Origin of the sequence: Bradyrhizobium sp. Mp19 (assembly GCF_029952935.1) — a bacterium.
Classification (GTDB): Bacteria; Pseudomonadota; Alphaproteobacteria; order Rhizobiales; family Xanthobacteraceae; genus Bradyrhizobium; species Bradyrhizobium elkanii.
Map to the genome: position 1 here is coordinate 1 of NZ_JASAUT010000047.1, position 56,841 is coordinate 56,841.

Below are 56,841 nucleotides of genomic sequence, written 5' to 3' on the forward strand. Positions count from 1 at the left end.
CCTACCCCACTCACCGCAGTGCCAAGTCCGCGGCTACACTATGGGTAGCAAGTGCCAGGGCGACCCGAGTGGAGGGGTTTCTCCCGCCCAAAGAGGGCCGCTTCGCGAGAAGCGGGTCTGCACAAGCGCGTCCAGCGTTGTCCAACGTCGGCAAATGAGCAAAGCGCGGAAGACCGGGGAGACCGCTCGGGTCGGCATCGGCGCTAGCCGGCGCTTTACCCTGGCGCGCGCGAGGGACGGCGTCCCTTAGCTCTCGACAATGAGAATGCTGAGCAACCTGGAAGAAATGAAATCAAGCCAGGAGTGACAAGATCAAGAAGGCAGCCGCCGACAGGGCAGTGATAGCGACGCGGGCATGCAATGACCGCGGGCACCGAGGCGACTGCAGTCGAAAGACCGGTTAACTAGGCACCCGAACGCGGGACAGTGATAACGACGCCGGCATGCAATGACGGCGGGGCCCGCGGGCGAGTGCCTCCGGCGAGCGACTCATTATATCTATCTCTGCTTGCGCGAGGGATCGCGGCCGAACGGCCGAGATGCCATGCGGCTCGGTTGACCAGAGCCCGGTGCGGCGATAGCCGCGCGCGCACCCAAATTGGAGTCAGTTGGACAGCGGCGGTGAGAGTGCGATGATCCGAGATCACCATCGCCGGCCTTCGAAAGATTTCGCCGCATCTCAAGACAATGTGAGCCGTCTGATTGCGCTTGATTGCATTTGCGCAATCGCATTCCCACAAGGCGGCAGCTTGACCTCAATGCCGCTGCTTGCAGTTGCGCCAACTGATGAAACTGCGAAGGTCGTTCTCTCCTTGGTATCAGTCGCACCCTTGGATCTGTTCGATGGAGTCCGATAGGAAGAATATTGGCCAGCGTCTTGTGGCACGCGAACAGGCTGCATCCTATTGCAGCTTATCCGTCAGTGCTTTTTCCAGGTGGGTGAAGATCGGGATACTGCCCCCTGCTCTTTCCGGCACATCGCGGTGGGACTTGAAAGCAATCGACCACGCGCTAGACTCTCTGAGCAGGCTACCCGCATCCGAAACTTTCGACGTTGCGAGTTCTGCCCTGGACGAGTGGAGAGCGAAGCGTGCGCGTCAATCTGAAAGGCATACATAGAGTCACGCGACGGCTCGCGAATGGCGATGTACGCGTCCACTACTACGCGTGGCGCGGTGGCCCGGCGATCGAGGCCGAGCCAAACACGCCCGAGTTCTTGCTCGCATATAATGAGGCGCACGCAAGTCTGCGGCAGCCTCGTGCCGGCACATTCATGACGATCATCGCCCAATATAAGGCTGCGCCGGAATTCACCGGCCTCGCCGCATCTAGCCGCCGCTCGTATCTGGCCTATCTCAAGCTCATCGAGAATGAATTCGGTGACCTGCCCTTGGCAGCGCTCACTGATCGTCGGGTCCGCGGCGATTTCAAGAGCTGGCGGGATTCATTCGCCGAGACGCCTCGCAAGGCCGACTACGCCTGGACGACGCTGGCGCGGATCATGTCGTTCGCAAAGGACCGCGGCATCATCGCAACCAACCCATGCGAGCGCGGTGGCCGCCTCTATGCGGCCGATCGAAGGGACAATATATGGGGCGAGCAACAGATTGCAGCCATCCTCGAGACCGCCAGCGCTGAGATCAAATTTGCCGTCATGTTGGCTCTCTGGACCGGTCAGCGGCAAGGCGATCTCCTGCGGCTGCCGTGGTCAGCGTATGACGGTTCCCATATCAGGCTGCGCCAATCGAAGACTGGCCGCCGGATCGCGATGCCTGCGGGGGCTCCGCTCAAAGCCGTCCTGGACAAGGCCGAGCGGCGAAGCCCCCTCATTCTGACCAACTCGTATAGCCGCCCCTGGACGTCCGACGGCTTTCGGACGTCGTGGTCGAAGGCCTGCGACCGGGCAGGGATCGAAGACCTTACCTTCCACGACCTCAGGGGAACCGCCGTGGTCAGGCTGGCCGTCGCCGGCGCGACCGTGCCGCAGATCGCGACCTTTACCGGCCACAGCCTGAAGGATGTGGAGGCTATTCTCGACGCGCATTACCTCGGCCGCGATATTCAGCTGGCTGAGGCAGCCGTGCTGAAGCTCGAAGCGAGAACAAAACTGTAAACGGGGGTGTAAACGGCGAGAGATCGCAAACTGATCAAGACATCTAAGTCATTGAAAAGCTTGGTGGGCGCACCAGGGCTCGAACCTGGGACCCGCTGATTAAGAGTCAGCTGCTCTACCAACTGAGCTATGCGCCCGGAACTTGTCCGGAAATGACCCTCGCAAGAGAGCGGTCGTTTAGCAAAGCGATTCCCCGATGTCCAGCAAGCTCGAGCAAGTTTTCCCGACTTTCTGACAACCGAAAGGCCGCCGGAATCCGGCGGTCTTTCATAGGCTTGGCGAGGGCGGCGGCGGACGGCGCTCAGAGGCGGCCGGAGCGCTCCTGATCGGGGCCATCGTCGCGGTCGCAACGGTCGTGATCGAAGCCGCGGCCGCCGCGCTCCCAGCGGTCCATGCCGCGCTCGAGGCGGTGGCGGCGCCAGCCCTCGGCACCGAATCCGCGCCCTTCCATATGGGTCAGCAAGCTCAGCCGCCGCTTCTGGTTGTCGTCGAGCGTCTTGTAGAGCGGGTCGGCGGCGTCGGCGATCTTCTTCAGCGACGTCGCGGTCGCCGCCATGTTGTCCGCGCGCTCGCGCAGGCGGGCGACCGGATCGTCCGGCTTCTGCGCGTTGTCCGAATCGGTCTTCTCGGCGGCCATCCGCGCATTGGCGCGATCGAGCCGCAGCTTGGCGAAGTCGCGCACCGCGGCCTCGACCGGCGGCCACAGCTTCTCCTGATCGGCGTTGAGCTTCAGCCCGGCGTGGACGGCGGCGATCCGCGCGTCGAGGAAGGCGGCCCGATCCTCGGGGCTCATCCGCATATGGCTGTGGAACCAGGGACGATGCTGGGCATAGACCGCGGTCGAACCGGCAATCGTGAGCGCCGCGATACCGGCGAGCAGAGCTTTCTTCATAAGAACCTCCTTTGAAGGTTGCTCGAAGATGATGCCGCCCGCCCGCGCCTTCAACTTACGGATTGGACAGAGAGAGCTCTGTTACCAAGATGTAATCCGCTTTCATTGCATTGCAGAAACATCCAAAGCGCGAGGTCGCGCCCTGGATTTCTGTTGTTTGCGCTAGATCATTCCGAGCAGACGCGGCAGCCACAGCGATATCTCCGGCACGTAGGTGATCAGGCCGAGGAACACCAGCATCGCGCACAGCCACGGCAGGACCGAGATGGTGATCTCGCTGATGCCCATTTTGGCGATACTGCTCGCAATGTAGAGGTTGAGCCCGACCGGCGGATGGCACAGTCCGACCTCGGTGTTGACGATCATCAGGATGCCGAGATGCACCGGGTGCACGCCGAGCTTGGTCGCCAGCGGAAACAGGATCGGCGCCATGATCAAGAGGATCGACGACGGGTCCATCACGTTGCCGGCGAGCAGCAGGATGACGTTGACGACGAGCAGGAACATCCAGACCGAGAAGTTCTTGTCGATGATCCAGGCCGCCATCTCCTGCGGGATCTGCTCGTGCGTCATCAGGAACGAGAACAGCACCGCGTTGGTGATGATGTAGAGCAGCATCGAGCTCATGCTCGCCGCCTGCAGCAGCACCTTCGGCACCTCGGAGAGCTTCAGCTCCTTGTAGACGAATACGGTGATGAAGAAGGCGTAGGTCGCGGCGACCGCGGCCGCTTCGGTCGGCGTGAAGATGCCGCCATAGATGCCGCCGAGCACGATCGCGATCAGCAGCAGGCCCCAGATGCTTTCGCGGAACGCCGTGAACTGCTGGCCGATGGTCGCGCGCGGCATCTTCGGATAACCGTTGCGCCGCGCGACGAAGAAGGTCACCGCAGCCAGCATCAGCGCGAGCACGACGCCCGGCACGATGCCGGCCATGAACAGCGCGCCGATCGAGGTGTTGGTGGAAACGCCGTACAGCACCAGGATGATCGAGGGCGGCACCAGGATGCCGAGCGCACCCGAGGTCGAGATCACGCCGACGCCGAAACGCTTCGGATAGCCGTGATCGACCATCGCCGGCATCATGATCGAGCCGATCGCGACCACGGTGGCGACGCTCGAGCCCGAGATCGCCGCAAACATCGCGCAGGCCGCGACGCCGGCGAGGCCAAGGCCGCCGGGCAGATGCCCGACCAGTGAGGTCGTGAACGCGATCATGCGCCGCGCGACGCCGCCGCGGGTCAGGAAGGTGCCGGCCAGGATGAAGAACGGGATCGCCATGATGCCGAAATTGTCGAGGCCCGAAAATAGCTTCAGGCCGACGCTCTCGATCGGCACCTCGGTCATGGTGAACAGGAAGGTGAGCACGGTCAGGCCGAGCGAGATCGAGATCGGCATGCCCGTCAGCATCAGGGCAAACAGCAGTCCGAAAATAAGTGCGGCGCTCATCACGCTTCTCCAAGCGCGGCGGGCGCGGTCTTGCTGGTCTCGACGCCATCGACATGGGAGGCGTCATGGTGCGGCAGGGCGTCGGTCCACCAGTAGTTCCAGCACACCTGCAGGAAGCGGAAGCACATCAGGTAGGAGCCGAGCGGGATGCAGGCGTAGACGATCCAGCTCGGGATCTCGAGATCCGGCGAGACCTGGTCGGTATGCATCAATTCGAACACGAATTTGGCGCCCATGGTGCCGACGATCCCGGTGAACAGCGCGCCGCCGAGCAGGCCGAAGATGATGGTGCGCTTGCGCCAGAAATCGTTGAGGCGGTTGATCAGGACGTCGACGCCGACATGGACGCCGGCGCGCACGCCATAAGCGGCGCCGAACTTCGCCATCCAGATGAACATGTAGATGCAGAGTTCCTGCGACCAGGCGAGATTGATGCCGAACAGGTACGGATAGAGCACGGGAACGTCGACCAGAAAACGGTGCACGACCGTGACGAAGGTCAGCAGCGTCGCGGCCCCCATCAGGCTCGCGATGATGATTTCCTCGAGCCGGTCCAGAATTTTAAGCAGCATTGATCTCCCCTGTCATGGCCTGATGCGGCAACCGGCCACGGCACCCAAGCCGCGACCTCGCGCGGCCGCGGCGTTCACTATGTTTGCGGTTCAAGTCCCGCGTGACTGTTGCTATCGATCGGAGCTGCCTCCGATCCACCTCGCCCCGCGTGCGGGGAGAGGTCGAAATTCAAGCGCAGCTTGAATTTCGGGTGAGGGGGAGCTTCCGCGAGCGCATCTGGAGCCGCGTTCGCGGAGAAGGCCCCTCACCCCAACCTTCTCCCCGCAAGAACGGGGAGAGGGAGCTCTTCTGGCATCGCCTCAGCGGCGTAGCATCGCGCCTCAGTTCATCGGGCTGCGGCCGGTTTCCTTGAGGAATTCGTCGATCAGCGGCTGGCCGACGCGCGAGGCGACGTCCTTATAGACCGGCATCATTGCCTTGCGCATCGCCTCGTCCTGCTCCGGCGTCAACGCGACGATCTCGGTCTTGCCGGCCTTCTTGATCTCGGCGAGCGCGTCGTCGTTCTCCTTGGCCGACTGGCTGTTGCCGAACTCGGTGGCTTCCTTCATCGCCTTGGAGAGCTGCTCGCGGATATCGGCCGGCAGGCCGTCCCAGAACTTCTTGTTCACGACCACGACGTAGCCGATGTAGCCGTGATTGGTGACGGTGGCGTACTTCTGCACCTCATGCATTTTCTGGGTGTAGATGTTCGACCAGGTGTTCTCCTGGCCGTCGACCACGCCGGTCTGCAGCGCCTGGTAGACGTCAGAGAATGCCATCACCTGCGGGATCGCGCCGAGTGCGCGGAACTGGGCTTCCAGCACCTTCGACGACTGGATGCGGAACTTGAGCCCCTTGTAGTCGGCGGGCGCGACCAGCTTCTTGTTCGCGCTCATCTGCTTGAAGCCGTTGTCCCAGTAGGCGAGACCGGTCATGCCCTTGGAATCCAGCTTCTTGAGCAGCTGGGCGCCGAGCGGCCCGTCGGTGACCTTCCGCAGCGACTTCAGGTCGGGCAGGATGTAGGGCAGATCGAAGACTTCGAATTCCTTGATGCCGATCGGGCCGAACTTCGAGTTCGACGGCGCCAGCATCTGCACGGCGCCGAGCTGCAGCGCCTCGAGCTCTTCCTTGTCCTTGTAAAGCGTCGAGTTCGGGTAGACCTCGACCTTCACCTTGCCGCCGGTGTACTTCTCGGCGAGTTCCTTGAACTTGTCGGCCGCCTTGCCCTTCGGCGTATCCGACGCCACCACGTGGCTGAATTTGAGAACGATCGGCGACTGCGCCGCCGCAGGCCCGACAAAGGTCAAAGCCGCGATCGACGCCGCAGCCAATATGAGTTTACGCATGTTTCCTCCCGCGTAATTGCGGAGCGCGAATACCGGCCCCGAGACATCCGGTCGCACCATTACAGACAAGCAAAGACGATTGCCATTGCCCCTTTAGCAGGGGCCAATTGCACCATTGCTGCACTGCAAAATTCGATACGGCGGTATCCCCTTCGGCTCTTGCGACCGTTCAATGACACCGCCCGCACGCTGTGCCCGGCCACGGCAATGAGGTCAATGCGAGGTTTGGCAATGGCGGGTTCGCCGGGCGCGAATGCTGCGCGTTTCTTGCCGGCTGTCGTCCCTGCGAAAGCAGAGATGGGTCGAGATGCGGTGGACGCCGATTGCGCAACTGACGAGTGCGCATGAAGCGGACGGTGAAGTCGTGTGGTCCTGACGCCCTAGCGGCAGGTGTCCTCTCGCAAGGTGCGAAAGTGCTTTGCGAAGGCGGTGACAAGCAAGCCCAGTCTCGCCGGGGAGAGCACGTATAAGCCGAAACCCATCGCGCAGGGAAAGCCGGATTGCTCCGGTTACACCTGTGGTCCTACCCCCGAGCTTTCTACCCATTGCTCGGGGCCCATGGGTGCGATCGGCACCCGGCTTTCCCTGCGCCCTCTGCTTGAGGTGAGGGCGGAACAAGATGCAAAGCTCGGACGCCATGCGCCGCGAGAGTGCGGAAGCATGAGCCACACGTCGTCCAACACATTCAGTGTCGTCCTGGCGAAAGCCAGGACCCATTACCCCCAAATGAGATTTGTTGCGCGATGCTAGGGCCACGACCTCGTCCACAATCAAATGCGGTGGTTATGAGTCCTGGCTTTCGCCAGGACGACAACGAAGAGTCCCATCTGCAACATTTGCCGCGGCGTATGGACACGTTCGTGACGACCGCGAAGCGCCCCTCGATCGGGTGAGACGGGGCAAACCATACACTGAGTTCCACTTCGGATAAAGCGAAATATTTTTGCTGCGGGGGCTTGCGCCGTCGGGCGAATCAGTGGCAGCGGCCCTCCCCGCTCCGTTCGTCATTGCGGGCGACGCATCAGCATCCAATGTCGCCTCGCGGCGCGGACGGAATCCGGTCGATCAGACATCATTCCTTCCGCAGGATCTTATCCATGGCCTTTCCTCGTGCCAGCTCATCGATCAGTCTATCCAGGTAGCGAATTTCCCGCATGGTCGGCTCTTTGATTTCCTCCACCCTGACACCGCACACCACGCCCTTGATCGAGGCCCGAGAAGGATTCATTTCAGGCGCCTTTGCGAAGAACGTTTCGAAGTCGGTTTGTTTTTCCAACTGAGCTTCCAGCTCCTTCGGACCGTAGCCGGTCAACCAGGAGATCACCTGATCGACCTCCGCTTTGGTGCGTCCCTTCTTCTCCGCTTTCGCGACGTAGAGCGGGTAGACGCTTGCGAAGCTCGTTGTATAGATCCGATGCTTGGCCATGAATTGCTCCGAATGTTCGTATTCCGTGGTCTCGACGAGGAAATATTAGTCCTGGGTTGAACCGGCTTCGCCAATCCGAAGTGTCGCATGTGGCTGAGGGCATGGCGATGGCCTGTGCCTCCCGTTTCGTCCCCAGCGCTCGCCTGCGGCGGTGCGCATGCGTTGGCAGCAATCGCTCTACAGCGACGGCAACCGCTCTGGGGCAGCGCCACACCTGATCCGCTAGATCATCACCATGTCCAATCCACGGGCGGAAACAAGGCACCGCCCGCCGGGATCGAACACCAGGATCGAACGCAGGAGTTTGCAACGATGAACCAGATGATCCGCAATACTCAGGAGACAAGCATGAACCGCGACAATGTCTCGCACACCAGCCGACCGGGGCCTAGCGAACTGGTGCCGTCGCGCTACGCGCTGAAGATCGGCGAGATCGACGTGCTGGTGATCAGCGACGGGGTGCTGCCGCTGCCAACCAAGATGCTGGCGCACAATGCCGAGCCGGCCGTCCGCGCAGCCTGGCTGGACGACATGTTCCTGCCGCCGGACGCGTTCGACTGGGCGCTGAACGTGGTCGTGGTACGAAGCGGCGGGAAAACCATCCTCGTCGACGCCGGGCTGGGGTCGGACCCGGACCTGCACCTGCCGAAGGCCGGGCAGACGGTCAAGCGACTGGAGGCCGCCGGCATCGATCTCGGGTCCGTCACCGACGTGGTGCTAACCCACATGCACATGGACCATGTGGGCGGGCTGCTCGTCGAGGGCGTGAAGGAGCGGCTGCGTCCGGACCTGCGGATCCATGTGGCGGCTGCCGAAGTCAAGTTCTGGGAGGCGCCCGATTTCTCCCGCGTTTCGATGCCGCCGGGATTCCCGGACGCGCTTCGTGCGACCGCCAAGCGGTTCAGGAAAGAGTACCAGAGCCAGTTGCGGCTGTTCGACGAGGAGCACGAGGTGGCGCCCGGAGTGGTCGTCCGTCGCAGCGGTGGCCATACCCCCGGTCACAGCGTGGTTCGCCTGGCGTCCGGCGGCGACCGGCTGACATTCGCCGGTGACCTCGTGTTCGCGGTCGGCTTCGAGCACCCCGAATGGCACAACGGCTTCGAGCACGACCCCGAGGAGGCAGCCCGCGCCCGGATCAGTCTGCTGCGGGAGCTGGCGGCCAACCGCGAGCTGCTGGTGGCCACGCATATGCCGTTCCCGTCCGTTGGGCATGTCGCGGTCGAGGGTGACGCCTTCCGTTGGGTGCCGGTGTTCTGGGACTACTGAGACCCTGTCGAGTTAGAGCCGAACCGGGGCGCGTACTCATATCGATCATGGGTGCGCGCCCCGGCTTCCGCGCGGCCCTTCTGAGCAAAGGTCGGCTACGGGCCACAAGCGGTCATTCAAGCCGGTCGAGAGCGAATTAGCTTGCCTTGCTTTGAGTCCTTTTGCACTCTCAGGCAAGGAGGCCGATGCATGAAGATAATGACCGTCGCGTGCGCTCTCGGAGCGGCCCTCGTGCTGTGCAACCTCGGGACGTCTGGTGCTGAAGCCCGGGCGCGGAAGGCACAAGTCGTTCATGAACCAAGGAGGGTCATTATCCCGACGCCGGTGATAAGGCCAACTCCGTGGGATTATTATATTGTTCCACGATATCAATATCGCCCTGAAGACGACCGGGTCGATCCATACGCCCCGCCCCTGGTATCGTCGTGGCGCCTCTATGAGGCGTGGCGGTGGCCATACTGGTGGTGAACGGCGATCGCGCCAAACAGATCGTATTCCGAGTGGTGATTGTCCCCTGACGGACGGGGACTAGCTGTGAAGTTGCGCGTTGAGGCCGTCCCAATTTGGCGTACGTCTGGTTGCCTCGAGAGCGCCGCTCTGGGAATTCCGACGAAACAGCAGGCCCTTCTGGCCCGAGAGTTCCTTGGCTTTCAGCACTCGGCCATCTTCCAAAAGGATGCGCGCGCCTGCCGTGACATAACAGCCCGCTTCGACGATACAATCGTCACCCAATGAAATGCCGATACCGGCGTTGGCTCCGATCAGGCAGCGCTCGCCAACTGTAATCCTCTCTTTCCCTCCTCCGGACAGAGTGCCCATGATCGACGCTCCGCCACCAACGTCGCTGCCACTTCCGACAACCACACCGGCGCTGATCCGGCCTTCGACCATGCAGGGACCGAGCGTACCCGCGTTGAAATTGCAAAAGCCTTCATGCATGACGGTTGTGCCCGGAGCCAGGTAGGCCCCGAGCCTTACGCGATCCGCATCTGCAATTCTCACCTCCGCAGGCGTCACATAATCGGTCATGCGCGGAAACTTATCCACACCTGTCACCTCAAACGCGAGGCCACGCTTTCGTGCTTCCATTCGCGCGTCCGGTACACGAGAGCACTCACAGGGACCGAAGGTCGTCCAGGCAACGTTAGGTAAAAGACCGAAAACTCCCTCGAGGTTCAGGCAATTCGGCTGGACGAGCCGGTGGCTCAGCAGATGGAGTCGAAGATACGCGTCGTGCACGTCAGTCGGCGCAGATGCAAGGGAGCCGATTTCCGTACGGATCGGAACGATGTCGACATTGCGAATGTCGTCGTGTCGCGCATATCCGTCCGCCGACTCGCCCAACGATCTCCTGACCTCGTCGCTCGCCAGCCGCACCGTTGCCGCCTTGTCGGCCTCTACAACCAGGCGCAGCTGAAGAAACCAGGAATCCAGCACGCGACCGTCAGCGGCAATCGTCGCAAATCCCTCGCCTCTCGCGCCCCTCAGTTCCATCGCCATTCGAATGTCTCACACTACGATCCTGTACGTCATGCATACGCGAGTTTTCGTGGAAATGGCAACTTCCGGACCCTCAAACACGTCCGCTTTGGGGCAACGGGCGACATGGGTCCACGCCGCAGCGACGCCCGCTCTTATGTTCTGAGCGGATGCCGATCGACGGTGCTTGCGGTGCTGTGTCGGGCGAGCAAGTAGCCGGGTCGGCCGGCTCGCCCTCCACGCTTCGTCCCCGGACGGCTACTCCGCCGCGGTCCGGATATCGATCTTGTCGGCGCGGACCGCGCAGAACTTGAACTCCGGAATCTTGCCGAACGGATCGAGCGCCGGGTTGGTCAACAGGTTCGCCGCCGCCTCCGCGTAGCAGAACGGCATGAAGACCATGTTCTCGGGCACGTCGCGGTCGGCGCGCACCTTGACCTCGACCGCGCCGCGGCGCGTCTCGAGCCGGATGAAGTCGCCGGGCGCGAGTCCCTTCTTGCGCATGTCCTTCGGGGTCATGAACGCGACCGCTTCGGGCTCGATCTGGTCCAGCACCTGGGCACGGCGCGTCATCGAGCCGGTGTGCCAATGTTCGAGCACGCGGCCGGTCGACAGCACCATCGGGTACTCGTCGTCGGGCAACTCGTCCGGCGGGATCACCTTGGCCGGCACGATCTTGCCGCGGCCGCTCTCGGTCGGGAATCCAGTGGTGAAGATGATCTCGTTGCCCGGCTTGTCGGGATCGTCGACCGGATAGGTCACCGCGCCCTCGCGCACCAGGCGCTCCCAGGTGATGTTCTTCAGCGACGGCATCAGCTCGGCCATCTCGGTGAAGACCTCGCCCGGCCCCGCATAATTCCAGGGCAGTCCCATCCGCTTGCCGATCTCCTGGATGATCCAGAGATCCTGCCTTGCATCGCCCGGCGGCCTGATCACCTCGCGCGCCAGTTGCACACGGCGGTCGGTGTTGGTGAAGGAGCCGGACTTTTCGGCGAACGCCGAAGCCGGCAGGATGACGTCGGCGTGGAACGCGGTCTCGGTGACGAACAGATCCTGCACGACGAGATGATCGAGCTTGGCCAGCGCTTCGCGCGCGTGCTGCAGGTCCGGATCGGACATCGCCGGATTCTCGCCCTCGACATACATGCCGTGGATTTCGCCGGCGTGGATCGCATTCATGATCTCGACGACGGTCAGGCCGCGCACCGGATCGAGCTCCTGCCCCCACAGCTTCTCGAAAGCGCCGCGCATGTCGTCGCGGCCGACCGGCTGATAGTCCGGCAGGAACATCGGGATCAGGCCGGCGTCGGAGGCGCCCTGCACGTTGTTCTGCCCGCGCAGCGGATGCAGCCCGGTGCCGGGGCGGCCGACCTGGCCGGTGATCAGGGCCAGCGCGATCAGGCAGCGCGCATTGTCGGTGCCGTGAACATGCTGGCTGATGCCCATGCCCCAGAAGATGATCGACGATTTGGCGCGGGCATAGGCGCGCGCAACCTCGCGCAGCGTCTCCGCCGGAATGCCGCAGATCTGGGACATGCGCTCCGGCGTGAACTCCTGGATCTTCGCCTTCAGCTCGTCATAGCCCTCGGTATAGCCGGCGATGTACTGCTCGTCGGTCAGGCCTTCGGTGATGATCGTGTGGATCATCGCGTTCAGCATCGCGACGTCGCTGCCCGGTTTGAATTGCAGGTGTTCGGTGGCGTGGCGCGACAGCGTCTGCCGGCGCGGGTCCATCACATAGAGCTTGGCGCCGCGTTTGGCGGCGTTCTTGATGTAGGTGGCGGCGACCGGATGGTTCACGGTCGGATTGGCGCCGATCACCCAGATCACCTCGGCGTCGGCTGCGGCCGCGAACGGTGCCGACACCGCGCCGGAGCTCAATCCCTCGAACAGCGCCGCCACCGACGAGGCGTGGCACAGCCGCGTGCAGTGGTCGACATTGTTGGAGCCGAAGCCGGTGCGCACCAGCTTCTGGAACAGATAGGCTTCCTCGTTCGAGCCCTTGGCCGAGCCGAAGCCGGCCAGCGCCTTGGCGCCCTTCTCGTCGCGGATCTTGCGCAAGCCCGCCGCGGCGAGATCGAGCGCCTCTTCCCAGGATGCTTCGCGGAAATGGGTGTAGGGATTGGCCGGATCGACCTGGTCGTTGGCATCTTTCTTGACGCCGGGCAGCCGCACCAGCGGCTTGGTCAGGCGATTGGGGTGATGGATGTAGTCGAAGCCGAAGCGGCCCTTGACGCAGAGCCGGTTGTGATTGGCGGGACCATCGCGGCCTTCCGCGTAGATCACCTTCTCGTCCTTGACCTGGTAGGTGACCTGGCAGCCGACGCCGCAATACGGGCAGAGCGAATCCACCTTCTTGTCGGGATAGGTGACGCGGGTCTGCTTGTCGTCGAGCATGACCGCCGGCATCAGGGCGCCGGTCGGGCAGGCCTGCACGCACTCGCCGCAGGCGACGCAGGTCGATTCGCCCATCGGATCGTCGAAGTCGAACACGATCTTGGCGTCGTGGTTGCGGTAGGCCATGCCGATCACGTCGTTGACCTGCACCTCGCGGCACGCCCGCACGCAGAGACCGCACTGGATGCAGGCGTCGAGATTGACGCTCATCGCCGGATGGCTGGTGTCGGCGTGCCAGCGTTCAGTCGCGGGAAAGCGACTTTCGGTCACGCCGGTCTTCTCGGCCCAGTGCCAGAATTTCGAGTCCGGATCGTGCGAAGTCTCGCGCGCCGGCTGGTCCGCCACCAGCAGCTCCATCACCATCTTCTGCGCCGCGACGGCGCGCTGGCTGGCCGACTTCACCTTCATGCCGACCGTCGGCGTCCGCTTGCAGGACGCCGCCAGCACGCGCTCGCCTTCGATTTCGACCATGCAGGCGCGGCAGTTGCCGTCCGGCCGGTAGTCCGGCGCGGGCGAATAGCACAGATGCGGAATCTCGGTGCCCTGGCGCTTGGCGACCTGCCAGATCGTCTCGCCGGCCCGCGCCTCGACCTGCTCGCCGTCGAGCTCGAACTGAATCGTCAGGCCTGAGTTCTGATTGTTGCTCATTCAAATCCTCGTCGAAATTCGTCTGCTCGGCCTCGCCTACTCGGCGGCTTGCTGCGGACGAAAGCCGTCCGGAAAATATTTGATCACTGAGGTCAGCGGATTGGAGGCCGCCTGACCGAGGCCACAGATCGACGCATCGCGCATCGCCTGGCTCAATTGGTCGAGCAGTTCCTTGTTCCAGACCGGCTGCTGCATCAACAGCGCCGCCTTCTCGGTTCCGGCGCGGCACGGCGTGCACTGCCCGCAGCTCTCGTCCTCGAAGAATTTCATCAGGTTCAGCGCGGCATCCCTGACGTCATCGGCCTGCGAGAGCACGACCACGGCGGCGGAGCCGATGAAGCAGCCATATTTCTCCAGCGTGCCGAAATCGAGCGGGATGTCGTCCATCGACGCCGGCAGGATGCCGCCGGATGCGCCGCCCGGCAGATAGGCCTGCAAGGTATGGCCGTCGGCCATGCCGCCGCAGAACTCGTCGATCAACTCGCGCAGCGTGATGCCGGCGGGAGCGAGCTTGACGCCGGGATCCTTGACGCGTCCCGACACCGAGAAGCTGCGCAGGCCGTGGCGTTCGTTGCGGCCGTGGCTCTTCCACCAGTCGGCGCCGTTCTCGACGATGTCGCGCACCCACCACAACGTCTCGATGTTGTTGATCAGCGTCGGCAGGCCGAACAGCCCGACCTGGAACGGATATGGCGGCTTGTGCCGCGGCAGGCCGCGCTTGCCTTCAATCGATTCCAGCAGCGAGGATTCCTCGCCGCAGATATATGCGCCGGCGCCGCGCCGCAGATGCAGCGTCGGTCCACCCGGCGGAAGTTTTGCGATCTCGCGGGCGAGGATCTCGCGGCAGGCCGGGTACTCGTCGCGGATATAGATGTAGACTTCGGGCGCCTCGACCACGTGGGCGCCGATCAGCATGCCCTCGAGGAAGCGATGCGGATCGGTCTCGAGATAATAGCGGTCCTTGAACGTGCCGGGCTCGCCCTCGTCGCCGTTCACCGCCATCAATCGCGGACCGGGTTCGCCGAGCACCGCGCGCCACTTGCGGCCGGTCGGAAATCCGGCGCCGCCGAGGCCGCGCAGCGACGCATCGTCGAGCGCCTTCAGCAGGTCTTCGCGCGGCAGCTCGCCCGAGCGCAGGCGCGCCAGCAGCCGGTATCCGCCGCCCGCCACATAGGCGTCGTAGTCGACATATGGCGGAAGGTGCACATGGGTGTCGCCGTTCTTCGCCGCCGCCAGCACATTGGTGACGGTCGCATGATCGACGAAGTTGTGGCCGACCTCGGCAGCGGGCGCGGTGTCGCAGCGGCCGACGCACGGCGCCCGCACGACGCGGATGCCGGGGCCGGCGCGGTTCTGCAGATCCTTCAGCAGCTTCTCGCCGCCGAGCATCGCGCAGGTCAGCGAATCGCAGACGCGCACGGTGAGCGGCGCGATGTCAGGCTCGCCTTCCTTCACGATGTCGAAATGCGCGTAGAAGGTGGCGGTCTCGAACACTTCGGCGAACGACAGCTTCATCTCGTCGGCGAGCGCGGCAAGATGCGCCGCCGAGATCTGATGGTATTTGTCCTGGATCAGATGCAGATACTCGATCAGGAGGTCGCGCCGCCTCGGACGATCGGCGAGCAGCACCTCGATCTCATGGGCGGCCACAGGGTCGACCTGGCGTCCCTTGGGCGTGGCCTTCGCTCGCTTCCTGCCCTGTCCGGGATGCTCGAACGCACGAACCTTGTGAACGTCGTCTCTACTCATGAAGCCTCGCCTTGGGAACCACGCTTTGCGCGAATTGCACTGCTTCGACGAACTGTATTCTCTGGTATGCCAGAGGCAAGCAGTTTTAGAACGCCTCTAGCAGCGTCGGGTTGCCGCGTAGGCCGTTGTTAATGTTTGCCTATCGGGCGATCTGATTTTGCTATCGCGCGCTCGTCGCGCTGCGCGGTCTCGACCGCGTTTCAGCTCTCACAGCAGGTCGGCGTAGCCGAGAAAGCCGACGGCATCGCCAGGTTCAACCCGCACGACGGACTCGCCGAGTTCGACCAGTCCATCGGTCTCGATCAGCGACGACAGCAGGCCGGCTCCCTCGCGAGGAAACTTGTTCGCTTCCAGCGCACCGTCCGCCGCCCGTCGCAGCGAGACGCGGACATATTCGCGCCGCCCGCTCTTCTTCTTGTAGCTGAAGGCGGCCCGCACCGGCATCGGCAGCAAGGGGGACGGCACCGCGCCCGACAGCGCCAGCACGGTCGGCCGCACGACATGGACGAAGGTGACGAAGCTCGCCACCGGATTGCCGGGCAGGCCGATCAACGGGGTGCCGTCGATGATTCCCATCGCCACCGGGCGGCCGGGCTTGATCGCCATCCGCCACAGCACCAGCGAGCCCGCCTGTTCGATGCCGGCCCTGACGTGGTCCTCTTCGCCGGTCGAGACCCCGCCGGTGGTCAGGATCAGGTCGTAGCGCCGCGCGACCTGCTTGAGCGCAGCGGCGAGCTCGGCCCGCTCGTCGCGCAGGATGCCGAGATCGCCGACCTCGCAACCAAGCCGCCGCAACATCGCCATCAGCATGAAGCGGTTGGAATCGAACAGTTGCGCTTCGGTGCGCGCGCTGCCGGGCGCAGCCAGTTCGTCGCCGGTCGAGAACACCCCGACGCGAAGCCGCCGCACCACGTCGAGCGTGGTGAGCCCGAAGGCCGCGGCGACCGCGATATCCTGCGGGCGCAGGCGCCGTCCCGATGCCAGCGCGACGTGGCCGCGCGGAATGTCCTCGCCGGCCGGACGCACATTGGCGCCGATCTTCAGGCCGGACGGCAGGATCACGCTCCCGGAATCGTCGATCCGCACGTCTTCCTGCATGAACACGGTGTCGGTGCCATCGGGCATCGGCGCACCGGTGAAGATCCGCACCGCCTGGCCCGCCTGCGCCGGCTGCGCCGACGCCCCTGCCTGCACCCGCCCGGCAACGGGGAATGCGCGCTCGCCGCTCGCCGGCAGGTCCGCGCCGGATACCGCGTAGCCGTCGACGGCGGAATTCCTGAACGGCGGCAGCGCAAGCGGCGCGACAATATCGCCGGCCAGGATGCGTCCGTCCGCATCCACCAGGGCAACGGCTTCGGTCTCGCCGACGGGCTTGACCCGCGCGGCGATGATCGCGACGGCTTCGTCGACCGACATCATCGGTCCGCCGAACGCGAAGCAGTCGTCCGAAAGCTGCGCCATGATCTCCCTCAGTCCTCGGCCAATCGACAAGATTTGTTCGACCCGGATCGCGAACTGCGCATTATCCTTAAAGCCGGACCGATCGATGGCAGTTCCCGCGAGGCGGCGGAGAGTCGCCAGTCAGTCTCCGAACGTGCTTATATCCCTAGCTGCGTTGTCATGTGAACCCATTCGGACGTCCAGCAGTGACCGAGAAAACCACAGCTCCCATCATTGTTCCTGATCCGGACGATCCGCGCCTGACGGAGCGCGTGGTCGGCGTCGACCAGACCGGCGCACGGACCGAGATCAAGGTGCCGGTCGAGCGGCCGCTGACGCTGTACCTCAACGCGCAGGAGATCGTCACGATGATGACGATCAACGACTATCCCGAATACCTCGCGCTCGGCTACCTCTTGAACCAGAACATGCTCAAATACGACGACGTCGTCACCGAGGTCGAATATGACGACGATCTCGAGGTCGTCGTGGTGCGCACCGCGCACCACACCAATTTCGAGGCGAAGCTGAAGAAGCGCACGCAGACCTCGGGCTGCGCCCAGGGCACGGCGTTCGGCGACCTGCTCGAAGCCGTCGAGAAGGTCGCGCTGCCGAAGGCCGAACTGCGGACCTCCTGGCTCTACCGGATGACGCACACCATCAACACGATGCCGTCGCTTTATCTGGAAGCCGGCGCCATTCACGGCTGCGTGCTGTGCAAGGAGGCGACGCCGGTGTGCTACACCGAGGACGTCGGCCGGCACAACGCCGTCGACAAGATCGCGGGCTGGATCTATCGCCACAATGTCGATCCGGCCGACAAGATTCTCTACACCACCGGGCGGCTGACCTCTGAGATGGTGATCAAGACGGTGCGGATGGGGATTCCAATCCTGGTCTCGCGCTCCGGCTTCACCGCATGGGGTGTCGATCTGGCGCGGCAGGTCGGATTGACGCTGGTCGGTCGCGCCCGCGGCAAGCGCTTCATCGCGCTGTCGGGCCAGGAGCGGATCGTCTACGACCAGAATCTCGACTATGTCGAAGAGGAATCGATGCGTCACAAGCGCAAGGGCGAGACCGACAATGACTGATATTCCGGGGACTGCCGTCCCGGGCGTGCTGCTCGCCGGCGGCCTCGCGCGGCGGATGGGCGGCGGCGACAAGCCGATGCGCAAGATCGCGGGCCGCACCATTCTGCAACGGGTGATCGACCGTCTCGCCCCGCAATGCAGTGGGCTGATCATCAACGCCAATGGCGATCCCACGCGCTTCGCCGCGTTCGGCCTCCCGGTCGTCGCCGACGACGTTGCCGACTATCCCGGTCCCCTCGCCGGCATCCTGGCCGCGCTCGACTGGACCGCCGCCAACCGGCCGGATGCGCAATGGGTGCTCAGCGCCGCGGGCGACTGTCCGTTTCTGCCGCGCGATCTCGTCACGCGCCTGGAGCAGGCGCGCGTGGCCAAAAATGCCGAGCTCGCGGTCGCTTCATCCGGCGGGCAGACGCATCCCGTCATCGGCCTCTGGAGCGTCCGCCTGCGGAATGAATTGCGCCAAGCGCTGGTCGTCGAGGACGTACGCAAGATCGACCGCTGGACCGCGCGCTATCCGCTCGCGACGGTCGAGTGGCCGACCGAGCCGCTCGATCCGTTCTTCAATGCCAATACCGTTGAAGACATCGCGGAAGCCGACCGTCTCGCCGCGCTCGACGGCGGCTAGAGCATTTTCGGTTCTGATTGAATCAGAACCGAAGCTCTAGATTCTTGTTTTGACGCGTTTTCTTCACGCGAACCGGTGTCCACTTCGCCCGAAAACGCTCTAATGTCCGCCGCCCGGATCAGCTCGGCCACGGCGTGTTGCGGATCCGGGTGCAGGCATTCGGCCGGTGAAAGCCGGGATCGCGCTCCGCGACGAAGTCGAAATTGACGGTGCCGAACGTGGTCTGCGGCTTCTTCAGGGCCGAGCAGGTCTGAACCTCGATGAACTCGTTCTTGAAATCGCCGCGGGGAAACGCGGCAAGGACGCAGTCGCGCTGCTCGGCCGTATAGTCATCGTAACCGACGCCGACGGCATCGACCAATACGCCCGCATTGGTGAGCGCGATTTCCGGGCGCATGTATTGCGGAATGCCGGGCGTGGTGTGCAAGGCGATCGCTTCCCACACCAGGTCCGCCTTCGGCTCGGCGATGCCGTGGCTCCTGAGAAACTTGCGCGCCGCATCGGCGCCGTCGAGCTCAAACCGTTTGGTCTCGGTATGGAAGTGATCGACAAGGCCGAGATCATGAAACAGCGCAGCAACATAGAGCAGTTCAGGGTCGAACTTCAGATTTTGCCTGACGCCCTTGAGCGCGCCGAACACGAACACCCGGACCGAGTGATTGAACAACATTTCGGTTTCGTATTGCCGCACCAGCTCGGCGGCCTCCCGCGCGATCTTGCTGTCCGGGATTCGAATGCCGGAAATCGTGTCCGCCATCATCGCACTCCTGCCCTGTGTAGCCTGCCGGATGCATGCGCTGGACGGCCAACGGCGTCGCGATTCATGCGCGCCGGCACTCGCTGCAGTGAATCGTATCCACTACCTAACCCGCAAAGCGGCAACCGGAAGGCCCCCGCGCCATGAAGATTCTGCAGGGAGATCGTGAGGCTGGTGCAATACGGAAGGCGCGATCGAGCTCAGCCGATCGCGCCTGGCCTGATCCAGGCGAAGCCTGACCGGAAGCAGCCGGCACAGGCTCCGCCGGCTGCCGGCGATCAATGCCCCGCTGCGATCCGGGTCGGACCGCAGACGTCGTCCTGCGAGTCCTTGTCGTGGCCGCGGCCGTTGTCCTTCATCCGGCCGTGATCGCCATCGCAATTGACGGGAGCGAACGACACGCCGCGATAGACCGTGCCGAACGCCGGCGGCACAACGACGTCAAAGGCTTCGTTCGCCGGAAGCGTCGTCGCCGCGACCCTGTCCGTGATGGCGACGACCTGATTCGGATCGGCGCCGGGCTCGACCGAGTTGCCCACGGTCGACGTCACCGCAAAAATCGTCGCGGTGCCGTCGCGGTTGACGCGGCCGGTGATGTTGCGCAGCCCGCCGGTTGCCGGATCGGTGGGATAGCCGTTGACATGATAGAGCGCGCCGAGGTTCAGGCCCTTCTGCAGCGTGTAGGCAAGGCTCCAGCTGCCGTTGGCATAAACCCACTTCTGAAGGCCTGCGGTCGGTGACGTGGCGGCGTCGGCCAGTTGGCCGTCACCTTCCTGGGCGACATAGAGCGTCGTCGCGTTGGCGAACCAGATGCCAAAGGGATAGAAGCCGTTCGCGCCCGAATTTGCCGAGGGATTGCTCGGGAAGCCCGGAAGAATGCTGAACGCCGTCGAGGCGGCGGTCTCGCGGGTCGGCAGCACGCCCGGCTGGCCGACCTGATAGATCGTGTTGATGCCGTTGCTGCCGCTGCCTTTGGTGACGTAGAGCGTGTTGTCGGAGATCGCGAGACCGCGGAAATTATCGTCCTTGCCGGACTTGTCAGCGGCAAAGCCAAGCTGGGCAACCGAGAAGCCGAACTGGAAGCCATTCTTGCTGCCGGGCGTGCCCTGCTGCACGCCAACCACGGCATCGGAACCATCGACACCGGGCGTTGCGAGTTGCACACCGGTGTCATTGACGACAAGCACCGGCTGGGTGCCGTTGCCGGCATTGCCGACCGTGAAATACTGGTCGGCCTGGGTGCCATTGATTTTGTTGGCGCGGATCGCGCCGCGGCCATTGTCGCCGCTATAGACGTTGACCTTGGTCCGGTGCAGCGAGCCGTCGAAATCCAGCTCCGCGACCACGCGCGCATGCACGCCGGTGTCCGGATTGGTGGGGTCGACGTGGTTCGGCGAGTTGGAGTTGGAGACGTCCAGCTGGTTGACTGCCGCATCGTAGCCCATAAACGTCACGGCCTTGCCGTCGGGCGACAAATGCAGCGACAGTTCAGACTTGGAGCTGAAGCTCGTCACCGCCACGTCCGCCGGGACGGTCAGCGCGCCGATTTCGCGCAGCCGACGGCCTTCCAGATGAAATTTCTTGATCACCACCGGCGCGGTCACGCCGAAGTTCGAATCGACGGCCACGTTGTTGAAGACCCCCGGATAGCTGCCGTCGGCCACAGCCGTCGCGCCGGTCGGCAGCGTCTGGCCTATGGTGACGGTCGATGGGTTGCCCGCGTAGACCGCGGTGCTGACCAGCAATTCGTGCGGATTGCCCGCGGTCTGCGACAGTGCCGGATGGACCGCAAACAGCACCGGTGAGAGCGCCGTGCCCGCGATCAGGCGCCGGACAATGGCGCGGCGAAATGTTTCCGGAGTTGTTTGCGATTTGGCGATTGATTTGAACATGCGAAGACCCCCCATTCTTTGAAAATTGGAATGGGTTCCTCATACGGGGCCGATCGCAACACTCGTGTGACAGATCGCCGCAGCTCATGTTCACATTCCGGAAATCGCGTAGCTCGCGTGCCCGCCGATGCGGACGCTAAAGGGCGATGAGATCGGATCGGATCGTCATCGGGCCTTGGCTCATGGTTCGAGCATGATCGCCGCGCAAACGTTTAGCGTTGATCGCTTAGCTGGCCCGTCCGCCAACCCGGCCGACCCGATCCGTTTCGATCGCCCGCAGATAGTCCAGCATCAGGCGGCTGGTTGCCGACAGATGCGCGGTGTCGCGGGTCACGATCTTCAGTTCGCGCCGCCCCCAATCGTCGCGCAGCGGGATGGCGCGAAGGCCCATCCCGGCGCCGACCACCTCGAAGGCGCGGTCGGGGATCAGCCCGAGTCCCATATTCGCCTGCACCATGCGGCAGACCGCATCAAAGCCGGGCACATTGATGCGCAGCCGCATCGCCTTGCCGGCTTGCGTCGCCGCATATTGCGAGCGCAGATAGATCGAGCTCGCGGTGTGCAAGCCGATATGGTCGAAATCGAGGGTCTCGGTGAACAGCAATGTCTCGCGGCCGGCCAGCCGATGGTCGGCGCGCATCACCACCACCAGATTGTCGTAGCGATAATGGAAGGCCTCGAGCGCGCGGCTGTCGGCCTCGGCCGAGCAGATGCCGATCTCGGCTGCGCCCTCCTCGATGCCGCGCACCACCTGCCCGCTCGGCCGCTCCTGCAGATCGACGCGGAGCAATTCATGCGCGGCGAAGAAGGCGGAGAGATCCTCAGGCAGGTATTGCACGATCGCAGAGAGATTGGCGAGCATGCGGACATGGCCGCGCACGCCTTGCGAATATTCCGACAGCTCGACCGCGATCTTCTCGACATTGAGCAGCGTCACCCGGGCGTGGTGCAGCAGCGCCTCGCCGGCCGGCGTCAGCGCCATGCCCTTGGCGAGCCGCTTGAACAGCGTGACGCCGAATGCCAGCTCGAAATCGTTCATCCGTTTCGACACCGCCGACGCCGCGATCCCCTCGCGCTGCGCGGCGCGGGTGAGGTTCTGCTCGTCGCAGACCGCGACGAACAGGCGAAGCGTTGTCAGGTCGACCCGGCGCGTCAGCGCGGTCTCCGCCGGCGTGGCGGCGCGCGGAAGGCCTGTCACGATGGAGGAGATCGGCATGGACGGCGTTCCCCGGGAAAGAACGCAGCGTAGCGCTGGAGATGGCGCGGAAGATTCCAAAGCAGTGCGGGATGGAGGGGATTGTTGGGATAGGATTCCAACAATGGTCGAGTTGGGCGGTTTTTATCCCAACCAGCCGACTGCAGCTGTCATTACGAGCGCAGTTCCTCACCGTCATCCCCGCGCAAGGGCTTCGCCTTTGCGCGGGGATGACGGGTTGGATGGACCCCTAACAAAAACGCGGCGCCGAAGCGCCGCGTTTCCGAATCCTTTGCTCACGCCTATCAGCCCGCGGCCTTGGCCGGCACGTCGCGCTGGCGCTTCATCACGATCTTGTTCAGCGCGCCGAGATAGGCCTTTGCGGAGGCGACCAGCGTGTCCGGATCGGCGGCGCGGGCGGTCATCGAGCGACCTTCATGGGCCAGACGCACCGAGACTTCGGCCTGCGCGTCGGTGCCTTCGGTCACCGCATGCACCTGATAGAGTTCCAGCTTGGCCTCGTGCGGCACCAGGCGCTTGATGCAGTTGAAGACGGCGTCGACCGGGCCGTTGCCCTCGGCTTCCTCGATCTTGATCTGGCCGTCGACGTCGAGCTTCATGGTCGCGCGCTGCGGGCCATGGGTGCCGGCGATCACGGTCAGCGAGGTCAGCTTGATGCGGTCGTGGGCGGCCGCCATCTCCTGGTCAACCAGCGCCTCGATGTCCTCGTCGTAGATGTCCTTCTTGCGGTCGGCCAGCGCCTTCATCCGCGTAAAAGCATCCTCCAGCTGGTTGGCGCCGAGCTTGTAGCCCATCTCCTCCAGCTTGTGGATGAAGGCGTGGCGGCCGGAATGCTTGCCGAGCACCAGCGAGGACTGCTTCAGGCCGACCATCTCGGGCCGCATGATCTCGTAGGTCGAGGCGTCCTTCAGCACGCCGTCCTGATGGATGCCGCTCTCATGCGCGAACGCGTTACGGCCGACGATTGCCTTGTTGTACTGCACCGGAAACGAGGTGGCCGCGGACACCACCTTCGAGGCGCGGGTGAGTTGCGTGGTGTCGATCTTGTTCCAGAACGGAAATTTGTCGTTCCGCACATTGATCGCCATCACGATCTCTTCCAGCGCGGCATTGCCGGCGCGCTCGCCGATGCCGTTGACGGTGCACTCGACCTGCCGCGCACCACCGACAACGCCGGCCAGCGAGTTCGCGACCGCCATGCCGAGGTCGTTGTGGCAATGCACCGAGAAGATCGCCTTGTCGGAATTCGGCACACGCTCGATCAGCGTGCGCATGAAGTGGGTGTATTCATCCGGCACCGTGTAGCCGACGGTGTCGGGAATGTTCACCGTAGTGGCGCCGGCCTTGATCACCGCTTCGACGATCCGGCACAGATAGTCCATCTCGCTGCGGGTGCCGTCCTCGGCCGACCATTCGACGTCGTCGATCTGGTTGCGGGCGCGGGCGACCATCGCGACCGAGGTCTCGATGACCTCCTCGGGGGTCTTGTTCAACTTCACCCGCATATGCAGCGGCGAGGTCGCGATCACGGTGTGGACGCGGCCGCGGCGGGCGAACTTCACGGCTTCGGCGCAGCGGTCGATGTCGGCCGGATGGGCACGGGACAGGCCCGCGATCACCGCGTTCTTGGAGCGGCGGGCGATCTCGCTGACCGCCTGGAAATCGCCTTCCGAGGTGATCGGGAAGCCGGCCTCGATGACGTCGACGCCCATGTCGTCCAGCAGCTCGGCGACCTCGAGCTTCTCCTCGAATGTCATGGTGGCGCCGGGGCACTGCTCGCCGTCGCGCAAGGTGGTGTCGAAAATGATGACGCGGTCCTTCTCGGACTTGTTCGCGGTGGCCATGTTAGAAATTCCTTTAAGCTTTGCGCCCGTCATGTTGCTCCTTGAGCAATTACTTGGGCGATATCAGGGTTCGGTGATCTCGTACAAACCCCTGAGTGCCCAGGCGCAAACGCCCAGCCGGCCCTCAGGGGCAGGTAAGAAGAAGGCCGCCAATAAGCAGGGTGGGCGCTGCGGCAGGGATCGTGGCGGTAGCCTCGGCCACCTCCCCAAAGATCCCATCAATTTGGCCGCGAATCAGCATTGCCAGACCCTGTTGAGCGCCAAAATCCTCGGACAAAACCATTGACGGTTGGTTGCCGGGACGCGCTGTGCGCCGTCGTTCTAGACGATTATGGCAAGCCGCCGCAATGGGTAAAGATGGTCAGGTGGGTTGACCTAACGTTCCCGCATGGCTAGGCGCACCCCTTTCTCGTCCCCTCACCTCCGGCCGCGCGAAGACGCGCGCAGGCTCGACGGGGAGCGGCCGTAGAGGTCAGCGAAGGCGGCGTTGAAACGGCGGACGCTGCCGAAGCCGGCGCGGAAGGCGATCGCGGTCATCGCGTCGTTGGTGGTGTCGATCAGGCGCTTGGCGCGCTGCACGCGGCGCGTGGTCGCGACTTGTTGCGGGCTGGCGCCGACATGGCGCTCGAACAGCCGGGCGAGGTGGCGCGCGGTGATGCCGAGCCGGTCGGCCAGTGCTGCGACCGAGCCGCGCTCCAGCGCGCCGCCGTCGATCAGCTTCAGCGCACGCGCAACCGTGGAGCGCGTGCCGTTCCAGGCCGGACAGAACGGCGCGGTCTCGGGACGGCAGCGCAGGCACGGCCGATAGCCGGCCGCCTCGGCCGCAGCGGCGGTCGGGTAATAAGTGACGTTGCGCGGCAGCGGATGCTTCACCGGACAGACCGGCCGGCAATAGATCCGCGTGGTCTTCACCGCCGTGAAGAAGCGGCCGTCGTAGCGCGCGTCGCGCCGCAGTCGCGCAGCGTTGCAGGCATCGAAGCTGAGCATGAGGCGGAGTCTAGCGCATCGCGCGGTCAAGGAAAGTGGCCCGAGGTGATGAGGTCCGATTCCGGCCAGCGCGACCCGCAGCGCTGAACTAGATCGATCCGATCGATCAAACCGGAGACATCGCCATGACCAACCCGACAGCCAGGGAAACCAGTAAGCAAATTGTCCTCAACGCCTGGCAGACTTTCAGGACCCGCGACGCCAAGCTGATCGCCGCGCTGTTCGCACCGGATGCCGAATGGATCGCGCCCGCCCGCAACGCCACCGCGGTCGCGCTCGATCACGCCGACCACATGATCGGCGCTGACGCGATCGCCCGCTTCATCTCAACCGAGATGCACCGCCTGTTCTCCGAGATCGACATCGCGTTCCGTGCCGTTCATGCCGACGGTGACAGCGTCATCGTCGAGGAGCGCATGCGCGCGACGCTGCCGGGCGGCCGGCCCTACGACAATGACTACTGCTTCGTGTTCGTGGTCGAGGCCGGCCGTATCAAGCAGGTGCGGGAATACATGGACACGCGCAAGAGCTGGCAGATGGTGTTCGGAGAAGCCGCGGCATGAGGTCCGCGTTCATGTCACGGAGACGCCGGCGCTCCCTTCTCCTTGCGAGAGAGGGAGCCTGAGCGGCCCGCTCACCGCACTTCCGCGCGGGGCTCACCTCGATGAGCCGCTGGAATCATCGCCCACGCCCCGCGCCGGAACATGGTCACATGGCGCAACATCCAGGCATGAAGCCAACCGGCGAGGATCACAGACACGATCGTGACCACCAGACCGCCGATCAAGTCCACCACGTAGTGACCGCCGACGATGGGCGTCGCCAGTATCATGGCCAGATTTGCCAGCGTCATCGGAATGCGAAGCCATCGAACGTTCCAGCATGCCCAGATCAGGATCAAGGCCGCGGTACAGTGAAAGCTTGGAAACGCGATCAGTCCCTGGCCATGAAAATTGCGCAGGCTCCTGAGGCTCCCGTCGCGGATCCGGATCAGATCGTCGATCCAGCCCTCGGAGGTCAGAGGCAAATTCCGGAACGAAGACACTTCCGTATCGCTGACGTGCAGATGGGTCCATGCCGTGGTGGCGGGCAACAAGGCGAAAACTGCAATGGTGATGGTTAGCGATATGATCGCCGCCAGGATGAATTTTTCGAGCGTTTGGATTCTCCCCGTCACGGCCAGCACCAGGATTACGAGATGGGGAAGAAGGAAAATGGAGTTATAGGCCTCGGTCACGATGCGGGCCATCATGTCCGAACCAGCGAACAGGCCCGCATAGGTCCTCCAGTCGTAGCCCATCAATTGATCGGCACGCAGAAGCTGAGCATCAACCAGGGGACGGCCGACCGTCGCTGCCGCATAGGTCAACATCGTTGCAGCGATCGCCACGATGATATTCTGCGACCAGGTATTTATGAACAATTGAACGAATTGGATGCGCAGTCCCTTTGCCACGAGGTAGATGCTGAGAACGATCGCGGCTACCTTGCCATACCCATCCCAATCGACGTCGACGTGCCTGAAGCCGGACCAATGGAAGGCGGCAAAACAACCGGCCAAGAATAGCAGGACGGGCGCCCAGAGCACGCCCCTCAGCGCGTCATCATTCACGTTGTGATTGCCTGTCGCTAAATCTGCGGTTGCCATGCCCTCATGTTGCGTCAATTCATTAATATTACCTTGCATGCGGCCGGTTTGAGCGGGGAATATCCGCATGCGGCCGACAACGCGTCACCTTGCGATAGATTGCCCGCGAGACTGCGGACGCCAGACGCGCACATAAGGACGGCTCCGGCGGGTGGGACGCCTCCCACGCCGCAAAGGGAGCGAGAGCCCGCGGTCTGCTCACGTCGCGGGACCGCGGGATGTCATCCAGCTTCTCCGCGCCCTATTTCCTCGCCGTCGCGGCCTTCTTCTCCGCCCCCTTGCCTTCCGTCTCCAGCGCCGCGCGGACGCGCTTGAATTCGCTTAAGTCGGCCTTGTCCACCTCGGGGAATTTCAGGTCGAGCTTGTCGAGCGCGTTGACGATGGTCGAGCCGATCACGACGCGGGCGAACCATTTGTGGTCGGCCGGCACGATGTGCCAGGGCGCCTGCCCGGTCGCGGTGTGATGGATCATGTCCTGATAGGCGGCCTGATATTTGGCCCACAGCTTGCGCTCGGCGACGTCGGCCATCGAGAACTTCCAGTTCTTGGCCGGCTCCTCGAGCCGGTCGAGGAAGCGCTGGCGCTGCTCCTCCTTGGAGACGTTGAGGAAGAATTTCAGGATTACGGTGCCGTTGCGCGACAGATAGCGCTCGATCGCCGCAATGTCCTCGAAGCGCTCGCGCCAGATGTCCTTGCTGACGAGGCGCTTCGGAATCTTCTGCTTGTCGAGCACCTCGGGATGCACCCGCACCACCAGGCACTCCTCGTAATAGGAACGGTTGAAAATGCCGATGCGGCCGCGCTCCGGCAGCGCGATCATCGCGCGCCACATGAAGTCGTGGTCGAGCTCCCTGGTCGACGGCTGCTTGAAGGAGGAAACCTCGCAGCCCTGCGGATTGACGCCCTCGAACACGCTCTTGATCGCAGAATCCTTGCCGGCGGCATCCATGCCCTGGAAGATCAGCAGCAGCGACCAGCGGTCCTGGGCGTAGAGCTTCTCCTGGAAATCGTTGAGCCGCTTGCGGTTGGCCTCGATGATCTTGCCGCCGGCGTCCTTGTCGATGCCGCCCTTCTCGGCGGTCGGATACGATTTGAGGTGAAATTCGCCCGACCCGTCGAAGCGGAACGGCGCGACGAAGGGCTTCAGTTCATCGGCGAGCGATGGGGACGGTTTGTTGCTCATGGCTTCTCGACGGCTTGCGTGACGACTTGATCCGGTCGATCACGCTACCAAGAATGCCCTTGGGCAGGAAGATGATGAACAGCACCAGCAGCACGCCATAGACCAGATTGTCCCAGCCGACCGCCTTGGTGCCGAAAGAGATGCGCAGCACCTCGGCCAGCACGATGGTGATGACGGCGCCGACCGTCGGTCCCAGCGCGACATAGACGCCGCCGACGATCGCCGCGAACACCATCTGCAAGGAGACCGCGATGCCGCTCACCGTGTCGGGCGAGATGAACATCTGGTACTGGCAGTAGAGCGCGCCCGACAGCGCGGTCATCAGTGCGCTGATCAGGGTGATCTTGAGCTTCTCGGCGGTGACGTTGACGCCGGCCGCGGCGGCGGCATCCTCGTCCTCCGAGATCGCCTCCATGGCATGGCGGATCATGCTGCGATCGATCGCGCGCCAGATCACGAGGCCCAAGACCCAGACCGCGAGCGCGATCAGATACCAGGTGGTCTTGTCGTCGAATTGCAGCGCGAGCAGCCCCTTGCCGCTCGGCGCGCGCTGCGGCGTGTAGCCGAGCGAGCCGCCGGTATAGTCGCGGGTCGCGGTGATGACCTGCAGCACGATGCCCGACAGCGCCAGGGTCACCAGCACGAAATAATGCCCGGTGATGCGGAAGCGGAAGCAGGGATAGGCGACGACGAGCGCGAGCACGCCCGCGGTCGCCATGCTGAGGGGAATGCCGATCCAGGGCGACACGCCAAGGTGGTTCCACAGCAGCGCGGTGACATAGGCGCCGATGCCCATGAAGCCGCCATGGCCGAGCGAAACCAGGCCGAAGCGCCCCATGATCGACCACGAGGTGTAGGCGAACGACCAGATCAGGATCAGCACCAGCACGTGCAGATGATAGGGATCGCGATGCACGAAAGGCACCGCGACGAGCGCGATCAGCGCGATGATCCAGCCGGCGGCTTGCCTGTTCACGAGCGCCTCGCCAGGAGGCCCGCCGGCCGGATGAACATCATGACGATGAAGAAGGCAAAGGCCAGCACGTAACCCCATTCGAGATCGGAGAACAGGCCGCCGAGCGAGATGATCTCGGCGAACACGAAGGCGGCGATGAAGCCGCCGATGAAATTGCCGAGCCCGCCGAGCACGCAGATCAGGAAGGTGATCGGCCCGAACGACAGGCCGACGAACGGATGCACGTCATATTGCAGCACCAGCAGGCAGGCGGCGAGCCCGGCGAGCCCGCCGCCGATCGCCGAGGTGACGAGATAGATGCGCTTGGGATCGACGCCCATCAGCGGCATGATCTGGCGGTCCTGCGCGATGGCGCGGATCGCTGTGCCGGTGAAGGTGCGGGTCAGGAACAGATAGACGCCGATCATGCCGAGCAGCGCGGCGCCGAACGACAGCAATCGCGCGTAGCTGAAATTCATCTCGCCGAGCGCGAGCACCGGCAGGCGGATGCCGAGATTGCGGAAGTCGATGCCGAAGGCGACGGTGGCAAAGCTCTGCAGGATGAACAGCACACCGCCGGTGGCGAGCAGCTGGTTGATCGGCGGCGCAGTCAGGAGCGGCGCGATCACGAAGAAATGCAGTGCGGCGCCGAGCAGCGCCACCAGCAGGATCACGAGCGGCGCGGCGGCCCAGTATGGCAAGTGAAAAACCTGCACGAGATAGTACATGCCGTACATCCCGATCATCACGAGCTCGGCGTAGCAGATCCAGGTGACGTCGATGACGCCGAAGATCAAGTTGAGCCCGAGCGCGAGCAGCGCCAGCACGCCGCCGAGCAGGATGCCGTTGATGACGGCCTCCAGCAGGTAGATGTCGAAGATGTCGAAGAAGGACTGCATGGCCATTGCGCCCTAGACTGTGACAGCTAGCTGACCTAGCACCGCCGTCATCCTGAGGTGCGAGCGCAGCGAGCCTCGAAGGATGGGCCACGGGCTGCGTCCATCCTTCGAGGCGCGCAAGAGCGCGCACCTCAGGATGACGGCAGAATGTGCAAGGGTGCTAGCCCGGTCCACGATCATCATCCTCACACCCCCAAATACGCCTGCTTGATGGTGTCGCTCGCCGCGAGCTCCGCCGCTGACCCGGCGGCGCGGATGCTGCCGGCTTCCAGCAGATAGGCGCGGTCGACCACGCGCAGCACCTGCTGCACGTTCTGCTCGACGATCAGGACCGTCAGGCCGCTGGCGCGGATGCGCTTGACCAGCTCGAACACCTGCTGCACCACGACCGGCGCGAGCCCGGCCGACGGCTCGTCGAGCAGCAGCAGTTTCGGGTTCGACATCAGCGCACGGCCGATCGCGCACATCTGCTGCTCGCCGCCCGACATCGTCCCGGCCATCTGGTGCTGGCGCTCCTTCATGCGCGGAAACAGCTCGAACACGAACTCGAGCCGCTCGGCGTAATGCGCGCGGGCGCCGGGCATGAAGGCGCCCATCTTCAGGTTATCGGCGACGGTGAGCCGCGGAAACAGCCGGCGATTTTCCGGCACATGCGCGATCCCGAGGCTGACGATGCGATGTGGGGGCGTCGCGACGACGTCGGCGTCTTCCATCGCGATCGTGCCCCTGATCGGTCGGATCAACCCGGAGATCACCCGCATCAAGGTGGTCTTGCCGGCGCCGTTCGGGCCGATCACGCCGACAGCCTCGCCCGCCTTGACGTCGAGGCTGACGTCGAACAGCGCTTGGAAGCTGCCATAGCCCGCGTCGATCGATTTCAATTCCAGCATGCGCTCACGCCCCGATCCGGCGCCGCGCCTGGGCTGCCGCCGCGGCCGCGAGGCTCGCATCCGCATCGGTGCCGAGATAGACCTCGATCACTTTTGCGTCGCCGGCGACATCGGCCGGCAGGCCCTCGGCGATCTTCTCGCCGTGATCGAGCACCATCACGCGATCGACCACGCGCATCAATACGCCCATGATGTGCTCGACCCAGATGATGGTGATGCCGAGCTCGTCGCGGATCCGGCGCAGCATGTCGGCGGCCTGGTCCATCTCGGCCTCGTCGAGACCGCCAAGGCTCTCGTCCGCGAGCAACAGCTTCGGGCCGGTGGCGAGCGCCTTGGCGAGCTCGAGCTTCTTCAACCCGGCGGCGCCGAGGCCCTCGACGCTGGCGTTGCGATCGGTCGGCAGGCCGACCATCGCAAGCGCCCGCTCGGCGGCCTCCTCGGCCTTGCCGCGGCTGTGGCGGCCCTGGCCGTAGAACCCGGCGAGCACGACGTTCTCGAAGATGCTGAGGCGATGGAACGGCCGCGGGATCTGGAAGGTACGGCCGATGCCACGGTTGATGATCCGGTGCGGGGCGAGCCCCGCGATCTCGTGTCCGTCGAACAGGATCGAGCCGGAGGTCGGCGGCAAGGTGCCCGAGAGCATGTTGAAGATCGTGCTCTTGCCCGAGCCGTTCGGGCCGATCAGACCGAGGATCTCGCCCTGCTCGACGCGGAACGACACGTTGTTGACGGCACGAAAGCCGCCAAACCGCTTGACCAGGCCTTCCACGGCGAGCACGGCAGTTCCCTTCGCGAGCGAGCTATTTGTAGCTGTAGGTGGTGCCGGCCGGCAGCGGCAGCTCGGTCTCGCGCTGCATCTGGCTCTTCGGCCACACCACATAGGATTTGTCGTCGATATATTGCAGCACCACCGGGAACGAGCGCGCGTTCTGCCCGGCATACTGCTCTCCCTCGCCGTAGAACTTCACGCCGTAGCCGAGCATGGTGCCGCCCTCGGGTATGTCGGTGTCGAGCGCGGCCTTGCGCAGCGCATCCGGATCGACGCCGCCATACTTCTTGATCGCGCGCGGCAAGACGTCGTCGAGGAAGACATAGGCGTTGGCCGCGCCGATGCCGACATGGGCGGAACGGATCGGCACGCCGGGCTTCAGCCGGTCAAACTCCTCGCCGACCATCTTGATGACCGGCGGCAGCTTGGGATCCATGCTCTTCTGGTTGGCAAGCCAGATCGAGATCGGGTCGGTGTTGAACAGATAGTTGGCGTCGGCGCCGAGGCCTTCCTTCAGCTTCTCGTAGACGCCGTAGCCCGCGCCGTGGCCGACGATGGCGCCGAACTTCAGCCCCTGCTCGCGGGCCTGGCGGAACAACAGGGTAATGTCCGGATTGTAGCCGGTGTGGAAGATCACGTCGGGCTTTGCGCGCTTCAGCTTCGTGACCAGCGCCGACAGATCGGGCGCGGTCGCCGAATAGCCCTCCTTGAGCACGATGTTGAAGCCGGCCTTCTTGGCACCGGCCTCATTGCCCTTGGAGACGTCGACGCCATAGGCGCCGTCCTCATGGATGATGGCGACGCGGAGGTCCTTCGGTTCCTTGCCGAACTTGGACATGGAGTATTGCGCGATGAAGTCGGTCGTCATCATGCCGTACTGGTTGCCGGCGGCCTGCGGACGGAACACGTATTTGTAGTTCTTGCCGTCGAACACGCCGGAGGAAATGCAAGTCGTGATCCACATGAACCTCTTCATCTGCTCGACCCGCGCCGACACCGGCACGCATTGCGCCGAGGAGAAGAAGCCCATTACCATGTCGACCTTCTCCTGTTCGAGCAGGCGGACGGCCTCGTTGATCGCGATGTCGGGCTTGCTCTGCGCGTCGGCATAGACGGCCTCGACCTTGTAACCCTCGACGCCGGTCTTGGCGTAATGGTCGAGCATGATCTTGACGCCGGTGTATTGCAGCTCGGAGCCGCCGCCGGCCAGCGGACCGGTCAAATCAAAGATCACGCCGATCTTGATCTTCTTGTCCTGCGCATGCGCTGCATTGGCCACACCAAGCGCCGCAAGCGCGACAGATAGACCCGCAAGCCAGCGGGCAGCCCTCCTGACCGGCATGAATCCCTCCCCAGAGATTGTGCACTGCATTTTTTGTTGTCGTGCCGCCCTATCACAGGGGGAGCGGCCGATGATGTCAAGCGCGATGGCTGCGTCCGCACCGCGCAGGCTTGCGCAAAGTTTCGGCGGAACGCTGCCGACGCACGGTGCTCGGGCGTGCGGTTGGCGGCGGCAATTTATCCGCGGGGCCGTTCCATGCCGGCCCGTTTGATGGCCGCGAGCAAAATATCGCTGTCCAGGGAAAGAAAATCGATCAGGCGCTTGGCTGCTTCCGGCGCCTGCGCGTCGCTGACGATCGCGGCCGTGAAGGTCTGGACCAGCTGGAGATCCGACGGCAGCAGACCGACAACTTCGATGCCGCTCTCCTGAACCAGTTCGCTGGTCGGACCGATCGAGAGATTTGCCTTGCCTGCTCTCAGCGCTTCGGCCGCCTCGGTTCCGCGCGCCTCGAGGGTGAGCCTGACCGTGTCCGGCAAGTTCAGCCTGGGGAAAACCTTGTCGCGGACGTACTGTCCGCTCGTGCTGCTCGGCGCCACCACCTCGCCGGCCTCGATCAAGGCTTTCCTGAGCGCGACATCATTGCCGATGTCCGGCTTGCGAGAGCCTGCTCGAACCGCCGCGGCCAAAGGTGCCGTCGCCAGTCCTGCTTCCGACCCCGCACGAATTCGGCCGTCTTCGGTCAGACTTCGAAGTCCCTCGCGCGAAAGTATAACCACGTCCGCTTTGGTGCCGTGCGCAAGCTGGTGCCTGATCGTCTTCGGACCGGTGCCCTCCGACGCGCCAGATCCAGTCTCCACCCTGATGCCCGTGCTTCGCTCGAATTCAGGCAGCACGTCGCGGTAGACCGCGGCGAATCCACCCGAAATGATGACCTTGATCGTTTTGGCGCCATCGGCGATTGCCGGTGTCAATGCAGCGGCAGCGGTGGCTTGCTCGATCATTGCGCATTCCTTTGCCTAGGCCGGCAGCTGCGTCTCGATGAACGCGGTGACGAAACGCGGCATTGCGGGAGTGAGATCGGCGCGGCTGCGCACCAGATAGATGCCGGCAAGCTCGGGATTTGCCTGGCATGCGAGATTGGCCTCGATCCGCGCACGCAGCGCGTCACCGGGCATATCGACGCGCAGGATCTGCATCATCGCAAGCGCAGGCCCGGTGTAGATGCAGTGCCAGTCGGCGTCGCCGCGGCAATCCGACGGCAACAGTCCCGTCTCCTCCTCGAGTTCGCGCATCACGCTGCCGGCGATATCCACCGTCTCGCCCCTGATATCGTCGAGATCGGGCGTCCCTGACGGGAAATAGATACGTCCGGCATTCGCGGTCTGCTCGCCCATCACCCCGCACACGAAGGCGCCGTCGCTGGCGAGCAGCGCCCCCATGCCGAAACCGTTGAACACCTCGCTGTCCGGAAAGCCCCAGTCGCGCCAGGCGAGGAAGCTGGCGAAATCGGTCTCGAAATAGCTCGCGCTGAGCCGTTCGCCGGCGAAGACCGGATCGCGTCCGAGCAGCACGCGGCCGTTCCACAGGTTCGGGTTCAGCCGCTGCTGCTCGGCGAAATGCGCGTCAATCTCGACGCGCCGCTGGTCCGCAAACGGCCAAGGACGCCGCTGCAAGGCGAGGTCGAGCGCGGTGACACGACAAATGAGCGGAGACTGCATATCTGAACGTGTTTACTTCGCGTTTCCGGTGGTCTTCTTGACCTGATCGACGAACTTGTTGGTGTAGGTCTTGGTGACGTCGATGCCGGCCTTCGCCACATCGGGTGACCCTTCGCTGAACACCGCGAGCACGGCTTCCGCGCCCTTAGGGTCCATCTTGCCGGTCTCGGAATACATCGGGATCGTGTTCTTCAGCGCCGCGAGATACTGCGCCCTGTCCTTGCCGACGATCTCGTCCGGCATCTTGGCCATGATGTCTTCGGGCGAATGCGAATGGATCCAGGCCAGCGTTGCCATGATTGCGTTGGTCAGCGCCTGCACCTCCTTCTCGTGGCCGTTGACCCAGGCCGCGGTCGAATACAGCGCGCCGCCGGGATATTCGCCGCCGAACACCGCAAGCGTGTCGTGCTGGGTGCGGGTGTCGCTGAGGATCTTGAGATCCTTGTAGCTGCCCTGCAGCACGGTGACGGCAGGATCGAGCATCACGGCAGCGTCGATCTGGCCCTGCTCCATCGCCGCGACCGCCGTCGCGCCGAGACCGACGCCGATCACGGCGGTGCCGGCCGGATCGAGGCCGTTCTTCTTCAAGAGATATTTCAGGAAGAAGTCGGTCGAGGAACCCGGCGCGCTGACGCCGACCTTCTTGCCGGCAAGATCCTTGATCGAGTTGATCTCGCCGGTGTGCTTCGGCGAGACCACCAGCACGAGGCCGGGATAGCGATCATAGACCACGAAGGCCTGCAGCTCCTGCTTCTTGGCCGCGAGATTGACGCAGTGGTCGAAATAGCCGGAGACGACGTCGGCGCTGCCGCCGAGCACGGCCTTGAGCGCGTCCGAGCCGCCCTTGAGGTCGACCAGTTCGACCGCAAGCGCGGCCTTGTCATATTCGCCAAGCTGCTTGGCCAGCACGGTGGGCAGATAGCACAGGCAGGCGCCGCCCCCGACCGCGATGGTGATCTTGCTTTGCGCCGCGGCAAGGCCCGTGGACAGGGTCAGCGCCAGCAGCGTTCCGGCAAGCTTGCCAAGCAGTTTGTTCATGACGTCCTCCGTTCGACTGGCCGGCAAGATAGAGGAGCCGGGAGGCCTTGAGAAGGCGACTTTCCGACAGCTGGTCAAGCCTGCGGGTGCGGCATAGCATCTTGGCTACAAGAAAACGCCGAAGAAGCGCCAAAGCTAGAAGCACCAAGAATACTTCAGGGGAAATATCAAGGGAGGTCTTCATGAATCGTATTGCAACCGCGCTGTCGATCGCTGCCGCTTTTGCCACGGGCTGTGGCGTCACCCATTTGCTGCGGCCGGCACTCGCCGCCGAGAACATCACGGCGCAGGTCATCCACACCGGCGAGATGGAGGGCGACAAGCTCGGCGACGCCAACAAGGTCGGCTTCCGTTCCAAGATGTTCGTCGCCGCCGACGGCGCCACCGTCTCGATCCAGGACGGCAATGTGCCGAAGCACATGCATCCCAACACCAACGAGATGCAGTTCGTCCTCGAAGGCACCGGCACGGTCTGGCTCGGCGACAAGGAAGTGACGGTGAAGCCGGGTGACCTGATCGTGATCCCGAAGGGCACGCCGCATGGTGGCACCAAGCCCAACGGCCGCGCCATCAAGGCCATCGCGATCAAGACGCCGCCGCAGGCGCCGGACGATACCAAGCTGCTGGATTGATTACGGCCCGTTCGCCGTCATCGCGAGAAGGGTCATACAAGCATCGTCACCCTGAGGCGGCCGCTTCTTCAGCGGCCCTCGAAGGGTCGACGGCCACCAGCCGGGCCGATTCATCCTTCGAGGCTCGCTCCGCTCGCACCTCAGGATGACGGAGCTTGCAGGGCTCAATCGACGCATAGCATATTTGTCAGGCGCACAACTGCCGGGTTCCATGACACGACGCTTGACAGATAATTCACTTGCCCCGCGTCCGCTCACTCCATAATATGACGATCGTCATTTATAAAGAGCAGGAACCATGAGCCTGGACGATCACCCCACGGTCAGGACCGTGCGCGCGCGCAGCAGCGAACCGGTCCGCGACGTCCCGGTTTCATCGGAACTGATCAAGGACATCGCGCGACGATGCGGAGCCGATGATGTCGGCATCATCGAGTTCGAACGGGCCGCCATCGCGCCGCAGCGGGACTTCATTCGCAAGGTCTATGGCCGGACGCGCTCGCTGCTCGCGATCGTCTGCCACATGAACCGCGAGCCGGTGCGCTCGCCCTCGCGCTCGGTCGCCAACGAGGAATTCCACAGCACCTACGATCACGTCAACGAAACCGCGCGTGCCATCGTTCGCGCGCTCGACGAGCACGGCATCCCGGCCTGCAACTCGGTTGCCGCGTTCCCGATGGAGATGGACCTGCCCAGGATCATGATGGTCCAGCACAAGCCGATCGCGGTGGAAGCCGGTCTCGGCCGCATGGGAATCCATCGCAGCGTGATCCATCCGAAATTCGGCAGCTTCGTCCTGCTCGGCACCATCCTGCTCGGATGCGAGGTCGACGCCCATGACCACCCGATCGACTACAATCCGTGCCTGGAGTGCAAATTGTGCGTCGCCGCCTGCCCGGTCGGTGCCATCAAGCCGGACGGCGGCTTCGACTTCCTGTCCTGCCACACCCACAATTATCACGACTTTCTCGGCAACTTCTCGCAGTGGGTGGAGAAGGTCGCGGATGCAAAGGACGCGAGGGATTATCGCGCCCGCGTTCCCCGCACCGAGACGTTGAACATCTGGCAATCGCTGTCGTTCAAGCCGGGCTACAAGGCGGCCTATTGCATCTCGGCCTGCCCGGCCGGCGAAGACGTGATCGGCCCCTTCCTGCGCGATCGCGACGGCCATTTCGCCGATGTGGTGCAGCCGCTGATCGACAAGGACGAGTTCGTCTACGTGATCCCGGATACCGACGCCGAGGACACGGTGACGCGGCGCTTTCCGCACAAGAAGCTTCAGCATGTCACGTCCGGCCGCCATACCGGCAGCCTGCAGGCCCATATCTTCTCGCTCTCGCTCGGATTCCAGCGCGGCCGGGCCCGAGGCCTGGATTTCGCGACGCATCTGCGCTTCACCGGTGCGAGTGCGCTCGATATGACTGTTGCGATCAAGGGCAAGGATCTCCAGGTCGTGCCGGGACGGCATGTCGGAGAGGCGGCTCTGACCATCACCGCTGACTCGCAGGCATGGCTGCGCATCCAGAATCGTGACCTCGAACTTGCGGACGCGATCGACGCAAAGCTGGTGAGCTACAGCGATGAGAAGCTGTTTGCGGCCTACATGCGATGCTTCCCGCTGTGATCGGCTGCGTAGGGCGGGTTAGCGAAGCGTAACCCGCCAACTCTGCTCACCCGCGGAGAAATGGTGGGTTACGCCTTCGGCTAACCCATTCTACGCATCCCACTGCGCTGCTTCTTACTGGGCGGAATAGACCAGCTGTTCGAGATCGGCAATCAACCCCGGCCCGGTCGGTTGCCATCCAAGCTTCCTGCGCGTCTGCTCGCTGGAGGCCGCCATGTCGTATGCCGCGAACGTGCCGAGCCAGCCAAAGAAGGCTTGCGCCTCTTGCGGGGCGATGGATTTGACCGGCAGCTTCAGCCGCCGTCCGATCGTTTCGGCAATATCGCGCATCGAGACCCCCTCTTCGGCGACGGCGTGATACCTTGCGTTCGGCTCAGCCTTTTCGATGGCCAGCCGGTAGAGGCGCGCCACGTCGAGAACATGCGCCGCCGGCCAACGATTTTGCCCGTCGCCGAGATAGGCGCACACGCCCTTTTCGCGGTACACCGCGATCAATGGGGTGATGAGACCCTGCCTGACAGGATCGTGGACCTGGGGAAGACGCATAGCCGACGCGCGGGCGCCCTTCAGCGACAGGGCCGTCTGTTCCGACACGCGGGGAAATGGGAAATCCGGCGATATCGTTTGGTTCTCAGTCGCGATCCGGCCGGGTTTGGCCAATCCTGCCAAGCCCCCGGTTACGATCAATGGCCTGTCCGATCCAGCCAGAACAGAACCCAGGGCTTCGATGGCGCGGCGGTCGATCTCGCAACTCTTCGCGAAATTGGACCAGTCGTGAACGAAGCCGAGGTGAATGACAGCATCCGAAACGCTTGCCCCCTTGCGCAAGCTATCAAGGTCCTCGAGCGAGCCGCGAAGAGCCTCCGCACCAACGGCAGAAATCGCGTTCGCCCCTTCGTCCGAACGGGCCATGCCAAGAACCTGATGTCCGGCGGCGATCAGGTCCTTGACGACGGGAGTGCCGATGAATCCGGTGGCACCAGTGACGAACACACGCATGAGGAAGTCTCCAGGTTTCGTTGGAGACAAATCTGGCCCTGCGCGCTATCCTGTTAAAGTAGTGACTTTATCATGGTATAATAGCTAACAGGATGAGCGAACCGCTCGCGCAAGAGAACCTGCTCGGCGCCTACCTGAAGGACCGCCGCAGCAAGCTCGATCCGGCCGTGTTCGGCTTTCCGCCGGAGCGGCGGCGCACGCCGGGCCTGCGCCGCGAAGAGGTGGCGCAGCGCGCCAACATCAGGGCGACCTGGTACACTTGGCTCGAACAGGGCCGCGGCGGCGCGCCCTCGGCCGATGTGCTCGACCGCATCGCGCGGGCGCTGATGCTGACCGATGTCGAGCGCGAGCATCTGTTCCTGCTCGGCCTCGGCCGCACGCCCGAGGTGCGCTACCAGAAGAGCGAAGGCGTCACCCCCCGGCTGCAGCGCGTGCTCGACGCGCTGGAGCCGCGCCCCGCCGTGATACGCACCGCGACCTGGGATATCGTCGCCTGGAACCGGGCCGCTACCGTGATGCTGACGGACTACGGATCGCTGCCGCCGCGCGAGCGCAACGTGCTGCGCTTCATGTTCCTCGATCCGCGCGTCCGCGCCGCACAACATGACTGGGCCAGCGTGGCGCGCTTCGTGGTCGGCGCCTTCAGGGTCGACGCAGCGCGTGCCGGCGCCGCTGCCGAGGTGCAGCCGTTCGTCGACGAGCTCTGCCGGCTCAGTCCGGAATTCGCGGCGCTGTGGCGCGACAACGACGTGCGAACACACGGCGAAGGCGTCAAGCAGCTCCGGCATCCGATCCTGGGCCCGGTCAAGTTCGAATATTCGGCATTCGCGGTCGACGGCCGGCCCGACCTCAGCATGATCGTCTACAATCCTGTTGATCCGGAGATGACGGAGAAGATCCGCGGGCTGATGGAGGCGGCGCCGGCGCACGAACGCGCGTGATCGTCGCGCGCCCCCACAAACCGAAACGCAAATTGAGTCGCTTGCCTGACACGACCTCAGATATAGTCGCCCACCACCGACCCAACGGTGGGATTTGGGAGAAGATAGCCATGAAAGCCACGTCACTCCTCGCGGGCCTAGCTGTCGCGATCTTGTCGATCGCCCCCGCAAATGCTGGGAATAAACCCGCACTCGCTAAGCAGGCAGCCTCGGGAGCACCCTGCTCCGTCTCCAGCAGTTGGCCTAATCCTACGCCGGTGGTTTGCTGGCCAGAGGGCGTCAAACGTTTCCACAACTTCAACGAATGCAGGGAATCCCTGCTCAAGTTTGGCCACGATACCAATGGCATTTCGTGGTGGTGCCACAGCCAGGGATACAAGACCTGACGGTTTCGCACTCAGAACGCGTCGAGGCCGCCAACGGAGGCGGCCTCCTTGATTGCAATGACGGTTAGTCCCGCGTCACCGCCGTCGGCCGCCACACCAGCAGCCGCTTCTCAACCGCAGTCACGCCCATGTCGATCAGGATGACGAAGGCCGACAGCACGAACATGCCCGCGAACACGCCGGCGACGTCGAACACGCCCTCGGCCTGCTGGATCAGGTAGCCGAGGCCGGCGGCGGAGCCGAGATATTCGCCGACCACCGCGCCGACCACCGCAAAGCCGACCGAGGTGTGCAGCGAGGAGAACATCCATGACAGCGCCGAGGGCCAGTAGACGTGGCGCATCAGCTGCCGCTCGTTCATGCCGAGCATGCGGCCATTGTCGAGCACCGTGGTCGGCACTTCCTTGACGCCTTGGTAGACATTGAAGAACACGATGAAGAACACCAGGGTCACGCCGAGCGCGACCTTGGACCAGACGCCGAGCCCGAACCACAGCGCGAAGATCGGCGCCAGCACCACGCGCGGCAGCGCGTTGACCATCTTCACATAGGGATCGAACACCGCGGCGACGCGCGGTTGCCGCGCAAACCAGAAGCCGACCAGGATGCCGCCGGCCGAGCCGATCACGAAGGCCAGGATGGATTCCCACAGCGTGATCGCGAGATGCTTCCAGATCACCCCGGTCGAGAACCACTTTACAATTTGGCTGAAGACGTCGACCGGATTGGAGAAGAAGAACGGCGGCAGCAGCACCTTGCCGAACACCGGCACGGTGGAGAAGAGCTGCCACATTACCAGTGTGACGACAGCGACCAGAACCTGCAGGGACAGCAACGCGACGCGCGACATCAGGCGGCTCCCGCCTGCGTCGACTGGACATAGCCCTTCATCACCTCGTCCTTCAGCACGCCCCAGATCTCGCGGTGCAGGGCATGGAAATCCTTCTCCATCCGGATCTCGGCGATGTCGCGCGGTCGCGGCAGCGTGATGCGCCAGTCGCCGATGATGCGCGCGCTGGGGCCGGCCGACATGATCACGACGCGATCGGCCAGCGCGATCGCTTCCTCGAGATCGTGGGTGACGAACAGCACCGCCTTGCGGTCGGCGCTCCACAATTCCAGCAGCAGATTGCCCATGATTTGCCGGGTCTGGGCGTCGAGCGGACCGAACGGCTCGTCCATCAGGAGGATCTTCGGATCGCGGATCAGGACCTGCGCCAGCGCAACGCGCTTGCGCTGGCCGCCCGACAGCATGTGCGGATAGCGATTGGCGAAGGCGCCGAGCCCGACCGAGGTCAGCCATTTCTGCGCGCGCGCGAGCGCCTCGGCGCGCGGCGTGCCGGATATCTCGAGCCCGATCGCGACATTGTCGATCGCGGTCTTCCAGGGGAACAGTGCATCGGCCTGGAACAGGTAGCCGGCATCACGGTTGAGGCCGCTCAGCGGCTTGTCGAAGATCCTTGCCGTTCCGGCCGCGGGCTTGAGCAGCCCGGCCGTGACGTTAAGCAGCGTCGACTTCCCGCATCCGGTCGGACCGACAATGGCGACGTACTCGCCATGATCAACCGAAAGATTGGCCTGCTCGACCGCGGTATAGACGCGTCCATCCGCCAACCGAAACGCCACCGTCGCATTGTCAAGCGCGACCGCCGTCGGCTCCGTCATCGTCACGCATTCCTCCCAAACTTTCCGAAATGGCTTAGCGGTTCGGGCGGGCAAGTCAACGCAGGAAGATGGCGTAGCAAACAAGGCTGCGGTCACGTGATTTTCAGACAGGCTGGGTTGCGCAATTGCGCAACCGGGTTGCGCATTGCGCCGACATCGTCGAGGCTGCGACCCAAAGCGACGGACAGGGAGACAATCATGCGGATCGCAGTGGTGGGCGCCGGAGGCGTCGGGGGCGGCTTTGGTGCGGCGCTCGCGCATGCCGGAGCCGACGTCACCTTTATCGCGCGCGGCGCTCATTTGGCCGCCATGCGCAGCGAAGGGCTGAAGGTTCAGGGCGGCCGCGGCGAAACCCATCTGGTACCGACCCAGGCGACCGACGATCCGGCAAGCGTCGGCCCGGTCGATATCGTGCTGTTCTGTGTCAAGCTGTGGGACGTCGAAAGCGCCGGCCAGCACATCAGGCCGATGGTCGGCCCCGACACGGCGGTGATCCCGCTGCAGAACGGCATCGACGCGCCCGACAGGCTGGTCCCGATCCTGGGACGCAACGCCGTGATGGGCGGCGTGGCGCAGATCTCGGCCTCGATCATCAAGCCTGGCGTCATCAACCAGGTCGGCACCTTCATGCGGATGATCTTCGGTGAGCTCGACGGCCGCATCACGCCGCGCGGCAAGGCGCTGCTCGATCTCTGCCTGAAAGCAGGGTTCGATGCGACCTTGAGCGAGCAGATCAATACCGAGCTCTGGATGAAGTTCGTCGGCCTCGCCACCAATGCCGGCATGACCGCGGTCACCAGGCTGCCGATCGGCAAGCTGCGCGACGATCCCGACTTGCGCCCGCTCTTCGTGTCGGCCTGCGAGGAGATCATCGCCATCGCCCACGCCAGCGGCATCAAGCTGCCGCCGGATGCACTGACGAAAGTGCTCGATTTCATCGGACACGCGCCGCCGGCGATGAAGGCCTCGATGGCGCTCGATCTCGAGCGTGGCAACCGGCTCGAACTGCCATGGCTGAACGGCAAGGTGGTCGAACTCGGCCGCAAGCTCGGCGTCCCGACGCCGACGCACGACATGCTCTATGCGGTATTGAAACCCTACGCGATGGGCGCGCCGTCCTGATAGCCCAGCAGAACCGAAATCTGCCGGCCCGCCTCGCGCACCAGCTTTGAATATTCCAATAGCTTCCGCTCGTCGATGCGCGCACTCGGTCCGTAGAGGCCGACCGAACCGACGACCTCGCCGCGGTGATCGAAACACGGCGCGGAGACGGCGACCGCGCCGGCAAAGATCTCGCCATGGCTGGTCGCATAGCCGTTGCGCCGCGCAAAGGTCAGCGCGTCCTCGAGCCGCGCGCGATCCGCGCTCTTTGCAATGCTGGCAAGAAGCGCGGCCTGCCGCTTCGGATCCATGAAGGCCAGCATCGCCTTGCCGGTCGATCCCTGGATCAGGCTTAGACTGTGGCCGACGCCGCGGCTGATCGAGAGCACGTGACGGCTCTCGCATTCGAGGATGCAGATGCCGCGATCATCCTGTTCGCGGAACAGCGCTGCGGTCTCGCCGGTTGCCTCGCGCAGGCCCTCGACGACCGGGCGCGCGATCGCGACCACCTCGAGGCCGTTCAGCCAGACATGGGCCAGCTTCATCACGCCGTGCGACAGCCGGAAGCGCTGCGGATCGCCTTCGGCCTGGATCAGGTCGCGCTGCGCCAGCGTCTGCAGCAGGCGATACAACGTCGGCCGGCTCAGCCCGACCCGCTTCTGGATCTCGATCACGCTCATCGTCGGCTGATCCGGCGTGAAGCATTGCAGGATCGCGATGGCGCGGTCGACCGCCCGCACGCCTGACGCCCCCTGCTCCGCGTCCTGAACTTCCGCCTTCGGTTTCTTTGCCATCCGTCCACATCCGCAAATTCGGCAGGGGCGCGCTGCATCCAGCGCGCTTGACCAATCGGCCCGCGCGGATACTATCTCAAATTATGAGAATAATGTCCACTAGATGGACATATGAAAATCGACGGGAGGATTGGAATTGCTGCAGACAGACGCCTCGCGCAGATGGGCCGCCGCCGCGATCGCCACGCTGATGCTCTCGACGCCGCTGGCGCACGCCGCACCCGACGGCTCGGGCATCTCGGACGGCGTGGTGCGGATTGCGGTGCTGGGCGACTACGGCAGCGGCCGCGATCTCGGCGGGCCGGGCTCGGTGACCGCCGCCAAGCTTGCCGCTGAGGATTTTCACAACAAGGTGCTGGGCAAGCCGATCGAGATCATCTCGGCGGATCACCAGAACAAGCCCGACGTCGCGGTCGGGATCGCGCGGCAATGGTTCGACGTCGAGCATGTCGACGCGGTGACCGATCTCGCGGTGAGCTCGGTCGGCCTCGCCGTCGCCGGCCTTGCGACGCAGAGCAACCGCACCGCGCTGGTCTCGGGCGCAGCGACATCGGACCTCACCGGCGACAAATGCTCGCCTGTCGTCACGCATTGGGCCGACGACACCTACGCGCTGTCGGCCGGCCTGGTCGGCGAGCTGAGCCGCCGCGTCGGCAAGGAATGGTTCTTCGTCGCGGTCGACTATTCGTTCGGCAGCGCGATGGTGAAGGATGCCTCGCGCGCCGTCACCGATGCCGGCGGCAAGGTGATCGGCGCGGTGCGCTATCCCTTCAACACCACCGACTTCTCATCCTTTTTGCTGGCCGCGCAGAGCTCCGGCGCCAAGGTGGTGGCGCTGGCCGGCACCGGCGCCGACACCGTCAACGCGGTCAAGCAGACCCACGAATTCGGCCTGCAACAAGGCGGGCAGACCATCGTCGGCATGCTGACCTTCATCTCCGACGTCCATTCGATCGGCCTGCGCGACGCGCAGGGCATGTACATCGCGTCCCAGTATTACTGGGATGACGACGACGGCACCCGCGCCTTCGCCAAGCGCTTCATCGAGATCGAGAAGCGCGAGCCGACCAAATTGCAGGCCGCGACCTACGCCGCCGTGCGCCATTATCTGAAGGCGATCGAGGCCGGCGGCAGCGACGAGGCGAAGGCGGTCAATGCCGAGATGCGCAAGCTGCCGGTCGATTTCTTCGGCCGCCCCGCGCACATTCGGAAAGACGGCCGCGTCGTCTACGACCTCTCGCTCTACCGCGTGAAGAAGCCGGAGGAGAGCAAATATCCCTGGGACTACTACCAGAAGATCGCGGCCATCCCCGGCGACAAGGCGTTCCGCCCCGAGGGAACCGGCGGCTGCAAGCTCGACAAGGACGCACCATCATTCGCCGCGACTGACCGTCGCGCAGGCCAGACAAGGAGGAGCCGATGCCGCTTCGCAACGATTTCGATCAGCTTGTTAACGTCAAGGGTGGCTTCATCAGCCGCGAGATCTTCGTGGACGCCGATATCTACCGGCAGGAGCTCGACAAGGTCTTCACCCGCGCCTGGCTGCTGGTCGGCCACGAAAGCCTGGTGCCCAATCCCGGCGACTTCTACACCTCGCGGATGGGCGAGGAATCCGTCATCCTCTGCCGCGACAAGAAGGGCGAGATCCACGTCTTCCTCAACTCGTGCCGGCACCGCGGAATGAAGGTGTGCCGCTACGAGCAGGGCAACACGTCGCTGTTCACCTGCCCCTATCACAGCTGGACCTACACCACCGACGGCAAGCTGCAGGGCGTTCCGCTGCACCGGACGCTGCATGACGGCGTGCTCGACCGCGAGGCGAACTCGTTGGTCTCGGTGGCGAAGCTCTGCAACTACAAGGGCTCGATCTGGGCGACCTGGGACAAGGATGCGCCCGACTTCATCACCTATCTCGGCGATGCCAAGGTCCATCTCGACCAGGCGCTCGACTGCCGCGACGGCCGCGAGGGCGGCTCCGAGGTGATCGGCGTCCACAAATGGGTGTTCCCCGCCAACTGGAAATTCGCGGCCGAGAATTTCCTCGGCGACACCTATCACAACCCAAGCCATCGCTCGGTCGACCTGATCGGCATCGGGCCGAGCGCTGCCGCCGGCAAGAAGGGTCGCCGCGACGACGAGCTGGAGAAGGCGCAGCACGTCTGGATCAGCTTTCCGGAAGGCCATGGCGTACACAGCGCGATCCAGCCGGAGGCCAATGAATACATCGAGTCCTTCCTCGACAACCCGATCCTCGAAAAATACTTCCGGCACTGTTTCGAGGAGCGCAAGCGGCGGCTCGGCGAAGGGGCGCGGCTGCTGCCGTTCGTCGGCACGATCTTCCCCAACACCTCCTATCACGGCCGCCAGCCGCGCGGACTTTGCGCCTGGCATCCGCACAGCCCGACCTCGACCGAAGGCTGGCGCTTCTTCCTCGTCGACAAGGACGCGCCGAAGGAAGCCAAGGAATATCTGCGCCGCTACTACATGCGCTACTCCGGCCCGGCCGGCATGACCGAGCAGGACGACATGGAGAACTGGCTCTATGCGACCGCGGCGAGCACCGGCACGGTGGCGCGGCGCTATCCCTTCAACTATCAGCAGTCGATGGGCGCCTACGTGACCGATCATCCGCTCGGCGGCGATGTCTCGACCCAAGTCACCGAGCAGATCGCGCGCGGCTTCTACCGCCGCTGGACCACCTACATGCAGGGCGGCGACTGGCACGAGTTGCTCGGATCGCCCGCGGGCAACCGGCAGGCCGCAGAATGACCGCGCCCGCAAAAACCGTCCTCGTCAGCGGGGGCACCTTCGGGATCGGCCGCGCGATCACGCTCGGCCTCGCCCGGCGCGGCCACGCGGTGGTCGCCTTCGGCCTCGAAGCGCCGCAGGTCTCGAGTACCGCAGAGAACGCCATTCCGGCCTTGCGCGAACAGCTTGATCGCGAAGGGCTCTCCGCCGAACTGATGGAAGCCGATGTGTCGCAAGCGAGCGACGTCGCCAGGGTGGTCGCGCACGCGATGGCGCGGTTCGGGCGCATCGACGGCGTCGTCAACAACGCCGCGATCGGCCCGCTCGGTACCGTGCTCGACACCGACGAGGCGCTGTTCGACCGGATCATCGCCGTCAATCTGAAGGGACCGTATTTGACCAGCCGCGCCGCGATCCCGTACATGATCGCGCAAGGCGGCGGCTCGATCGTCAACATCGGATCCGGCGCCGGCTGGGGCAAGCCGAACATGGCGGTCTACAGCGCGAGCAAGGGCGGCGTTGTCGCGCTGAGCGCGGCGATGGCCTACGACTTCTTTCACCAGCGCATCCGCGTCAACACCGTGATCCCCGGTGGTGGCGGCATCGTCAGCGGCATGAGCCTCGGCCGTGTCGGCGGCGACGCGGCACGTTTCGGCAGGGGCGCGCCGGGCACCGCCGCGGGCCGCGTCGCCGCCGGTGACGACATCGCCAATGTGGTCGCCTTTTTGCTGTCGTCAGACGCGGAAACGCTGTCCGGCACCGTGATCGATGTCGGCTGCTTCGCCCAGCAGGGCGGACCGATCCCGCCCAAGCCGGCGCTCTGACAACCCTGCGATGCCTGATGAGGAGATAGCGATGATGACGACCGTTCAGGATCAGGACAAGCAACAACACGCCGGCAACGCGGCGGTCGAGCGATCGGCGGCCTACTATCGGCTGAAGGCCGACGTCGAGGATTTCTACTATCACGAGGCCGATTTGCTCGACGATCGGCGCTTCCGCGACTGGCTCGAGCTACTCACCGACGACATCAGCTATTTCATGCCGATCCGCCGCAACGTGAAGTTCGGCCAGCAGGCCGCGCGCGAGAACACCAAACGGGGCGAAGGCATCAGCTGGTTCGACGAGGACAAATGGACATTGACCAAGCGGGTCGAGCAGATCCTGACCGGCGTGCACTATGCCGAGGAGCCGCTGTCGCGCATCACGCACATGGTCAGCAATGTGCAGATCAAGGGCGCGCGGCCGGATATCGAGGCGGCGCGCGAGCTGGACATCACCAGCCGCTTCCTCGTCTACCAGAACCGCGTCGAGTACGAGACCTACATCTTCGTCGGCCGTCGCAACGACACGCTGCGCCTGACCGACAATGGCTGGAAGATCGCGCGGCGCGAGATATTGCTTGAACAGAACATCCTGCTGGCCAAGAATCTCACCACGTTCTTCTGAGCGAGGCCAACTCCGGGCGAGGTCAAGGGTAGCAAGGGTAGCGATGATTGACGTGATGGCGATCAAGGTGGGGACGCGGCTGAAACTGGAGGCCGGCGTCGTCGCCGAAGTGGTGGAGAACATGGACGATGGCCAGTGGCTGCAGGTGCGCTATCTGGAGTGCCCCGCCCGGCCCGCCGACGTCGGCACGGTGGAGCTGTGCCACGCCCAGGACGTCATTAAGGTGCTCAGCGAGTAGTCCCAGTCAACGGACCGACGATCATGCTGCGATTTGAATACATGCCGAGCGATTTTCATCCGCTGTTCCTGTTCCTCGGCGAAGCCGCCGATCTCGCCGCGCTGGCAAGGCTGCTGCGACGCTTTGCCGAGAACCCGCAGTCCATTGCCGTGGCGGAGCGGATTCCCGGCGCCGTCTCGCGCGACGCGCTGGTGCTGGCGCCCGCCGACGACGAATTCGGCATGCGCGATCTCGGCGGCCGGTTTGCCTGGAAGCTGACCGATTGGCAGGCGGAGCGGATCGCAGAGCGCATCGAGCTGTTGACCCCCGAGGATAACAAGTCCGGCTCGGAGATCGTCGAGATCGGCAGCGACGGCGAGATCCCGGTCAAGCTGTCGCGCGGCGAATTCACCGACGACTTCCTGATCACGCGCAGATAGCGGTGTTCGCGTGAGTACTCACCGCAAACCAAAGATCCTGATTGCCGGCGCCGGGATCGGCGGCCTCGTCGCAGGATTGTCGCTGCTGCAGCGTGGCATCGAAGTCGAGATTTTCGAGCAGGCGTCCGAGCTGCGCGAGCTCGGCGCCGGTGTCCAGCTCAGCGCCAACGGCACACGCGTCCTGATCGCGCTCGGGCTCGAGCAAGAGATGCAGGCGATCGCCTGCGAGCCCTCGGGCAAGGAGATCAGGCTGTTCAGCACCGGGCGGACCTGGAAATTGTTCGACCTCGGCGCCTCCTCGCGCGCGATCTACGGCGCGCCCTACTGGATGGTGCATCGCGGCGACTTCCACCGCGTGCTGGTCGACGCATTCAAGGCTCGGGCACCGGGGCACCTGCATCTCGGCAGTCGCTGCAGCGGATTTGACCAGGACGGCGACGGCATCTGGCTGCACCTAGCCAATGGCGAGCGTCGGCACGGCGACATCGTGGTCGGCGCCGACGGCGTGCACTCCGAAATTCGCCGGCAGATCGGCGGCGACACCAAACCGTTCTTTTCGGGCGTGGCCGCCTGGCGCGGCCTGGTGCCGATGGAACGGCTGCCGGCGAGCCTGCAACGCGACGTCGGCACCAACTGGATCGGCCCGGGCGGCCACGTCATCACCTATCCGGTGCGCCGCGGCGCGCTGTTGAACTTCGTCGGCATCTTCGAGGGTGAGAGCTGGTCGGTCGAATCGTGGACCGAACGCGGCACGCGCGAAGCCTGTAGCGATGCCTTTGCCGGATGGAATCCAGAGATTCACACCATCATCGCGAGCCTCGATATTCCCTACAAATGGGCGCTGCTCGGCCGCGACCCGCTCGATCGCTTCGTCGTCGGGCGCGCCTGCCTGCTCGGCGACGCCGCGCATCCGATGCTGCCGTTCCTGGCCCAGGGCGCCAACATGGCGATCGAGGACGGCATGGTGCTGGCGCGCTGTCTTGAAAGCTTCCCGCCCGAGGAAGCGCTGCGGCGTTACGAGGCCGCGCGGCTGACGCGGACCAACGCGATCGTGGTGAAGTCGGCCGAGAATGCCAGGCGCTTCCATAATCCCGCGCTTGCCGACGCCGAAGGCGCCGACGCCTACGTCTCGCGCGAATGGCAGCCGGACCGGGTGCGCGAGCGCTATGACTGGCTATTCACTTACGATGCGTTGAACGTGTCGGTCTGACGGCCGGCGTTCGACGGGTCAGGTACTCCTGCATCAGTAAGCGTGATGCCGGCGATGCGTCCGGCGCTTCGGAGGCGGCGGCGGAGCAAAAAACGGATTCACCGAGCACATTGCGCCACGGCCCGACGCGCTCGCCTGGCACTGCGGGATCGAGGTGAAGCTGCAATCGATATAGTTTCCGCCGCCGAACCGGCCGCCATAGACATGCATGCACACCGGATAGTTCGGATCGTAAGCCTGCCCGGCTGCAGGTCCGGCCAAGGCGACCGCGAATGCGGCGATCGCGAACAGTTTCAGGCGCATCGGTCCCTCCTTGTTGCTCGGACGGTTTCCCCACAGCTGCCGGAGTTAGTCAACCACATCAGCGGCGCGACGGCCATGCGGGCATGATTGACGGTCAGCCCAAGCGCTAGTTACCGGGTTGGCGGTATCGTTGACCCCGCTCCTTGGTCGGCTTTTTTGCACCCTTGTAGAATGGATTGACCGAGCACGATGCGGATCGCCCCGAGGCCGTCGCCTGGCATTGCGGAAGCGACGTGAAGCTGCAATCGACGTACTCGGGCGTCAGCCTGCCTTCATAGACTTCCATGCAGACCGGATAATTCGGATCGTACATCTGCGCGGCGGCGGGCACGGCGAGACAAGCGCCGAGGGCGGCGATGACGATGGTGAATTTCAAGCGCATCGAATTCTCCTCAAGCCTGGTCCGGATCGCCGGGCGCGTGGCTATCGCTGGTCGTCGGCCGGCTTGCCGTCGCCCTCGCCGAGGCAGCGGATCATGAAGGCCGTCGTGTCCCGCGGCAGCACTTGCGCGGCGCGCGCCTTGAGACGGCATTCGAGCTGCGCGATCTGGCGCGCCCGCTGCCGTTCGGACGGCAGCGTCGATTGCCGCAACCGGCGCAACGTCATCGGCGAGCCGTCAGATTCGAAGCTCAGCTCGTACTTCTTGCCGTTCTGGTCGGTCGCGGCGCAGGAGATGGTGGACACCTGCCGCGTGATGAAGCTTCCGACCTGGCGGCATGAGCCGGTCGACATCTCGACCAGCGGCACCGGCAGGCCATCCACCCGCGGGCGGTCGCTGGACTTCAGCAACATGCGGTCGACCGCGAGCTCGAACAGATTGTCCTGGGTGCGCTCGGTGCTCTCGCCGGAGAACGAGATGATGTGGCTCTTGTCGGCGGGATCGTCGAGCACCACGGTGAATTCGGAACGGCCGCGCAGAGTGTGGAAATAGGCGACTGCCTTGCAGGTGTAGCTGCGGCCCGCAACGGTGACATTGCGGCAAGTGCCGGACATCAACGCGTACAGGTCGACGTCGTAGACCGGACCGGCGGCAACGGCGAGCGCCGGCCAGCAGAGGACGGCAGCCGCAATCAAATGAGCGAAACGGGAGATCATGCTGAAACGGTCGAAAACACGGTCGCTGGAGGGATCCATGGCGCAAGGTCGCTGATTTCCACGGACTGTGCAACGACGAAGCAGGCCTAAATGTGGACACTCCGCGAACGGCTGGGGAACGCAGCGCAATCCGTGCTGAAAGGCCGCGGCGTCAGATTTGCGGGCCGGACAACGTCACCTCGCGCTCGGCGCGGAACACGTTGCTATAGAGGTTCGCGATCCACTGGCGGCCGCTTGCCGTCATGTTCAGGCAGTTGATGGCGCCCTGAATGTGCGGCGCAACCATGTTCCAGTAGAATTGCGGATAGCGGTCGACGATATCGGCCGGCGACTCATAGCCGAGCTGGCGGTTGATGCCGACCTCCTCGAACTCGTGATAGAGCGCGTTGGCCTTCCTGATGTAGTTGGGATCGCCGAGCTGGCCGATGAAATCGGCCGCCCGGACGATCGACGCCTCATCGTCATATTCCTGGCCCTCGGGCGCCGGAAACCGCGTGCCCTCGATGTTGCGCGCGACGCGCTCGCGATCGAGCGGAAGGACGGCCTCGAGCCTGTCGAGCACATACAGCTTCGAGCGGTCGACATGATACGGCATCAGACCGGCATCCGACGAGCCACGTGGCAGCACCACCTTCTTGCCGGAGGCATCGATGACGTAGCCATCGGGTCCATCGCCTTTCAGCAGACCGCGCACATAGCCGATGTCGTGAGTCAGGCAGGCGATGATGGTGTGGGTGTAGTCCTCGGCGGTGACGTGGGTGTGCAGCGCGCGGCCGCGGATGATGTCATGCCCGGCGAGCGTGACCAGCATCGTGTGCTCGACATTGTGGTAGAGCGCGTCGCTGTTGCCGATGCATTCCAGCGCGATGCGCGCGGCGGCTGGCAGGAGTTCGCCGAAGCGCGCCTGCGAAGCGCCGAAAGTGCGGCTGACATGCGTGGCGAGAAACTTCTCCAAAGCACCTGCCGCCAACTCAGGTAACGTCATCATCGATGCAGCCCCCGACCGCGCAACGTTCCTCGCTCGCCCCGATCTCTCGTCGTAGTTGGGCAGCGACTATAGCGTATCTACGGGCGTGCGGCTACGCGCTGACGGGCGTGACGATTCGCTCCGGCCGTACTTTCCCGGTCTTGCCCGCTGCGGCGCCAAAGCTGCCGATAGTGGCATGAACCCTGCATGATTCGGGTCAGACCGGGTTAACCCCACTGATAAAGGCCGTCATGCTCGTTACGCTCGTCGCCATCCTCTGCAATGCTCAACTCTGCATGGAAAAGGTCGTCACCACGAGTGACCAATCCGGCATCACGATGGGCGCCTGCGCAGTGAATGCGCAGATCGGCATCGCCGATTGGCTCGCCAAGGGGCCGTATCACGAATGGCACCTGCAGAGCTACAAATGCATCATGGGCAAGTACGTACCCAAGAACGAAGTGTGATGTGTGCTCACAGCCCCGTACGGGGCTGACCCGCTTCGACCGGAACAGCCCGCGAAACCACCGCGCAGGCGTCCGCGCCTCGAGTCAAAGTCCAATTTATGGGCTATCACTGTCGTTAACGACGGTGAGACATGAGGTCGCCCTGGAATGCCCGCAACGCCGCTGATTGCCTATGCGCATGTCGGCAAGAGTTTTGACAGTGGTCGCGTGGTGGCGGTCGACGACGTCTCGCTTGACGTGGCCGAGGGTGAATTCCTGGCGATTGTCGGCGGCTCGGGCTCCGGCAAGACGACGCTGCTGAGGCTCGCCAATCGCCTGATCGAAGCCGACTACGGCCGGATCGCCGTCGAAGGTGAAGATGTCAGCCGCGTCGATCCCATCCTGCTGCGCCGCCGCATCGGCTATGTCTTCCAGAGCGGTGGGCTGTTTCCGCATCTGTCCGTCGCCGGCAACATCGGCATCACGTCGAAGCTTCTCGGCTGGACGCAAGCGGAGATCTCGGCGCGGGTCGACGAACTGCTCGACCTTGTGCGGCTCGACCCCTCACAATATCGCGAGCGTATGCCGCACGAACTCTCCGGCGGCCAGCGTCAACGCGTCGGCGTCGCGCGTGCGCTGGCTGCGAAGCCGCGCATCGTGCTGATGGACGAACCGTTCGGCGCGCTCGATCCCCTCACCCGCGACGCGCTCGGCGACGATTATCGAACGCTGCACCGCGAGCTCGGCCTGACCACGGTCATGATCACCCACGACATGACCGAGGCGTTGCTGCTGGCCGACCGTGTCGCGGTGATGCGTGGCGGCAGGCTGCTGGCCCAGGGCACGCCGGCGGAGCTCTCGGCCAGCGCCGACGGCTATGTCGGCGAACTGATGCGCACGCCGCGGCGGCAGGCGGAACGCCTGGGCGCTTTGCTGCCGCGGGGCGACACCGCATGAATCTATCAGCCGATCCGCGCTGGAGCGAGGCGCTCGCGCATCTGCCCGACTATCTCGGCAATCATGTGCGGGTCAGCGTCGCCGCGCTGGCGCTCGGGCTTCTGATCAGCCTGCCGCTTGCGATCATCGCCCGCAACCGGCCGGTGCTGCGCACGACGTTGCTCGGGCTTGCCAGCATCGTGCAGACCGTGCCCGGTCTCGCGCTGCTCGCGTTGTTCTATCCCCTGCTGCTGGCGCTCGCCGCGTTGACCGCGGCGTGGCTCGGCTTCAGCTTCTCCGCCTTCGGCTTCCTGCCGGCGGTGCTGGCGCTCGCGCTCTATTCGATGCTGCCGGTGTTGCGCAACACCATCACCGGCCTGTCGGGGGTCGATCCGGCGGTGCTGGAAGCCGCCCAGGGCGTCGGGATGACGCCGCGGCAATCGCTCACCATGGTCGAGCTTCCGCTGGCGCTGCCGGTGATGATGGCTGGAATCCGCACCGCGGCGGTATGGGTGATCGGGACCGCCACCTTGTCGACGCCGATCGGCCAGACCAGCCTAGGCAACTATATCTTCGCGGGATTGCAGACCCAGAACTGGGTGTTCGTGCTGTTCGGCTGCTTCGCAGCGGCCGTGCTCGCGCTTGTGGTCGACCAATTGCTGGCGCTGATCGAGAACGGCCTGCGCAATCGCAGCCGCGTCCGGACGGCGCTCGGCGGGCTTGGTATTGCCGCCCTGATCGCGGCGACGCTGGTGCCCGCGATCGCGCGTCCGCATGCGGGCATCGTCGTCGGCGCCAAGACGTTCACCGAGCAATATGTGCTGTCGGCGTTGATCGCGCAGCGGCTGCAAGCGGCCGGCCTTCCGGCCACGACCCGCGCCGGCCTCGGCTCCAACGTGATCTTCGACGCGCTCACGGCCGGCGATATCGATGTCTATGTCGACTATTCCGGCACGCTGTGGGCCAACCAGTTCCACCACACCGACATCAAACCCCGCGCCGAGCTATTGGGCGAGTTGCAGACGACGCTGGCGAAGCAAGACATCACGCTGCTCGGCGAGCTCGGCTTCGAGAATGCCTATACGCTGGTGATGCCGAGGAAGCGCGCCGAAGAGCTCGGCATCCATTCGATCGGCGACCTCGCCTCACGCGCCGCCACGATGTCGATCGCCGGCGACTATGAATTCTTCTCGCGGCCGGAATGGGCCGGCATCCAGAAGGCCTATGGGCTGGCGTTCCGCGCCCAGCGTCAGATGCAGCCGGATTTCATGTATGCGGCAGTCGCCTCCGGTGAAATCGACGTGATCGCGGGCTACACCAGCGACGGACTGATCGCGAAATACGATCTTGTCACGCTCGAGGACAACAGGCACGCCATCCCGCCCTATGACGCCATCGTGCTGCTGTCGCCAAAGCGACGCGACGACGAGACGCTCAAGGCGACGCTGCGGCCGCTACTCGGCAAGATCGATATCGCCGAGATGCGCGAGGCGAATTTGCGCGCGTCGGGCAATGACGCATCATCGTCGCCCGACGCCGCGGCGCGCTGGCTGTGGCAGAAGGTCGAAGGAAAATAACCTCTCGCCGTCACTGCGAGCGAAGCGAAGCAATCCACCTCTCCGCATGCGAGGAAAGATGGATTGCTTCGTCGCTACGCTCCTCGCAATGACGACGTCTCACAGTCCCTTGATGATCCCCGCATCGATCAACAGGCGGTTGAAGCGGCGTGCTTCTGCGCCGTCCTTGCAGGAATAGAACGCGCCGTTGCAGCGAAGCATGATCGCCTTCTGCTCCTCGAACGACGGATCGAGCGGAATGCCCGCAGCTTCCTGAATCACCAGCGGCAGATAGGCGGCGTCGATCGTGTCCATCACCGCCGGGCTCTTCACCGGCTCGAAGTTGATGGCGTCGATCGCATAGTAGGTCGCGTAGTAACGCGGATCGTAATCCATCAGCTTCTTGCCGATGCCGGCCTCGTCGAGATCGGGATCTAGCAGCTGCGGCGAGAATTCCGGCTGATGATCGCCGTAACGCACGATCAGGAAAGGCTGCGCCGGAAACTTCTTCTTCAGCGCCGCGACGAAGCCGGCATAGTCGCCAGCGCTCATCGCCTGCCGGCGCAGATATTCGTCGACGGCGGGCTTGTTGCCCGGCCGCTTCCACGACGGCAGCAACTCCGGATGGAATTTGGTTTCCCAGGGGAAATGATTGGCGGCGAGATAGACGAAGGCGAACAGCGGCGTGCCTGACGTCTTCTGCTCGGCCATCAGCTTCAGCGCCTTGTCGTAGAAGAAGCTGTCGGGCTCGACGTCCTTCGCATGCAGGTCATGCGCGTCGTAGAAGCGCTGGATGCCGGTCGTGGTCTGGAAGTTGCGCGCGCTCATGAAGGCGCCGAATGCGGGATAGAGCGAGAGCGTGTCGTAGCCGCAGCGGCGCAGGGCCAACGGCAGGCCGCGCTCCACGCGTCCCGATGCGATGCGGGTGACGAAATAGGAGAACCGGCCGAACGAGCGCGAGGACAATCCGGCAAGCACGTTGTACTCCGTGAACCAGCTCGGCCCGCCATTGCTCTCGGCGAGGAATTTGCGCTCGACGCCGTCATAGGACTTGAACTGGCTGCCATAGCCCGGCGGCACCTTGACGCCGGAGGCGGCGCGGATGTCGAAACTCGATTCATCATGGATCATGATGATGTTCGGCCGCCGCCCGGCAGGATGGCAGGCATCGACCAGGGGCATCCTAAGCTGGTCGCTCGCGGTCGGATCCGACTCCATGAAACCGTAGGCGACGAAATCGGACACGGCCGTGACGCCGGAGCGCGCGAACTTCGAGAGATAGCCGTCGTCGTAATAGCCGCGCCAGGCTTCGTCCGGCCAGGCGAAGGCATAACCCGAGAGGGCCGCGGTGCAGGCGAGGCAGGCGGCCGCAGCCGGCAGGCGGCGGATGCGGAACGGATCGAGCCACCACAGCGCGTACATCAAGGGCAGCGTGACGAGGCCGGCGCCGATGATCGACCAGCGCAGGCTCGGGAAGATCGTCAGCAGGAACGCCGCGGTGTCGCGGTCGATCACCATCAGGTCGACGAAATTCGCGGTCATCTGCACCACGTCGTGCTTGAAGCGCGACAACAGCACCAACACGACGACCAGCGTCAGCGACAGCGCGCCCGACAGCGCCGGCCGGCGCAGCAGCGCGATGAACAGGAAGTTCAGGATTCCCCAGGTGAGCAGGAAGCAAAGCCGCGAGCCGAAATCGGTCTCGGTGCGCAGCATCAGGATCAGCGCGCCGAAATGCGGTGCCGCGACCGCCATCAACCGCCAGATGCCGAGCGCGGCAAGAC

52 protein-coding genes, 1 tRNA gene and 1 pseudogene (1 of these 54 only partly in view) are annotated in these 56,841 nt (G+C 64.2%); 20 read left to right on the top strand and 34 right to left on the bottom strand.

Annotated features, from left to right (window positions below; all coding sequences use genetic code 11):
* Positions 1–1,090: 1,090 nt before the first annotated feature.
* On the top strand, positions 1,091–2,113 hold the full coding sequence (locus QJT82_RS34355; RefSeq protein WP_028342405.1) for a site-specific integrase: 1,023 nt from the start codon (positions 1,091–1,093) through the stop codon (positions 2,111–2,113).
* Positions 2,114–2,174: 61 nt separating this feature from the next.
* Here the strand turns inward: QJT82_RS34355 and QJT82_RS34360 are convergent.
* The 6 genes from QJT82_RS34360 to QJT82_RS34385 form a co-directional block, all read right to left on the bottom strand.
* A tRNA-Lys gene (locus tag QJT82_RS34360) sits at positions 2,175–2,250 on the bottom strand.
* 164 nt (positions 2,251–2,414) lie between these two features.
* A complete protein-coding gene (locus QJT82_RS34365; RefSeq protein WP_028342404.1) occupies positions 2,415–3,005 on the bottom strand; it encodes a Spy/CpxP family protein refolding chaperone in 591 nt (196 codons plus the stop codon).
* A gap of 162 nt (positions 3,006–3,167) precedes the next feature.
* Positions 3,168–4,451 carry a TRAP transporter large permease subunit gene (locus QJT82_RS34370; RefSeq protein WP_028342403.1) on the bottom strand — a complete coding sequence of 428 codons (1,284 nt, stop codon included), beginning with the start codon at positions 4,449–4,451 and terminating at the stop codon, positions 3,168–3,170.
* Positions 4,451–5,023 (bottom strand): TRAP transporter small permease, encoded by a 573-nt coding sequence (locus QJT82_RS34375; protein WP_281446679.1) that lies wholly within the window; start codon positions 5,021–5,023, stop codon positions 4,451–4,453. The genes QJT82_RS34370 and QJT82_RS34375 overlap by 1 nt, the downstream gene beginning before the upstream one ends.
* 321 nt (positions 5,024–5,344) lie before the next feature.
* Positions 5,345–6,349, bottom strand: coding sequence for a TRAP transporter substrate-binding protein (locus tag QJT82_RS34380; protein ID WP_028342401.1), 1,005 nt, complete (start codon positions 6,347–6,349; stop codon positions 5,345–5,347).
* A 1,072-nt stretch (positions 6,350–7,421) separates the two neighbouring features.
* A complete protein-coding gene (locus tag QJT82_RS34385) occupies positions 7,422–7,775 on the bottom strand; it encodes a DUF2200 domain-containing protein (protein ID WP_028342400.1) in 354 nt (117 codons plus the stop codon).
* Between the two features lie 312 nt (positions 7,776–8,087).
* On the opposite strand from QJT82_RS34385, the gene QJT82_RS34390 reads away from it, so the two are divergent.
* Complete coding sequence (locus QJT82_RS34390) at positions 8,088–9,041, top strand: MBL fold metallo-hydrolase (RefSeq protein ID WP_028342399.1); 954 nt, start codon at positions 8,088–8,090, stop codon at positions 9,039–9,041.
* Positions 9,042–9,569: 528 nt separating this feature from the next.
* Here QJT82_RS34390 and dapD read toward each other — a convergent pair.
* The 4 genes from dapD to glp form a co-directional block, all read right to left on the bottom strand.
* Positions 9,570–10,541, bottom strand: coding sequence for a 2,3,4,5-tetrahydropyridine-2,6-dicarboxylate N-succinyltransferase (dapD, locus tag QJT82_RS34395; protein WP_028342398.1), 972 nt, complete (start codon positions 10,539–10,541; stop codon positions 9,570–9,572).
* A 237-nt stretch (positions 10,542–10,778) separates the two neighbouring features.
* On the bottom strand, positions 10,779–13,541 hold the full coding sequence (gene fdhF / locus QJT82_RS34400; RefSeq protein ID WP_028342397.1) for a formate dehydrogenase subunit alpha: 2,763 nt from the start codon (positions 13,539–13,541) through the stop codon (positions 10,779–10,781).
* A 60-nt stretch (positions 13,542–13,601) separates the two neighbouring features.
* Positions 13,602–15,314, bottom strand: coding sequence for an NADH-ubiquinone oxidoreductase-F iron-sulfur binding region domain-containing protein (locus QJT82_RS34405; protein WP_281446680.1), 1,713 nt, complete (start codon positions 15,312–15,314; stop codon positions 13,602–13,604).
* Between the two features lie 207 nt (positions 15,315–15,521).
* On the bottom strand, positions 15,522–16,775 hold the full coding sequence (glp, locus tag QJT82_RS34410) for a gephyrin-like molybdotransferase Glp (protein ID WP_028342395.1): 1,254 nt from the start codon (positions 16,773–16,775) through the stop codon (positions 15,522–15,524).
* Between the two features lie 185 nt (positions 16,776–16,960).
* Here glp and QJT82_RS34415 point away from each other — a divergent pair, with 185 nt between their 5' ends.
* Positions 16,961–17,845, top strand: a complete 885-nt coding sequence (locus QJT82_RS34415; RefSeq protein ID WP_028342394.1) for a formate dehydrogenase accessory sulfurtransferase FdhD — start codon at positions 16,961–16,963, stop codon at positions 17,843–17,845.
* Entirely contained in the window at positions 17,838–18,470 is a 633-nt protein-coding gene (gene mobA / locus QJT82_RS34420) for a molybdenum cofactor guanylyltransferase MobA (RefSeq protein ID WP_028342393.1), read from the top strand. Before QJT82_RS34415 ends, mobA begins: the two co-directional genes overlap by 8 nt.
* A gap of 118 nt (positions 18,471–18,588) precedes the next feature.
* Here the strand turns inward: mobA and QJT82_RS34425 are convergent, their stop codons facing one another.
* The 4 genes from QJT82_RS34425 to QJT82_RS34440 form a co-directional block, all read right to left on the bottom strand.
* Complete coding sequence (locus QJT82_RS34425; protein WP_028342392.1) at positions 18,589–19,227, bottom strand: HD domain-containing protein; 639 nt, start codon at positions 19,225–19,227, stop codon at positions 18,589–18,591.
* Between the two features lie 278 nt (positions 19,228–19,505).
* Positions 19,506–21,119: a hypothetical protein gene (locus tag QJT82_RS34430; protein ID WP_051447976.1), complete on the bottom strand. Its 1,614-nt coding sequence runs from the start codon at positions 21,117–21,119 to the stop codon at positions 19,506–19,508.
* A 226-nt stretch (positions 21,120–21,345) separates the two neighbouring features.
* Positions 21,346–22,335 (bottom strand): LysR substrate-binding domain-containing protein, encoded by a 990-nt coding sequence (locus QJT82_RS34435; protein ID WP_028342391.1) that lies wholly within the window; start codon positions 22,333–22,335, stop codon positions 21,346–21,348.
* Between the two features lie 284 nt (positions 22,336–22,619).
* Positions 22,620–24,179 carry a 2-isopropylmalate synthase gene (locus tag QJT82_RS34440; protein WP_028342389.1) on the bottom strand — a complete coding sequence of 520 codons (1,560 nt, stop codon included), beginning with the start codon at positions 24,177–24,179 and terminating at the stop codon, positions 22,620–22,622.
* Here QJT82_RS34440 and QJT82_RS34445 point away from each other — a divergent pair.
* On the top strand, positions 24,178–24,465 hold the full coding sequence (locus QJT82_RS34445; RefSeq protein WP_196238198.1) for a hypothetical protein: 288 nt from the start codon (positions 24,178–24,180) through the stop codon (positions 24,463–24,465). The genes QJT82_RS34440 and QJT82_RS34445 overlap by 2 nt on opposite strands.
* A 131-nt stretch (positions 24,466–24,596) precedes the next feature.
* Here QJT82_RS34445 and QJT82_RS34450 read toward each other — a convergent pair whose 3' ends face one another.
* Entirely contained in the window at positions 24,597–25,166 is a 570-nt protein-coding gene (locus QJT82_RS34450; protein WP_028342388.1) for an Ada metal-binding domain-containing protein, read from the bottom strand.
* A 125-nt stretch (positions 25,167–25,291) separates the two neighbouring features.
* Between QJT82_RS34450 and QJT82_RS34455 the strand changes: the two genes are divergently transcribed.
* Positions 25,292–25,729, top strand: a complete 438-nt coding sequence (locus QJT82_RS34455; RefSeq protein ID WP_028342387.1) for a nuclear transport factor 2 family protein — start codon at positions 25,292–25,294, stop codon at positions 25,727–25,729.
* A 71-nt stretch (positions 25,730–25,800) separates the two neighbouring features.
* Here the strand turns inward: QJT82_RS34455 and QJT82_RS34460 are convergent, their stop codons facing one another.
* The 10 genes from QJT82_RS34460 to QJT82_RS34505 all read right to left on the bottom strand — a co-directional run bounded on the left by QJT82_RS34460 (position 25,801) and on the right by QJT82_RS34505 (position 35,548).
* The gene (locus QJT82_RS34460) at positions 25,801–26,853 is read right to left on the bottom strand and encodes a phosphatase PAP2 family protein (protein WP_196238197.1); all 1,053 of its coding nucleotides are present in this window, start codon (positions 26,851–26,853) and stop codon (positions 25,801–25,803) included.
* A gap of 202 nt (positions 26,854–27,055) precedes the next feature.
* On the bottom strand, positions 27,056–27,997 hold the full coding sequence (locus QJT82_RS34465) for a polyphosphate kinase 2 family protein (protein WP_028342385.1): 942 nt from the start codon (positions 27,995–27,997) through the stop codon (positions 27,056–27,058).
* The gene (locus tag QJT82_RS34470; RefSeq protein ID WP_028342384.1) at positions 27,963–28,973 is read right to left on the bottom strand and encodes a branched-chain amino acid ABC transporter permease; all 1,011 of its coding nucleotides are present in this window, start codon (positions 28,971–28,973) and stop codon (positions 27,963–27,965) included. The genes QJT82_RS34465 and QJT82_RS34470 overlap by 35 nt, the downstream gene beginning before the upstream one ends.
* Positions 28,970–29,851, bottom strand: a complete 882-nt coding sequence (locus tag QJT82_RS34475; protein ID WP_028342383.1) for a branched-chain amino acid ABC transporter permease — start codon at positions 29,849–29,851, stop codon at positions 28,970–28,972. The genes QJT82_RS34470 and QJT82_RS34475 overlap by 4 nt, the downstream gene beginning before the upstream one ends.
* A 185-nt stretch (positions 29,852–30,036) precedes the next feature.
* Complete coding sequence (locus tag QJT82_RS34480) at positions 30,037–30,741, bottom strand: ABC transporter ATP-binding protein (protein WP_028342382.1); 705 nt, start codon at positions 30,739–30,741, stop codon at positions 30,037–30,039.
* A 4-nt stretch (positions 30,742–30,745) separates the two neighbouring features.
* Positions 30,746–31,519 carry an ABC transporter ATP-binding protein gene (locus QJT82_RS34485; protein ID WP_018272977.1) on the bottom strand — a complete coding sequence of 258 codons (774 nt, stop codon included), beginning with the start codon at positions 31,517–31,519 and terminating at the stop codon, positions 30,746–30,748.
* Between the two features lie 22 nt (positions 31,520–31,541).
* Entirely contained in the window at positions 31,542–32,852 is a 1,311-nt protein-coding gene (locus QJT82_RS34490; protein WP_028342381.1) for an ABC transporter substrate-binding protein, read from the bottom strand.
* 176 nt (positions 32,853–33,028) lie between these two features.
* Complete coding sequence (locus QJT82_RS34495) at positions 33,029–33,793, bottom strand: substrate-binding domain-containing protein (protein WP_028342380.1); 765 nt, start codon at positions 33,791–33,793, stop codon at positions 33,029–33,031.
* A gap of 15 nt (positions 33,794–33,808) precedes the next feature.
* The gene (locus QJT82_RS34500) at positions 33,809–34,510 is read right to left on the bottom strand and encodes a hypothetical protein (RefSeq protein WP_028342379.1); all 702 of its coding nucleotides are present in this window, start codon (positions 34,508–34,510) and stop codon (positions 33,809–33,811) included.
* Positions 34,511–34,522: 12 nt separating this feature from the next.
* Complete coding sequence (locus QJT82_RS34505; protein ID WP_028342378.1) at positions 34,523–35,548, bottom strand: ABC transporter substrate-binding protein; 1,026 nt, start codon at positions 35,546–35,548, stop codon at positions 34,523–34,525.
* Between the two features lie 182 nt (positions 35,549–35,730).
* On the opposite strand from QJT82_RS34505, the gene QJT82_RS34510 reads away from it, so the two are divergent.
* Both QJT82_RS34510 and QJT82_RS34515 read left to right on the top strand, forming a co-directional pair.
* Positions 35,731–36,180: a cupin domain-containing protein gene (locus tag QJT82_RS34510; protein ID WP_028342377.1), complete on the top strand. Its 450-nt coding sequence runs from the start codon at positions 35,731–35,733 to the stop codon at positions 36,178–36,180.
* Positions 36,181–36,478: 298 nt separating this feature from the next.
* Entirely contained in the window at positions 36,479–37,804 is a 1,326-nt protein-coding gene (locus tag QJT82_RS34515; protein ID WP_028342376.1) for a 4Fe-4S binding protein, read from the top strand.
* Positions 37,805–37,918: 114 nt separating this feature from the next.
* On the opposite strand, the gene QJT82_RS34520 is transcribed toward QJT82_RS34515, so the two are convergent.
* A complete protein-coding gene (locus QJT82_RS34520) occupies positions 37,919–38,803 on the bottom strand; it encodes an SDR family oxidoreductase (protein ID WP_028342375.1) in 885 nt (294 codons plus the stop codon).
* Between the two features lie 92 nt (positions 38,804–38,895).
* On the opposite strand from QJT82_RS34520, the gene QJT82_RS34525 reads away from it, so the two are divergent.
* The gene (locus QJT82_RS34525; protein ID WP_028342374.1) at positions 38,896–39,744 is read left to right on the top strand and encodes a helix-turn-helix transcriptional regulator; all 849 of its coding nucleotides are present in this window, start codon (positions 38,896–38,898) and stop codon (positions 39,742–39,744) included.
* Positions 39,745–40,194: 450 nt separating this feature from the next.
* On the opposite strand, the gene QJT82_RS34530 is transcribed toward QJT82_RS34525, so the two are convergent.
* A complete protein-coding gene (locus tag QJT82_RS34530; protein WP_028342373.1) occupies positions 40,195–40,980 on the bottom strand; it encodes an ABC transporter permease in 786 nt (261 codons plus the stop codon).
* Positions 40,980–41,795, bottom strand: coding sequence for an ABC transporter ATP-binding protein (locus tag QJT82_RS34535; protein ID WP_028342372.1), 816 nt, complete (start codon positions 41,793–41,795; stop codon positions 40,980–40,982). Before QJT82_RS34535 ends, QJT82_RS34530 begins: the two co-directional genes overlap by 1 nt.
* A gap of 198 nt (positions 41,796–41,993) precedes the next feature.
* Here QJT82_RS34535 and QJT82_RS34540 point away from each other — a divergent pair, with 198 nt between their 5' ends.
* A complete protein-coding gene (locus QJT82_RS34540; RefSeq protein ID WP_259245180.1) occupies positions 41,994–42,917 on the top strand; it encodes a 2-dehydropantoate 2-reductase in 924 nt (307 codons plus the stop codon).
* On the opposite strand, the gene QJT82_RS34545 is transcribed toward QJT82_RS34540, so the two are convergent.
* Complete coding sequence (locus tag QJT82_RS34545) at positions 42,893–43,690, bottom strand: IclR family transcriptional regulator (protein ID WP_028342370.1); 798 nt, start codon at positions 43,688–43,690, stop codon at positions 42,893–42,895. The two genes, QJT82_RS34540 and QJT82_RS34545, sit on opposite strands and share 25 nt — an antisense overlap.
* Positions 43,691–43,880: 190 nt before the next feature.
* Here QJT82_RS34545 and QJT82_RS34550 point away from each other — a divergent pair.
* The 7 genes and pseudogenes from QJT82_RS34550 to QJT82_RS34580 form a co-directional block, all read left to right on the top strand.
* A pseudogene (locus tag QJT82_RS34550) lies at positions 43,881–44,933 on the top strand (ABC transporter substrate-binding protein); the annotation flags it as partial.
* Between the two features lie 245 nt (positions 44,934–45,178).
* Positions 45,179–46,459 (top strand): Rieske 2Fe-2S domain-containing protein, encoded by a 1,281-nt coding sequence (locus QJT82_RS34555; RefSeq protein WP_264641783.1) that lies wholly within the window; start codon positions 45,179–45,181, stop codon positions 46,457–46,459.
* Positions 46,456–47,262 (top strand): SDR family oxidoreductase, encoded by an 807-nt coding sequence (locus tag QJT82_RS34560; protein ID WP_028342368.1) that lies wholly within the window; start codon positions 46,456–46,458, stop codon positions 47,260–47,262. The genes QJT82_RS34555 and QJT82_RS34560 overlap by 4 nt, the downstream gene beginning before the upstream one ends.
* A gap of 31 nt (positions 47,263–47,293) precedes the next feature.
* Positions 47,294–47,887: a 3-phenylpropionate/cinnamic acid dioxygenase subunit beta gene (locus tag QJT82_RS34565; RefSeq protein ID WP_028342367.1), complete on the top strand. Its 594-nt coding sequence runs from the start codon at positions 47,294–47,296 to the stop codon at positions 47,885–47,887.
* A gap of 55 nt (positions 47,888–47,942) precedes the next feature.
* Positions 47,943–48,125: a hypothetical protein gene (locus QJT82_RS34570; RefSeq protein ID WP_035632139.1), complete on the top strand. Its 183-nt coding sequence runs from the start codon at positions 47,943–47,945 to the stop codon at positions 48,123–48,125.
* A 23-nt stretch (positions 48,126–48,148) separates the two neighbouring features.
* Positions 48,149–48,544, top strand: coding sequence for a hypothetical protein (locus tag QJT82_RS34575; RefSeq protein WP_028342365.1), 396 nt, complete (start codon positions 48,149–48,151; stop codon positions 48,542–48,544).
* Positions 48,545–48,554: 10 nt separating this feature from the next.
* Positions 48,555–49,754 carry an FAD-dependent monooxygenase gene (locus tag QJT82_RS34580; RefSeq protein WP_028342364.1) on the top strand — a complete coding sequence of 400 codons (1,200 nt, stop codon included), beginning with the start codon at positions 48,555–48,557 and terminating at the stop codon, positions 49,752–49,754.
* 33 nt (positions 49,755–49,787) lie between these two features.
* Here QJT82_RS34580 and QJT82_RS34585 read toward each other — a convergent pair whose 3' ends face one another.
* The 4 genes from QJT82_RS34585 to QJT82_RS34600 form a co-directional block, all read right to left on the bottom strand.
* Positions 49,788–50,057, bottom strand: a complete 270-nt coding sequence (locus QJT82_RS34585) for a DUF3551 domain-containing protein (protein ID WP_028342363.1) — start codon at positions 50,055–50,057, stop codon at positions 49,788–49,790.
* A 106-nt stretch (positions 50,058–50,163) separates the two neighbouring features.
* Positions 50,164–50,439: a DUF3551 domain-containing protein gene (locus QJT82_RS34590; protein WP_028342362.1), complete on the bottom strand. Its 276-nt coding sequence runs from the start codon at positions 50,437–50,439 to the stop codon at positions 50,164–50,166.
* Between the two features lie 41 nt (positions 50,440–50,480).
* Positions 50,481–51,152, bottom strand: coding sequence for a hypothetical protein (locus QJT82_RS34595; protein ID WP_245288799.1), 672 nt, complete (start codon positions 51,150–51,152; stop codon positions 50,481–50,483).
* A gap of 151 nt (positions 51,153–51,303) precedes the next feature.
* Complete coding sequence (locus QJT82_RS34600; RefSeq protein ID WP_028342360.1) at positions 51,304–52,140, bottom strand: hypothetical protein; 837 nt, start codon at positions 52,138–52,140, stop codon at positions 51,304–51,306.
* Positions 52,141–52,370: 230 nt separating this feature from the next.
* Between QJT82_RS34600 and QJT82_RS34605 the strand changes: the two genes are divergently transcribed.
* From QJT82_RS34605 to QJT82_RS34615, 3 genes are all read left to right on the top strand, one after another.
* Positions 52,371–52,586 (top strand): hypothetical protein, encoded by a 216-nt coding sequence (locus QJT82_RS34605; RefSeq protein WP_016844293.1) that lies wholly within the window; start codon positions 52,371–52,373, stop codon positions 52,584–52,586.
* A gap of 147 nt (positions 52,587–52,733) precedes the next feature.
* The gene (locus QJT82_RS34610; protein ID WP_028342359.1) at positions 52,734–53,522 is read left to right on the top strand and encodes an ATP-binding cassette domain-containing protein; all 789 of its coding nucleotides are present in this window, start codon (positions 52,734–52,736) and stop codon (positions 53,520–53,522) included.
* The gene (locus QJT82_RS34615; RefSeq protein ID WP_028342358.1) at positions 53,519–55,078 is read left to right on the top strand and encodes a glycine betaine ABC transporter substrate-binding protein; all 1,560 of its coding nucleotides are present in this window, start codon (positions 53,519–53,521) and stop codon (positions 55,076–55,078) included. The genes QJT82_RS34610 and QJT82_RS34615 overlap by 4 nt, the downstream gene beginning before the upstream one ends.
* A 99-nt stretch (positions 55,079–55,177) precedes the next feature.
* Here QJT82_RS34615 and QJT82_RS34620 read toward each other — a convergent pair whose 3' ends face one another.
* On the bottom strand, positions 55,178–56,841 hold the 3' portion of the coding sequence (locus QJT82_RS34620) for a sulfatase-like hydrolase/transferase (protein ID WP_028342357.1). The gene runs 49 nt beyond the window's last position; 1,664 of the gene's 1,713 nt are visible here — the last part of the coding sequence; its start codon lies beyond the right edge, outside the window — the gene reads right to left on this strand; it ends in the stop codon at positions 55,178–55,180.

Coding starts and splice junctions, on each gene's coding strand:
- QJT82_RS34365 (WP_028342404.1), bottom strand. CDS start 3,005: ATGAAGAAAGCTCTGCTCGCCGGTATCGCGGCGCTCACGATTGCCGGT.
- QJT82_RS34370 (WP_028342403.1), bottom strand. CDS start 4,451: ATGAGCGCCGCACTTATTTTCGGACTGCTGTTTGCCCTGATGCTGACG.
- QJT82_RS34375 (WP_281446679.1), bottom strand. CDS start 5,023: ATGCTGCTTAAAATTCTGGACCGGCTCGAGGAAATCATCATCGCGAGC.
- QJT82_RS34380 (WP_028342401.1), bottom strand. CDS start 6,349: ATGCGTAAACTCATATTGGCTGCGGCGTCGATCGCGGCTTTGACCTTT.
- QJT82_RS34385 (WP_028342400.1), bottom strand. CDS start 7,775: ATGGCCAAGCATCGGATCTATACAACGAGCTTCGCAAGCGTCTACCCG.
- QJT82_RS34390 (WP_028342399.1), top strand. CDS start 8,088: ATGAACCAGATGATCCGCAATACTCAGGAGACAAGCATGAACCGCGAC.
- dapD (WP_028342398.1), bottom strand. CDS start 10,541: ATGGCGATGGAACTGAGGGGCGCGAGAGGCGAGGGATTTGCGACGATT.
- QJT82_RS34405 (WP_281446680.1), bottom strand. CDS start 15,314: ATGAGTAGAGACGACGTTCACAAGGTTCGTGCGTTCGAGCATCCCGGA.
- glp (WP_028342395.1), bottom strand. CDS start 16,775: ATGGCGCAGCTTTCGGACGACTGCTTCGCGTTCGGCGGACCGATGATG.
- mobA (WP_028342393.1), top strand. CDS start 17,838: ATGACTGATATTCCGGGGACTGCCGTCCCGGGCGTGCTGCTCGCCGGC.
- QJT82_RS34425 (WP_028342392.1), bottom strand. CDS start 19,227: ATGGCGGACACGATTTCCGGCATTCGAATCCCGGACAGCAAGATCGCG.
- QJT82_RS34430 (WP_051447976.1), bottom strand. CDS start 21,119: ATGTTCAAATCAATCGCCAAATCGCAAACAACTCCGGAAACATTTCGC.
- QJT82_RS34435 (WP_028342391.1), bottom strand. CDS start 22,335: ATGCCGATCTCCTCCATCGTGACAGGCCTTCCGCGCGCCGCCACGCCG.
- QJT82_RS34445 (WP_196238198.1), top strand. CDS start 24,178: ATGTTAGAAATTCCTTTAAGCTTTGCGCCCGTCATGTTGCTCCTTGAG.
- QJT82_RS34440 (WP_028342389.1), bottom strand. CDS start 24,179: ATGGCCACCGCGAACAAGTCCGAGAAGGACCGCGTCATCATTTTCGAC.
- QJT82_RS34450 (WP_028342388.1), bottom strand. CDS start 25,166: ATGCTCAGCTTCGATGCCTGCAACGCTGCGCGACTGCGGCGCGACGCG.
- QJT82_RS34455 (WP_028342387.1), top strand. CDS start 25,292: ATGACCAACCCGACAGCCAGGGAAACCAGTAAGCAAATTGTCCTCAAC.
- QJT82_RS34460 (WP_196238197.1), bottom strand. CDS start 26,853: ATGCAAGGTAATATTAATGAATTGACGCAACATGAGGGCATGGCAACC.
- QJT82_RS34465 (WP_028342385.1), bottom strand. CDS start 27,997: ATGAGCAACAAACCGTCCCCATCGCTCGCCGATGAACTGAAGCCCTTC.
- QJT82_RS34475 (WP_028342383.1), bottom strand. CDS start 29,851: ATGCAGTCCTTCTTCGACATCTTCGACATCTACCTGCTGGAGGCCGTC.
- QJT82_RS34480 (WP_028342382.1), bottom strand. CDS start 30,741: ATGCTGGAATTGAAATCGATCGACGCGGGCTATGGCAGCTTCCAAGCG.
- QJT82_RS34490 (WP_028342381.1), bottom strand. CDS start 32,852: ATGCCGGTCAGGAGGGCTGCCCGCTGGCTTGCGGGTCTATCTGTCGCG.
- QJT82_RS34495 (WP_028342380.1), bottom strand. CDS start 33,793: ATGATCGAGCAAGCCACCGCTGCCGCTGCATTGACACCGGCAATCGCC.
- QJT82_RS34500 (WP_028342379.1), bottom strand. CDS start 34,510: ATGCAGTCTCCGCTCATTTGTCGTGTCACCGCGCTCGACCTCGCCTTG.
- QJT82_RS34505 (WP_028342378.1), bottom strand. CDS start 35,548: ATGAACAAACTGCTTGGCAAGCTTGCCGGAACGCTGCTGGCGCTGACC.
- QJT82_RS34510 (WP_028342377.1), top strand. CDS start 35,731: ATGAATCGTATTGCAACCGCGCTGTCGATCGCTGCCGCTTTTGCCACG.
- QJT82_RS34515 (WP_028342376.1), top strand. CDS start 36,479: ATGAGCCTGGACGATCACCCCACGGTCAGGACCGTGCGCGCGCGCAGC.
- QJT82_RS34520 (WP_028342375.1), bottom strand. CDS start 38,803: ATGCGTGTGTTCGTCACTGGTGCCACCGGATTCATCGGCACTCCCGTC.
- QJT82_RS34525 (WP_028342374.1), top strand. CDS start 38,896: ATGAGCGAACCGCTCGCGCAAGAGAACCTGCTCGGCGCCTACCTGAAG.
- QJT82_RS34530 (WP_028342373.1), bottom strand. CDS start 40,980: ATGTCGCGCGTCGCGTTGCTGTCCCTGCAGGTTCTGGTCGCTGTCGTC.
- QJT82_RS34535 (WP_028342372.1), bottom strand. CDS start 41,795: ATGACGGAGCCGACGGCGGTCGCGCTTGACAATGCGACGGTGGCGTTT.
- QJT82_RS34540 (WP_259245180.1), top strand. CDS start 41,994: ATGCGGATCGCAGTGGTGGGCGCCGGAGGCGTCGGGGGCGGCTTTGGT.
- QJT82_RS34545 (WP_028342370.1), bottom strand. CDS start 43,690: ATGGCAAAGAAACCGAAGGCGGAAGTTCAGGACGCGGAGCAGGGGGCG.
- QJT82_RS34560 (WP_028342368.1), top strand. CDS start 46,456: ATGACCGCGCCCGCAAAAACCGTCCTCGTCAGCGGGGGCACCTTCGGG.
- QJT82_RS34565 (WP_028342367.1), top strand. CDS start 47,294: ATGATGACGACCGTTCAGGATCAGGACAAGCAACAACACGCCGGCAAC.
- QJT82_RS34570 (WP_035632139.1), top strand. CDS start 47,943: ATGGCGATCAAGGTGGGGACGCGGCTGAAACTGGAGGCCGGCGTCGTC.
- QJT82_RS34575 (WP_028342365.1), top strand. CDS start 48,149: ATGCTGCGATTTGAATACATGCCGAGCGATTTTCATCCGCTGTTCCTG.
- QJT82_RS34585 (WP_028342363.1), bottom strand. CDS start 50,057: ATGCGCCTGAAACTGTTCGCGATCGCCGCATTCGCGGTCGCCTTGGCC.
- QJT82_RS34590 (WP_028342362.1), bottom strand. CDS start 50,439: ATGCGCTTGAAATTCACCATCGTCATCGCCGCCCTCGGCGCTTGTCTC.
- QJT82_RS34595 (WP_245288799.1), bottom strand. CDS start 51,152: ATGATCTCCCGTTTCGCTCATTTGATTGCGGCTGCCGTCCTCTGCTGG.
- QJT82_RS34600 (WP_028342360.1), bottom strand. CDS start 52,140: ATGATGACGTTACCTGAGTTGGCGGCAGGTGCTTTGGAGAAGTTTCTC.
- QJT82_RS34605 (WP_016844293.1), top strand. CDS start 52,371: ATGCTCGTTACGCTCGTCGCCATCCTCTGCAATGCTCAACTCTGCATG.
- QJT82_RS34610 (WP_028342359.1), top strand. CDS start 52,734: ATGCCCGCAACGCCGCTGATTGCCTATGCGCATGTCGGCAAGAGTTTT.
- QJT82_RS34615 (WP_028342358.1), top strand. CDS start 53,519: ATGAATCTATCAGCCGATCCGCGCTGGAGCGAGGCGCTCGCGCATCTG.